At 37.9% G+C, this 57,671-nt stretch carries 29 protein-coding genes (2 of these 29 running past the window's edge); all 29 read right to left on the bottom strand.

Features of this window, described 5'->3' with window-relative positions; genetic code table 11:
• On the bottom strand, nt 1-1,403 hold the 5' portion of the coding sequence (locus tag OZP12_RS04670) for an acetylxylan esterase (RefSeq protein ID WP_281227892.1). 25 nt of this gene lie to the left of the window's left edge; the window shows 1,403 of its 1,428 coding nt (coding positions 1-1,403); its start codon is at nt 1,401-1,403; the stop codon falls past the left edge of the window.
• A 66-nt stretch (nt 1,404-1,469) separates the two neighbouring features.
• On the bottom strand, nt 1,470-4,250 hold the full coding sequence (locus tag OZP12_RS04665; RefSeq protein WP_281227891.1) for a glycoside hydrolase family 78 protein: 2,781 nt from the start codon (nt 4,248-4,250) through the stop codon (nt 1,470-1,472).
• 103 nt (nt 4,251-4,353) lie between these two features.
• Nucleotides 4,354-6,228 (bottom strand): six-hairpin glycosidase, encoded by a 1,875-nt coding sequence (locus OZP12_RS04660; RefSeq protein WP_281227890.1) that lies wholly within the window; start codon nt 6,226-6,228, stop codon nt 4,354-4,356.
• Between the two features lie 146 nt (nt 6,229-6,374).
• Nucleotides 6,375-7,349, bottom strand: coding sequence for a glycoside hydrolase family 43 protein (locus OZP12_RS04655; RefSeq protein WP_281227889.1), 975 nt, complete (start codon nt 7,347-7,349; stop codon nt 6,375-6,377).
• Nucleotides 7,350-7,464: 115 nt separating this feature from the next.
• On the bottom strand, nt 7,465-9,039 hold the full coding sequence (locus OZP12_RS04650) for a glycoside hydrolase family 28 protein (RefSeq protein WP_281227888.1): 1,575 nt from the start codon (nt 9,037-9,039) through the stop codon (nt 7,465-7,467).
• A gap of 121 nt (nt 9,040-9,160) precedes the next feature.
• Nucleotides 9,161-10,567: a glycoside hydrolase family 140 protein gene (locus OZP12_RS04645; RefSeq protein ID WP_281227887.1), complete on the bottom strand. Its 1,407-nt coding sequence runs from the start codon at nt 10,565-10,567 to the stop codon at nt 9,161-9,163.
• 115 nt (nt 10,568-10,682) lie between these two features.
• Nucleotides 10,683-13,838 carry a DUF6298 domain-containing protein gene (locus tag OZP12_RS04640; protein WP_281227886.1) on the bottom strand — a complete coding sequence of 1,052 codons (3,156 nt, stop codon included), beginning with the start codon at nt 13,836-13,838 and terminating at the stop codon, nt 10,683-10,685.
• 406 nt (nt 13,839-14,244) lie between these two features.
• Nucleotides 14,245-15,909, bottom strand: a complete 1,665-nt coding sequence (locus OZP12_RS04635) for a polysaccharide lyase (RefSeq protein WP_281227885.1) — start codon at nt 15,907-15,909, stop codon at nt 14,245-14,247.
• A 124-nt stretch (nt 15,910-16,033) separates the two neighbouring features.
• The gene (locus tag OZP12_RS04630; RefSeq protein WP_281227884.1) at nt 16,034-16,705 is read right to left on the bottom strand and encodes a DUF3826 domain-containing protein; all 672 of its coding nucleotides are present in this window, start codon (nt 16,703-16,705) and stop codon (nt 16,034-16,036) included.
• A 79-nt stretch (nt 16,706-16,784) separates the two neighbouring features.
• Entirely contained in the window at nt 16,785-18,494 is a 1,710-nt protein-coding gene (locus OZP12_RS04625) for a pectate lyase family protein (RefSeq protein ID WP_281227883.1), read from the bottom strand.
• Nucleotides 18,495-18,597: 103 nt separating this feature from the next.
• Nucleotides 18,598-20,592: a RagB/SusD family nutrient uptake outer membrane protein gene (locus OZP12_RS04620; RefSeq protein WP_281227882.1), complete on the bottom strand. Its 1,995-nt coding sequence runs from the start codon at nt 20,590-20,592 to the stop codon at nt 18,598-18,600.
• Between the two features lie 17 nt (nt 20,593-20,609).
• The gene (locus OZP12_RS04615; protein WP_281227881.1) at nt 20,610-23,999 is read right to left on the bottom strand and encodes a SusC/RagA family TonB-linked outer membrane protein; all 3,390 of its coding nucleotides are present in this window, start codon (nt 23,997-23,999) and stop codon (nt 20,610-20,612) included.
• A gap of 716 nt (nt 24,000-24,715) precedes the next feature.
• Complete coding sequence (locus tag OZP12_RS04610; RefSeq protein ID WP_281227880.1) at nt 24,716-25,708, bottom strand: pectinesterase family protein; 993 nt, start codon at nt 25,706-25,708, stop codon at nt 24,716-24,718.
• Between the two features lie 78 nt (nt 25,709-25,786).
• On the bottom strand, nt 25,787-27,811 hold the full coding sequence (locus tag OZP12_RS04605) for an aceric acid hydrolase (RefSeq protein ID WP_281227879.1): 2,025 nt from the start codon (nt 27,809-27,811) through the stop codon (nt 25,787-25,789).
• A 96-nt stretch (nt 27,812-27,907) separates the two neighbouring features.
• Nucleotides 27,908-30,358 (bottom strand): pectate lyase family protein, encoded by a 2,451-nt coding sequence (locus OZP12_RS04600; RefSeq protein WP_281227878.1) that lies wholly within the window; start codon nt 30,356-30,358, stop codon nt 27,908-27,910.
• Entirely contained in the window at nt 30,355-32,682 is a 2,328-nt protein-coding gene (locus OZP12_RS04595) for a DUF5703 domain-containing protein (protein ID WP_281227877.1), read from the bottom strand. The genes OZP12_RS04600 and OZP12_RS04595 overlap by 4 nt, the downstream gene beginning before the upstream one ends.
• A 157-nt stretch (nt 32,683-32,839) precedes the next feature.
• A complete protein-coding gene (locus tag OZP12_RS04590) occupies nt 32,840-34,273 on the bottom strand; it encodes a sialate O-acetylesterase (RefSeq protein ID WP_281227876.1) in 1,434 nt (477 codons plus the stop codon).
• A gap of 333 nt (nt 34,274-34,606) precedes the next feature.
• Nucleotides 34,607-38,014 (bottom strand): glycosyl hydrolase, encoded by a 3,408-nt coding sequence (locus OZP12_RS04585; protein ID WP_281227875.1) that lies wholly within the window; start codon nt 38,012-38,014, stop codon nt 34,607-34,609.
• Between the two features lie 204 nt (nt 38,015-38,218).
• Nucleotides 38,219-41,533, bottom strand: a complete 3,315-nt coding sequence (locus OZP12_RS04580; protein WP_281227874.1) for a glycoside hydrolase family 2 TIM barrel-domain containing protein — start codon at nt 41,531-41,533, stop codon at nt 38,219-38,221.
• 123 nt (nt 41,534-41,656) lie between these two features.
• Entirely contained in the window at nt 41,657-42,787 is a 1,131-nt protein-coding gene (locus tag OZP12_RS04575) for a glycoside hydrolase family protein (RefSeq protein ID WP_281227873.1), read from the bottom strand.
• 127 nt (nt 42,788-42,914) lie between these two features.
• Nucleotides 42,915-44,573, bottom strand: a complete 1,659-nt coding sequence (locus tag OZP12_RS04570; RefSeq protein WP_281227872.1) for a glycoside hydrolase family protein — start codon at nt 44,571-44,573, stop codon at nt 42,915-42,917.
• Between the two features lie 216 nt (nt 44,574-44,789).
• The gene (locus OZP12_RS04565) at nt 44,790-46,979 is read right to left on the bottom strand and encodes an alpha-L-rhamnosidase-related protein (RefSeq protein ID WP_281227871.1); all 2,190 of its coding nucleotides are present in this window, start codon (nt 46,977-46,979) and stop codon (nt 44,790-44,792) included.
• Between the two features lie 335 nt (nt 46,980-47,314).
• Entirely contained in the window at nt 47,315-47,749 is a 435-nt protein-coding gene (locus OZP12_RS04560; RefSeq protein WP_281227870.1) for a MarR family winged helix-turn-helix transcriptional regulator, read from the bottom strand.
• Between the two features lie 26 nt (nt 47,750-47,775).
• The gene (locus OZP12_RS04555) at nt 47,776-48,408 is read right to left on the bottom strand and encodes an NAD(P)H-dependent oxidoreductase (RefSeq protein WP_281227869.1); all 633 of its coding nucleotides are present in this window, start codon (nt 48,406-48,408) and stop codon (nt 47,776-47,778) included.
• 159 nt (nt 48,409-48,567) lie between these two features.
• Entirely contained in the window at nt 48,568-50,148 is a 1,581-nt protein-coding gene (locus OZP12_RS04550; protein WP_281227868.1) for a sodium:solute symporter, read from the bottom strand.
• Entirely contained in the window at nt 50,145-51,209 is a 1,065-nt protein-coding gene (locus OZP12_RS04545) for a Gfo/Idh/MocA family protein (RefSeq protein WP_281227867.1), read from the bottom strand. The genes OZP12_RS04550 and OZP12_RS04545 overlap by 4 nt, the downstream gene beginning before the upstream one ends.
• A gap of 215 nt (nt 51,210-51,424) precedes the next feature.
• Nucleotides 51,425-53,926, bottom strand: coding sequence for an L-rhamnose mutarotase (locus OZP12_RS04540; protein WP_281227866.1), 2,502 nt, complete (start codon nt 53,924-53,926; stop codon nt 51,425-51,427).
• 571 nt (nt 53,927-54,497) lie between these two features.
• A complete protein-coding gene (locus OZP12_RS04535; RefSeq protein ID WP_281227865.1) occupies nt 54,498-56,639 on the bottom strand; it encodes a bifunctional aldolase/short-chain dehydrogenase in 2,142 nt (713 codons plus the stop codon).
• A 442-nt stretch (nt 56,640-57,081) separates the two neighbouring features.
• Nucleotides 57,082-57,671, bottom strand: partial view of an amidohydrolase family protein gene (locus OZP12_RS04530; protein ID WP_281227864.1) — the 3' portion only. Its footprint extends 247 nt past the window's final position; 590 of the gene's 837 nt are visible here — the last part of the coding sequence; the start codon falls outside the window, past its right edge; it ends in the stop codon at nt 57,082-57,084.

Genomic DNA, 57,671 nt, shown 5'->3' with positions numbered 1-57,671 from the left:
AGATTTTTTTCCCCGAACATTTCATATAATTTGTTGATGTCTTTCAATGCGTTTTTCGGCAGATTTTCGGCTTTGTTGCCAAAAACATATAATTTATCGTAAGGTTCAATCACGCAGGTTGATTCGTCGATTTCGCCTTTTTCGTTTTGTACTTTCTTTAAATCCAATCCTAAATATTTTGCCATAAACGGATACAACGCCATACGTTTTGAAACCCCAAAATCGTGTCCTTCATTGGCAAAATGAGCATTTTCGACCAAATTTTTCTTACCGTAAAAATCATAGGTTCTTTGGATAAAAGGGAATTCCAACTCAGGAACGGCCAATGTCCAGTCTTTTCCATCGGAAACAATCAATTGTGGTTTTGGTGCCATCATTGCCGAGATTTCGGCATTATTGGTTCCGTTACCGCAAAGGTGAATGCCGCGACCGCTTTCGCAAGGACATCCTCCGGAAAAATGTGACGAAACCATCACCACGGGTGCCGAAACTTTGATTCGGTCATCCAATGCGGCCAAAAACATCGTGTGCGAACCTCCGCCCGAACCACCGGTAACGCCAACACGGGTCATATCGACATTTTTCTGAGTCGATAAATAATCCAATAAACGCATTCCGCTCAAAACCTGAACGGTCGATGCAATGCTGTTTCGGTGTGTTTCTTCCGGAAATTGAAGCAACGATTCGCCCCAGGCAAATAAATCATAACTCACTACGATTGCTCCCATTTTGGCCATTATGGCACAACGATACTGCTCGTCTTTTCTATATCTACCATCACCAAAATGTCCGTCGGGCGTTAAGATAACTGCCGCTTTTTTGTTTAGCGGATACGGTTTGTAAATTGATCCCGTGGTGTAAACGCCAGGAAGAATTTCGAGCGCAATATTCTCAACGCTGTAGTCTTTATAGATTCTTTTTGGAGTTAAAATTGGTTTTGATTTCGGCATTGGCGGAGCTTTGTCCAAACCAAATGACGTAATCATACAGGCTTTTATTTCTTTTTTGCGCGCTTCCCATTCTGCTGCATTCGAGTACAAAGTCGTCAGATAGTTTAAGCGCTCTCTACCTTTATCAACCGAAACTTTATGGTTTTCATATTTTCGAATAATGTAACTCCCGTCCGGCTGTTTGAAGTACATCAGCTCAAATGGAGCCAAAATATTCGTTAGTGAAATTGGAAGATTTCCGGGTTCGATTCGCCAATCGGCATAATCGAGTTCTTTTCCTTTTAGTAAACCACGGTCGTCATTGATGGTAACCTTAAAAATGGTTGCAATTTTTTGAAGCGTTTCCGAAACCGGTCTCCTGAAATTGGTGTCCGAAGTGCATTGAGCGTTCGCTAAAGTCAATGCAAAAATTGAAATTAGTAACGTAAAAGTTGTGTGTTTTAAATTTTTCATTTTTTATTTATTGTTAACTTCAAATCAGACCTAACAGGTTTTAAAAACCTGTTAGGTCCCCGAAAACTATATTTTACATTCAATTGTATAAATTCCTGATCCTAATTCTAAAGTTGGTTTTTTGGTTTTTTCATCAAAAACTGTACTAACCGATTTTTTATTCATTTTAATTTCTGAATCTTTCGAAACCGGCAATTTTATGGTCGCCGATGTATTGGCAGGAATTTCTACTTTCAGGATTAATTTTCCGTCTTTCTTTTCCCACGCCGAAGCAATTTTTCCATAAATCGATTGGTATTCCGCTTTCGCGAAAGTCATATCGCCCACGACTTCCGGCTGAATAAAGAAATGTTTGAATCCCGGATTGTTGGAATCAGGCACAATTCCGGCAAGGCTTTGGTAAAACCATTCCTCTATTTGTCCCATCATAAAGTGATTCCACGAATTTCCTTTGCGCGGATCCCATTGTTCGGTCAGAGTCGTCAAGCCAAATTTTATCTGAAAACCATAACCCGGCGCATCATAATGGTTGTTCATTTTGTACATCGTTTCGTTTTCGCCATTTTGTGCCAATGCCTGAAACAAGTAACGGTTTCCAACATCACCAGTCGTCAATCGGTCGCCTTTGGCTTTGATATCGGCCAATAAATTTTGCATTACCGCTTGTTTGTACTGCGGTTCCACTATATCCATAAAAACAGGAACGGCGTTACTAAACTGACTGTTAGTCCCGTATTGTTTGGTTTCGACATTAAAAAATTTGTCATTAAAAGCCTTTTTAATATCCAAAGTCAAAGCTTCATATTTCGCAACATCTTCCGTTTTATTCAACAGTTTCGCCGCTTTTGCAACCAAACTAGCTCCATAAAAATAATGACTTGTTGCCGAAAGCGCAATCGGGCTGTTTTTGGAATATCCGGCCGCGTGCGTCCCGTAATCGTACCAATCGCCCAATCCGTGCGAAACGATATGATCTGTGGCTTTTGTACCCAAATAATCCACATACTTTTTCATCACCGGATAGTATTTTTCGATTAAAGAAGCATCTCCGTAATATTCGTAATACATCCAAGGCAGAATTACTCCTGTCACCCCCCATTCAGGAGAATCGGTAAAATCGCCTCCAAAGACAACATATTCGGGAACAATCGTTGGAATCAAACCATTGTCACGTTGCGAATCGGAAATATTTTGCATCGTTGCGGGAATAAAACTTTCCAAATTATAATTGAAAAGCAATCCAGGACCGTTTAAATGTATTTCTTCAATCCAACCCAATTTTTCGCGTTGTGGACAATCGGTGAAAACGCTTTGAAAATTACTTTTTATGGCATTATTAATCAGCCAGTGTGCTTTATTGAAGATGTCATTGGAACATTCAAAAGTTCCCGCTTCTCCAGCCGAATTGTATATAAAATTTGATTTCAAATCAACCAATGTCGGAAGATCTTTGTTCTTGTCTTCTTTGTAATTGATGTTCTCAATCTGAACATATTGATAGCCGTAATAACTGAAATTAGGTCGCCATTCTTCGATGCCTTCACCTTTCAAAGTATAGTCGTAATAATACGGTTTTCCTGTTTTTCCCTGTCCAACAGTTCCATCTTCATTCAGGCTTTCGCCCACCCAAACACGAACCGTCTGTCCTTTTTTTCCTTTCACTTTAATAGTCGGAAAACCGGAAAGATTTTGCCCCATATTAAAAATATAGAAATTAGGTTTCAGCTCTTTGGCCTCCTTAACTTCGTATTGTTTTTGAACGATAATTGGTGATGTCGTTTGTGCTCTCAAAGTTCCTTTTGGCGCTTCATGAACGACTACTTTTTTCCAATTCGAATCGTTGAATCCTTTGTTGTTCCAACCTTTTTGCTCCAGATTGGCATTGTAATCTTCACCACCAAAAATACTATTGAACGTAATCGGGCTTTTGCTGTATTTCCAGCTTTCGTCTGATTTCACGATTTCTTCTGAACCGTCTTTGTAAACCACTTTCATTTTGAAAAACAAAGTCGGCGGTCCAAAACTCACATAAAACTTCGAATAGCGTTCGGCAAGCGTATTGTACATTCCGTTTCCTAACAGCACACCGATTACATTTTCACCATTTTGCAGTTCTTTCGCAGTCAATTCATAAGTGTTGAAATTGACCGTTTTATCATAGTCTGACCACAAAGGAGCAAACTCACTGTTGCCAATTTTTTTTCCGTTAATCGTCAGTTCGTAATGTCCTAAACCTGAAATGTAAACTACAGCTTCCTTGATTTCTTTCTTTACTTCAAAAGCTTTGCGAAGCATAATACTTCTGCGTGACAAAGAATCGGAAGCGTTGATTAAAGACGCTTTTTTCTCTTTGTTGAAAGTGGCCGTATGATAATTTCGGCCTTCCGGCAAATGACTGTCAGCCTTTGTAATCGCCCCAATCCAAGTTGGATTCAAAGCCGATTCTGAAGGTGCAATTCGGAAAGAATTAATTTTACTCCAATTGGAAGGTTTCCCTTTTTGATTCCAAACTTTAACTTTCCAGAAGTATTTGGCTTCATTTTTTAAAGAAGTACCTCCATAATTTATTTTAAGATTTTTATCCGAGTTTACTTTTCCGCTGTCCCAAACATCGCCTTGGTCTTTTTTTAGTTTTTCTTCGGATGAAGCGACTAAAATCTGATAAGCCGATTGTGTTACATTTGATTCTTTTGAAGCCAATTGCCAACTTAATCTCGGTTGGTTTTGAACTACGGCCAAAGGATTTTCGACCATTTCACAAGTTAAATGCTCGGCAGAAATTTGTCCATTCGAAATGAATGTTATTAGAAGACAAAAGAGGAATAATATGTTTTTGAAAAACTTCACACTATATATTTTTTTACCACAAATTGCACAAATTTTCACAAATTATTCTGTTTCTTTCAGCTATAGATTTGCGGAAATTTGCGGAATTTGTGGTTGTATTTTTTTATATTTTTTTCGTAACCAACGATTCAATATTAAACACCGCCTCGGGAATTAATTTTCCTGTATCCGGCAAATCTGTAAAATCCGGTGTATCCGGTTCTGTGTCTGCATTTGGTGTATAACGTTGCTCTCCCGTACGGAACATAATGCGTGAAATTCCGTCGACCGGAGCAAAGAATATTTTGTTGGTTTCTTTGCCGTCATTCACTTTTACGGTATAAGAACGACTAGCCACATTCAGTTTAACCGTAACAGTATATTCCTTTCCGGCTTCATATTTCATAATGCCCCCAAAACGGGCGCCATTTTTTGCTTTCAATTCCCCATCCGAATCGAATTCCAAGCGAATCGCAGGAAGTCCTTGTGCATTTTGAAATTCCACCTGCAGTAAACCGTGATTGTTTTGTTCAGGCTTAACAGTAAAAGTGGCTTCCATTTTTTTGGCAAACGGAATCACGCGCTCGGCACGGGAATAATCAAAAGCATCTTGATCTCTTAAAGTTAGGCTTTTTTTGCCGTCCGTTTTCTTTTCCACTTTGGCGGAAGCCCAAGCCAAATCATAGGTATTCCATAATTTTAATTCTTCTCCATTTGGCAAATCATTGAAAACATCATTGACATTTTCTTTCACTTCGCTAGTCACCGGAACCGGAATCGAAGCCACCCAAATATCTTCTTTGTTCATACTGTAGCTTACCCACAGTTTTCCGTCAGGCGGAGTTCCGTCAGTTTCGGAAATTCCTCGAACGTATTGTGGTCCTGCCGATTTGTAGTTTCCGCCGTAACGCATCGGACTCACTTCGCCGTGAACCAACAATAAATCTTTGTAGTTCAATCCGTCATCAGAAGTTGAAATAGCCAATGGCCAACGGTATTCTGACGGATTATAAACAGTTGCATAACGGTTATCCGAAGTTTTTTGTCCCCAAATCTTGGCATTGCTGTTGACAAAACCAGGCGCTCTTGTTGGGATGTATTCCCAAGTTTTTCCTTCGTCTTTACTGATGGATGTCAAAGCAAATTTCCATAAACCGACTACATTTCCGTTTGGCAAATGGTAATAATTAAAAGCTTTGTATTGTTTTTTTAACGGAATCAATTCATCATCACGATCGGCTTCTTCCACCCATTGTTGCATCAACAAAGGTTTAGACAATAATTCGTCACAAGCTTTGATAAATTTCTTGTCCTTGCTTTTGGTGTAAAACGGAAAGGTTGTTGGCAACGGATTTCCGGTTTTATTGTATCGGATAAAATAAATTGGTCCAAAAGTCCCGTCTTTGTAGATTTCGCGAACGACACGGCCAATTCCTTTTCCGTCATTTGGGTCATCTTTTTTATCCAATGCTACACCATAATAACCCATAGCAATCAATTTTTTGTCGGAAGTAACATAAAAGCCAATACGTTGGTGCATAATCGCATCCATATTTTTGGCAACGCCTTCCATTCCTTCTTTTTTAAAACCATCGGGAACTTTATAGATTGGAAAAAGCACTGTAGGTTTTGTCCAAGTCACGCCGTCTTTCGAAGTCATTAAAAAAGTTTGACTTGGCGGAATATGTTCTCCTGTTGGATCGCTCAAATAATTCAAATAAAAGGTATTGTTCCAATACGCCATCATCGGTTGGTGGTTGTAAGTCCATCCCAAACCATCGGCTTTTTCGGGATGTTCCCTGCTTGCGCGCATTATCTGTGTCGCGTGAACTCCAACTGCGGGAGCTAATTGCCCGTGGTGGTAATCGACATTCGAAAGTGTTTTGCCTGTATATCGTACGGTATCATTTTGTGCCAATGCAGAAGTTACAGCTCCGCAAGTCAGTAGGATTGCTGATGCTGTTACTATATTGGTTTTTATGTTTTTAAATGCAGTCATTATTTTTCTTTTTTGCCACGGATTTTATTCCTGAATTTGCTTACTTATTTTTTCACGCAGATTTGCTTCGCCTGTTCGCTATCGCTCGGGTCTCAGATTTACGCAGATTTTTATTTGTATTTTCTTTTAATCTGTGGCATTATATTTTACTTCTTTTCAATTAATTCTTTTAAAACTTCTTCGGAAATAGTTGTAATCGTTCCGTGTTTGTGTCCTTCGGGAAGGCTTATTTTTGAGGAAACATCTTCGAATTTTACAAAATCGGAAGTACTTAGGGCTTTATAGTTTTTGGATCCGTAATTGTCATAATACAACAGCCATTTTTTACCGACTTTTACCACTGTTGGCCCTTCTGAAAGATAGGCCGTCAATGGCTCCGAACTTTTTCCGAAAGGCCCCAAAGGCGATTTCCCGAAAGCCACTTTAATGTTTCGCATTGGTCTTGTATTATCTTTTAAAACCAAAACATAATCGTTCTTGCCTTTTTTGACAATCACGCAGTCAATCACACTGAAACCGGGATCATAATATAATTTGGTATCCGAAAAGGTTTTGAAATCCTTAGTGGTTACGAAATACATTCGGTGGTTGTTTTTTTCGTCTTCCACTCCTTTTGCAAATCGGAATGGAATGGTTGATGCCCAAATAATGATGTATTCTTTCTTGACATCGTCATAAAAAATTTCGGGAGCCCACACGTTTACCACTTCGGGTTCGTGTTTCATTACGGGAATATATTGTTGTTCTGACCAATGAATCAAATCTTTTGAACTAGCATATCCAAAACCGTTTCCGCCTTTCCAATCGGTTGTCCAAACCAAATGATAGGTTCCGTCTGCGCCTTTTGTAATTGATGGATCACGCATAATTTTGGTTTCGCTTCCGCCAATTTCGGGTTTTAGAAACGATCCTTCAAGGCCTTTCCAATTGTAGCCGTCTTCGCTGTAGGCGAGATACAAACCTTCAGTAGCAGGTTCCCTGAAAGACGTGAACAAATAGATTTCTTTCTTTTTTTGGGAATAACTTAATAAAGTGAAAAATAATAAAATCCCCACCCCAACCCTCCCCAAAGGAGAGGGAGCCGAGATGTGATTATTGGAATGTTTTTTTATTGTGAACATTATATTTTATATTATTTCCAAAATTGGAATAGTATTACAAATCTTGTTTCTGTCTTTTTCGCCACCAACAATTTTGTTTTGGCTCCATCCCCTTCGGGGAGGGTTGGGGTGGGGATTATTCTACAATTGCTTTTTTATCTAAACTCGCGCCTTTTTTAACCACCGTCGAAACGTTATTGAAAACATTATTTTTCACAAAAATATTTTTCGTTTCTTTTCCATCTGCTTCAATGAAAATATCGGTTGCATTGAAAGGGAAATTATTGTTAATCATTACATTGGAAACATTGTCCAATTTGATAACCGGAGTTCCCTTTATAGGAGTTGACGAACCTGAATTTTCAAGAATCAGATTTTTAGAATCGCTGATTTTGAAAGAGGATCCCACTGTCGCATTCACTTTTACATCGTGAAATTCAACATCAGATGCCGTGATTACAGAGAAACCTTCTTTTCCATCAATGTTGATGTCTGAAAAAGAGATATTCTGAATTGGCATTTCGGAAATTCCTCGAATAACTCCCGCTTTATTTACGTTTCCACCGGTAATATTACTCATATGAATGTTTCTGAAAATCGGAGTTCGCTCGGTAACCGGTTCCACCGCATTGTCTTTATCGTAAAACAAATCCAAAACAAAAGCTTCTTCCTTGATGTTTTTCATCACGATATTATCAACGCGAATATCTTCGGCAACACCTCCGCGACCACGAGCCGATTTGATGCGAATTCCTCTGTCCGTTCCGTCAAAAACGCAGTTGGAAATGGTGACTTTTTTGATTCCGCCCGACATTTCGCTTCCAATTACAACTCCACCGTGACCGCTTAACATTGTGCAGTTGGTGATTGTTATGTTTTCACAAGCTTTTCCGTATTTTCGCCCGTCAGCGTCTCTTCCTGATTTGATGGTAATACAATCGTCGCCTACGCTGATATGGCAATTTGAAATATGCACATTCTTGCAAGAAGAAGGATTAATCCCGTCGGTATTTGGCGAATACGGATTGAAAATCGTAATACCCGTAACAGTTACATTGTCACAAAATTCAGGATTTATTGTCCAAAAAGGAGAATTTTGGAAGGTCACACCCTCAATCAAAATGTTTTTGCAATTGTAAGTTTGAAAGAAAGAAGGTCTGAAAAAGTGTTTGTCAATCGTTCTTTTGTAGTAAGGTTCATAAACAATTCCTTTGTTTTGTTCTACCCACATTTTTTGGTATTTGGTTTCCGGAATCGGGCCTTTGGCAGTTTCGATTCGATAGACTTCATTCCACCACGCTTTTCCCTGACCGTCGATTACACCTCTTCCTTTGATGGTAATATTTTCGGCATCTTTTGCATAAAATAATGGAGAAAATGTCTGCATCACGATTCCTTCATAACGCATTTCCACATAAGGTAGGTAATCATCAAAATTCTCTGAAAATTTCAGAAGCGCGCCCGAATCCAAATAAATTGTAATGTTGCTTCTTAGTTTTAATGCTCCAGTTAAGTATTCACCAGCGGGAAAAAAGATAGTTCCTCCGCCGTTTGCTGCAGCCTTTTCGATTGTTTTCTGAATGGCTTCAGTGCATTTTATTCCTTTGTTATTTCCTCCTTCATTTAGGATATTGTACCAGCCGTCATTTGCGAAAGCGGTATTCAATCCGGTGATGAAGCAGAGAATGATTAATATATTTTTGATTTTCATAGTATTTATTTTTGCACGCAGATTCCGCAGATTCCGCAGATTTTCGCAGATTTTTTCTCATTTTATTATTCTTATTAGACCTAAAAGGTTTTAAAAACCTGTTAGGTCTCCAAGAATAGTATTATTTGTTTGACGTTAGAATCAATACCCAGTCGTTTCCGTCTTCTTTTTTGCCGGAAGGCTGAAATTCTTTGGTCCCTTTATTATCAAAAATTCCAATCTTTGTTTTTTGTCCGTTGCTTGGATTGTACCAAGTTGCCGTTACTTTATCTCCTGCAATTTTCCCCATATTAACGGCAATTTTTCTGCCATTATAAGTATAAATCAAAGCGTAATTTTTTCCTCTTGTCGCTACCAAATAATCGTATTTTTCACCTTGATTAGCAATTAAAGATTGATCCGGAACTCTTTCCAAATAAGGAAAACTCAACATTAATTTTTTGATGTAAACCATTTGCCCCGCACCAGGTGCATTGATGGCATCGTACCAAAACACTTTGTTTCCATAAGCGGGTTTATCGCCTTTTCTAAACATTTGCATCACTGCATTATGTCCGTAAGTATAACCTGCACCACCAGCAAGAACAGACCAATAGCCATAACGTCTCACATCACTAGCTTTCCATAATGGTTGCAAAGTATCGTGCAATCCGTGTGGAATTCCTTCGTAAGATGGTTCTCCGTCAAGAGTTGGTTTGGTTGGTTTTAAATCCCAATCTCTGTGAACAAATTTGTAATTGTCTTCTTTGAAAGCGGTTTTCGATGAATCCTGATCGTATCTTCTGTGACCTGATTGGAACATATTGAAATCTAACCAAGATGCATTGTGATAATCGTCAGAAGAATCGGTTCTTCCGAAAGGGTGGAAAGTCACCAATTGGTCAGGGTTATTGGTTTTTAATGTGTTTCCAATGGCATTCCAGATGTCCATAAATTCGTTTCCGTGGGTGTCGCCACCATTCATCCAGATAATATTGGTTCTGTTTTTGTATCGGTCAGCCAAAAACTTCGCATATTTAGTTGCTTGTTCTTTGCTTACTTTATCCCCTTTGGAAACGTTTGTTCCCCAAACCGGAACCATCCCAACATAAATTCCGTTTTTCTGTGCCACATCCAAAACATAATCTACGTGGTCCCAATAATCGTATTCTTCCTTGTTATTGAAATTACTACCGGGAGTTGTTATCGGTTTTGAAACATCCTCATTTACTAAAGCTTTGTCGCCATAAACATTCACCGCATTGATATTATGCAAAACCATAATTTGAACCACGTTGAACCCTTTTGCTTTTCGATCCTGAAAATATTTATTTACACCTTCCCTGTCCAATTTTCCAAAAGTCAACCAACCTGTATCACCCAACCAGAAAAAAGGTTTTCCGTCTTCGGTAACAAAATAGTGATGATTTTTGGAGATTTTGAGTTTAGGTAAAGCTCCGTTTGTTTTTGCAGACTGCGAAAATCCGCTTTGTGTCGCAAACAAAAAGGAAATACAAAAGGCGTATACATATTTAATTTTCAGATTCATTTTAGTTTGTTTTAATTATTTAATGGCCATTGACTCGACAGATCGAACAGATTTCGGTGACTATCTTAGTTTAACTTTTATTTTTTAAAATCCGTCTAATCTGTCTTGTCTGAGGCTAATTTTTTTTCGTTACAAAAAGTACTTTTTCCTTAACATCTGAAGCCGGAATTGTAACTTTTTGTCCTCCTCCAATGCTAGATATTTTGGCTACACTTCCTTTTTCCGCATTAATCGCATAGACTTCGAAATTCCCTTTAGAATTAGTTAAGTCTATCGAAATATCTTGTGCTTTTTTTGCATAAAAAAGATATGCTTTTCCTTTATTTTCTAATGTCCAAAGATTGTCTGAAAAAGTATTTCCACTAACCAATTTCATTTCGCTAACTTCTGAATAAAATGCAGGAAGTTCAATTTTTGGAATATTTGGCAAAGAAGCCCCGGCCATTAAAGCCGCCCATCCAAAACGTGGAGAACCGTCAGTTGAATACAAAACCACTTTTTCAGGATACTTTTCACGATACTCACGAACGGCGCGATACACCTGATCATCGGTTTCTTTACCAACTTTTAGTTTACGTGCGTGCTGACGCGGTGCTAAATTCACACCACCCTCAGGAGCATAAGCCGAACCGTCTTCTTTGTAATACCAATAACGAATATCAATAGCGTCAACCGTTTTGGCTCTGTTGACATCGTTCAAAATAGCATCCTGAACATCTTTGGTTGCACTTAAACCAATAATTCCTTTTTTACCAGTTTCGTCTTTCCATTTTTGAACCTCATCCAACCAAAATTGCATAAAGTGAAGCGGCCCAGTATATTCGGCACTTGTCAACTGAATTACGTTACTGTTGTCTTTAAAGTTATCCAACGATTTGCGAATAAAACCTTGGTGCAATTTTTTTCGGGCTTCATTAGTCACATCATAAAACTGTTCAGCCATAAAAATACGTTTGTCACCAGCATACGGCGGCGGTTCCGGGAAACCTGTACTGTTAATGTTATTGGCCGAACGCCAAGGAGAACTTGCCCAGTGCGCACCGGCTTCTATAATATTATGTTGGAAATATTGTTGATTGACCAATATTTGACCTTTGGTTTCAGCCAAATTGGCAAAACGGGACAAACGATTCCAATACCAATCATTGAATTTTGTCAAATCATATTTACTTAACTGATCCCAAGCCGATTCCTGTCCGCTTCTTGCAAAAGGCTGCTCGTAAAACGGTGGCCAAACATCGGCATCAAAACGGCGAACGCGTTCGTGATCGTCCATACGACGCTCATACCACAATCCGTAATTATGTTCCAAAGTAACCATATTATTGGTCGTCAAATAATCAACAACTTCGTTGATATTGTCTGTAAATCCTGTACCTCTTCTTCCCGGAACAAATCGTGTAACGTCCGGCAACGATTTAGAAATATCGCTGTCTCTAAGACTTCCTCTCCACCAAGGCACATTCAATCGGTTTCCGGCAATTAGTTTTCCGTCGTAAGTAAGCCAACCGTTTTTGGTAACCACTTTCGATTTATTCTCGGCAACTGTTGCATTAATTTTTAAGTCGTTTGCGTTTTTAAGACCTTTAGCATTGGTATTAATTGGATTTGCTTTTGAAACTTCGGCAATCCATTCTACTAAATTTTCCTTTCTTTCAACCGACTCCTTAGTTAATTGCTGAGCCACTTCGACAGAAGGACTTGATGAAGGTTCTGAACCTAAATCATAAATATGCGGATCAACAGGAAGTTTCTCCAATCTGTTTCCTAATTGTGCGTAAAACAAACTTCTAGGTGTAATATGACCGTTTACATCTTTCCAATGACCATCACCGGCCATAATTCCGCCCCAAGTTCCAAACGCCCAGTTTTGAGCCGTTGGCGGACTGTAATTTTCTATTTTTGAAGCCGAAGTTTCCCAGATTACGCTATTGGCGGCAGTCCAACCTGCACCTCTACCATTTTGCTCTCTGTTATTATAACTTAAAGCGTGCCCGTCAACATACGAAACGTCAAATAAAACGCCTGTTGCCCAGCTTCCTATGGCTCCACTGTTATTGAAAGGCAAAGTCGATTGACATTGAACAAAAACGTTCGGTCCGGTAGTTCCAAAACCGCCCACCGCAAAATCGTGATAACCGTTTTCGGAGTAACAACGTTGAAATAAGGTTTGTTGGCCTTCGGTATAAAAAGTAAGTCTTCTAAATCCTGCTATTTCAGAAATCGGTTCGGTTGCGATACAATCCTCAACTGTAATTTGTTGAGCCGATTTTAACGCAGCAACTGCACCACCAGAAAAATGCTTGAAATTCACTTGTTTCACCCAGGCATTTTTCGTGTTTTCGATGCTGATTGCTTGCCATCTGTGCTCTTCATCTTTTGGATTGGATGCATTGTAAGTCGATTTCATCAAAATATTTTCAACCCCGATATGTTCAATTCGTCCCGGCCAAGAATAAACAGTAACTTTTGCAGCTCCGTATTTATCATCCAAAGTCATTGTCAACGGAGCGTTCAATGTCACTTCATTGCCATTGATTTTAGTTACGACCCTGTTCCAAGTTATTTCCCAATCATTTTTTTTCCAGCCAACCCAAGCCGTTTCTGCCCCAAAATCATCCATTTTTAATTCTTTAATCCAATTGTCGGTTAAAGGCTTGCTGATGATAATTTCGTCTGAGGGTTTTAATTTGGAACTATTTTTCAACTGAATTTTTTGTGCTCCAAGTGCTGTGTAAGAATTGCCGAATTCAAGATTCTCACCCATTTTTTTATCATCGACACCCAAAATTCTGATGACAGATTCTCTTTTCACTCCGGTTCCTAACAATACGGTTCCGTTTTCGGTATTCCCGCTTCCGCGCAATACAACACCCGATTTTTTGATGTATAAAGTTCCGCTGATTTTGAAAATGCCTTTGTCCAAAAGAACCGCTCCTCTAAAACCTGATTTATCCGGTTTTAAATTGCTTACATAATCAATGGCAGCCTGAATTCTTTGGGTTGCATCTTCTTCTTGTTTTGGAACAAAAATTTTGTTGTCCACATTCGGAATCGCTTTTTCGGAAGCCATATATCCGGCATACGAAAAATCAGGAATTTGGTTTCCCTGACTGTCAGTGGTAAAAGAAAGTTTTCCTTCTTTGGTTTTAACAATATCAGGAAATGTGCTTTGTGCCACGCTGACATTAGCACTAAAGAAAATAACAAAACAGGATAAAACGAGTAAATCCTGTTTTGTTATGATATTTTTGAGTTGGATAAAATTCACTTCAATTTTATTTTTGATAAACCTGAGTTCGATTACTAATTTTATTTTTTGTGATTAACTCCAAAAAACGTTTTCAAAATGCCTTCGACCGCAGCTCCGACAGTTGAAACCGTCGGCTATGGTTGTGATCGTTAGCTCTAAAATAATTACAAAAAAGCCTAATGTTGCCTTTTAGCCCCGATTAAAGTGAAAATCTTTATGTGCGATCTCGTCCCAAAAGACGAGACCGCACATAAAATTGTAACGGAAAGCGGGACCCATATTTCCAAAAATGCCTTTTGTTTCTGCTCCAAAAAGCAACAATTTTATTTTTGATTTTTTAGAATATAGAACAAAGAGTAAAAAATATAGACTTCCTAAAAAAATAATTCCTTTTCTATTCTCTATACTCTTTACTCTTTCGTCTTTACTGCAATAATCCTTTTAACTGTGCCAGTGTATCGGTGTTATTTTCAAATTTCGTCCAGTCCGTTTTTTTGGTTGGGTCGATTCCGTTAAAATATTTCTCGATATTGGTATAACCGTCGCCATTCAAATCTTTATTGGCGTCGGATGCGTCTTTTGGATTCAAACCATATTTGGTTTCCCAAGCGTCAGGAATTCCGTCACCGTCAGTATCTTTATAAGCCTTTCCTTTGTACTCAGGATATCCGCCCACTTGGTCAGGATGCGTGATGATTCCTTTTTTGTATGAATCGGCAGGCAATCTTCTTTTGATATATTCTTTACCAATAGAATTTTCCAATCCGTCTTTGGATTCGATTTTTCCGGTACGAACCTGTTTGATAATACGTTCGTCAACAGCATCTCTTCTCGGGATATTCGCTCCAACATTATTCAAGACAAACTCATACGCTTCTTCTGCTTTCATAATGGTAATTTTAGGCATTGAAAAAGGCTTTGGCTGTTTGATATATTCCAAATAATCTTTGGATTGTTCCAATGTAAGGTCTTCCAACTGAACACCACCATTCCAGTTATCGGCAGTAACTTCAGGAGATCCTACTATATAATTACCATCAATATAAGCTCTACCAAACGTTTTTGGTTTCATATAACCCGATTCCGGTTTCAAGATTCTGTAACGAATCGGTTGATCGGTTGGAGTTATTGGTCCCGGTTTGAAATAATTGTTGATGATATTAAACAACGAGCGATAATCACCACCGTCCAAAGAACGGTTCCACCAGTTGAATACTACGTTATTTACAAAATTAAAATCCCCATACATTCCGATAGAACAGTTTCTTGAAATATTATCTGCCCACAAGTTACGCATAAAAGTACTATTTAATCCTCCAATTGTACTTCCAAAAGCGTGATTATAAGTATCTAACCCTTCTGAAGAAATTGTATTTTGAATGGTAATATTCACAGCCGGCAATTTGTCCAAAGTCGATTTTTCATTGGCTCTGAACTGATGTCTGTACAAAGATATATTTTCGTCCAATCCCCAGCTTGCCGAGCAGTGGTCTATAATAATATTCCCTATTGGATTTCCTCCCAAAGCGTCATCTCTGCGGGCTACATCGGTAGCACCACGACGGAAACGCATATGACGAATAATAACATCGTGGGTATCTATTTCTAAAGTTTCTCCTGCGATGCAAATTCCGTCACCAGGCGCAGTTTGCCCAGCGATTGTTACATAAGGCGCACGCATACTGATGCGGTTTTTTAAACGAATAATCCCCGAAACATTAAATACAATTATTCTAGCTCCAACAGCTTCACAAGCTTCTCTGAAAGTTCCCTTTCCGCTGTCTTCCAAACTAGTCACTACGAAAATTTTTCCGCCTCTTCCTCCTTGTGTATAAGCACCTCCACCTTCAGCTCCCGGGAAAGCAGGGATATCAGCCGGAACAAAATCTTTTGGATACGAAGCCCAAGGCAAATAAGGTTTACCGTGTTTGGCTTCTTCCTTAATAATGTCGGCATTCTTGGTCCATATTTCTTTTAATCGTCTTTCTTCTTTCGCCAAAATGGTGTCCGCCTTGGCCTGAACTTCTTTTGGAATTTCCGGATATTGTGCAAATACCGAGGAAAAAGACAGGCAGAAAACTGCTGCCATAAAAAACCTATTCTTGTTATTTTTGAAAATAGTAAGCATTGGAATCTTTTTTTAAGTGATTAGTAATTAGCTTTAGTAATAAATCTTCCTCACTTTCAATGTTCAAAAGCTAATCACGAGTAAATTATTTACCAGCTTTGGCTTTTTCGCGTTCTTCCAAACGTTTGTGCCAATCTGCGCTTTCTTTGTTTAAATCATAACCTTGAGTAGATAAATAATTGTTGATTCTTCCTTTGTATTTACCAAACCAAGCGTGTTTTTCTTTGGATGAACCACCGTCCATTGCGTGTTCTCTAGCTTCGACCAAAGCATCGTAAATGTATTTTTTTTGTGCTTCGGTTAAATTAGGCAACATATCGTTGTAACCAGAAACAGTAATAGGCAAAACACCGTAGGTCATTCCGTCTTTTACTTCGGTAATCTTTGCTTCGTTTAGGTGTTTACCCAATTTTTTCAAATAAGCTTTATGCAGTTTGTCGATGGATTTGTCGGCATCGGCTTTCAGTTTATCGATGGCTGCATTTTGTTTTTCTTTGGATAAAGTAGTGTCTTCTTTTACTTTTTTGATTTGAGCATCTCTTTCGTCCTGAATTTTGCTCAAATCGCGGAATTGTTGAGCAATAACATTGGTTACCGCTGCTTCTTTTTCTTTGTTCCCTAAGGCTAATTTTTCTACAATTTTGGCAGCTCTTTCATTGGTAACCTTAATGTATTCCGGGTCGGCATATTGTTGCGCGCTTAGTTTGCAAAAAGCAAAAAGTAAAAACAATATACTTAATTTCTTTATTGACTTCATTTTTCTTTTTTTAGCATTTTAAAATACCTCATCCCATAATTAGCAAATTATGGAATGAGAATCTTTTCAAAATCAATTTTTAATTTAAATCCAATAAAGGTTTAACCAAAGTTTCTTTGTTATTGGCCAAATCTTTCCAATCTACTTTTATCGCAGGATTCACACCATTGATGTAATCTTCGATATTAGTATATCCATCTCCGTTTAAATCTTTTTTGGCATCAGATGGATCTTTTGGATCCAAACCGTATTTTTTCTCCCAAGCGTCAGGCATACCATCTTTATCTGTATCTACATAAGGTTTTCCTTTGTATTCAGGATATCCACCCACTTGTGAAATATCAGTGATGATTCCTTGTTTGTAAGAATCCATCGGTAAACGACGGTGCTCAAATTGGTAGAATGTTTTTCCTTCAATTTTTTTGTTGTATTCAGGAATTCCAGTTTTTACGGTTCTTACGATTCTTTCGTCAACTTTGTCTCTTATTGGCAAAGTGGCTCCAACATTTTTCAAAACAAATTCATAAGCTTCATCAGCTTTCATTAAAGGACGGAACCAAGGCATTGGGAAAGGTTTGTCGCTTTTCATTTTGTCAAAATATGGTTTGGCTTCGTCATAAGACATCAACTCTCCTTTTTTGTTTTCGATTTGGATACCTCCGTCCCAGTTGTCTTTGGTCACTTTGTCATTTCCGTTTACAATATTTCCAGATACGTGCGCTCTACCATAAACCATATAAGGTAATTTACTACGTCCTGATTCCGGTTTTAGAATTCTATAACTGATTGGCTCAGCCAAATTCGTCACAGGTCCCGGTTTGTAAAAGTTGTTGATGATATTGTAGTTAGCCTGATAATCACCACCGTCTGTAGATCTGTTGTACCAGTTGTACACCACATTGTTCACGAAATTAAAAATTCCGTTCCACCCAATGGATGGGTTTCTACCCGCATTGCTGGCCCACATATTTCTCATAAATGAACAGTTTTCTCCTCCCAAAGTACTTCCGAAAGCGTGATTGTAAGTATCCAATGCTTCCCCAAACAAACTATTTTGGATTGTAATGTTCACCGTAGGTCTTTTTTCGTCCGGATAACCAGGTCCCGGGCTGTACATATGTCTGTACATCGACATATTTTCGTCCAATCCCCAAGTCGCCGAAACGTGATCTATCATAATATTCCCTAATGGATTACCACCAATAGCATCATCGCGACGTCCCACAAAAGTTTCTCCTCTACGGAAACGCATATGTCTAATGATAACATCGTGGGTGTTAATCCAAACCGATTCTCCCGCCACACAAATACCGTCACCGGGAGCGGTTTGCCCTGCAATAGTAATATAAGGCGCACGAATAATCAAAGGACTCTTAATTCTGATAATTCCCGAAACATTGAAAACAATGATTCTCGCTCCTCCTTTTTCGCAAGCCTCACGTAAAGTTCCAGGCCCATTGTCTTCAAGGCTAGTCACCGTGTACACATTTCCGCCACGACCTCCAAAAGTGTACATTCCTCCTCCTTCGGCTCCCGGAAAAGCAGGAATGTCTGCCTGTGGCAAATCGTTTGGTCTTGATGCCCACGAAATATATGGTTTTCCGTGCTTTGCTTCTTCTTCAATAACTACGAGCGCTTTTTCCCAAGCTTCATCAGAGCGTTTTTGAGCCTCATCCATAATAAGTTTGGATTGTGCCTGCACTTCGGGAGAGATTGATGGGTACTGTGCAAAACTTTTCATACTCCCAAAAAGCGCTATTGCCAATAGAGGCAAGATGGTATTTTTCATGTTAATTTTATGTTACAGTTATTCGTATAACTAAATCACCTGTATTTTGGTAAATACAGGTGATTGGTTTTTATGATTTTTAATACTTCATTATTTTATAAAATTAGTCTTGGAAATTATATGCTCCTGCTCCTCCTGAGGCATCATTCCATCCTAAAGTTTGAGGCAACCATGTATTTTGAGTCAAGGTAGCTAGATTAAATCCTTGTATATAATAATTAGGATTAAATTTAATTGTAACAGCCTGACCATTTACATTATCCAACGGAGTCAATAATGGAGTTCTAACGAAGTTAGCATTATAATAAGCTGCCAAAGCTGTTAATTGAGTTTGGAAAGTAGCCGCAGCCGCATCCGGATCAACAGAAATAGCTCCACGAGTAGATGCCAACGGGTCAGCAGAACCTGAAGTAGTATTTTTATACTGTAAGAAATTTCCCGTACGTTGTGTCCCATTGATTGGTGTTAAACCTAATTTAGCAACAGTACCTCCAGAAACTCCTGGAAGTGACGCATTATCATAAAGCATCCAACGTTGAATATCCCAATAACGTTTTCCCTCATAAGCTAATTCTACTCTACGCTCATACAAACAAGCTTCGATAGCAGCATACTTATCGGCCAATGTACCAATACCATAATTGTTAGCGGAAGGAATACCAACACGAGCTCTAATTTTTCCTAAATAAGCAATCGTATTACTAGTTTGTCCAAGTGCAGCATAACACTCAGCAATGTTCAACAACAATTCGGCATAACGATATTCATAAAGATCAGTTCCAGAATATTGGAAATTTGAAGCATTACTAGCGGCAATATCCGACATTTTTCTAACATAAGCTGGACTATTCTCTTGATTGTTATCACTAAAATAAGCTTTATTGGCAGTATCTACCCAACGGTAAGACCAAACAACAGGTTTATAAGTAGCAGTACCGCTCTCCTTATATGGCCAAGTCATACCTGAAAAAGCAAAAGTTCTATAAAACCTAGGGTCACGATTCAAGAAGAATGTAAAATCATTATACCCATTGGCTGCAGTAGGTCTTCTACCGTCAGCGAGAGGGAATAAATCAATCATTTCTTTTGGAGCTTCCAAAGCACTTGTTCCTCCCTGGCTTACCATACGGATTCCTTTTTCCCATCCATTACTCATAAAGTTACCTGTAGTTAGAGTTGACATCATATTAACTACAATGGCTTCTTTACAAAACTTATTATCGAAAGTAGAATACATTGAAGCCCACTCTTTAGCAGTAGTACCATATAATCCGTAACCATCTGCTGTCAATTGCGCTTCAGCAGCTAAACCTGCCTGCAAAGCTGCATTCCAACGCTCATTTGAAGAATCCCAATTTTTATTATATAATGGACTCGCGAAAGTTAACAACACACGTGATTTTTGAGCCAAAGCGGCACCTTTTGTAAAACGTCCGTAGTTTGCTGCAGCATTAGGCCAAGTTCCTGGCAACAAACTAGCTGCCATATCCAAATCACTCACAATTTGAGCAAATACTTCTGAAGTCTTTGCTCTTGGAATTTTGATGGTCGGATCATCAGCAGAAGCATCCTGAACTGTTAATACAATTGGCACCCCTCCGTAAACACGTACCAAATCATAATATTGTAGCGCACGCAAATAATATACTTGCCCTTTTATCTGATCACGGAACGTTTTATCTAAATTTGCTCCTTTAATATCAAGATCGCCTAATATCTCATTACATTCTCTAATTCTAGAATAAGGCTCGTTCTTCATACTGGTTGATGGTTTAGTACCAAAATATCCAGATGCATCAAGAGCATTTACAAAGCTTTTAGTCGGATTGATAAGATCTTGTGTTCCTCCTAACTCTTCTGTCATTTTAGTATAAGTATCAGTATAAGATCCTACTAAAGCTCCTGTTGGTCCTTTATAAGCAAAGAAATAATCATAATACATGTTATTTATGTACCATTCTACGCGTTCCTGACTTTGAAAAAATGAATCATCATATTGACCATAACTTTTCTTGTCTTCCAAAAAGTTTTCACTGCACGAAACACTCACTAGTGATAGTAGTGCAAAAACTATATATAAATTGATTTTTGTTTTCATATTTACCATCAAATTAATTAAAATGATACATTTAGATTAAGTGACCACGTTCTAAGAGTTGGATAGTTTTCATAAGAACTGTCATACATGTTTCGATAATGATTTGGATAAGGATTATAGATATCCCAAAGATTATTACCTGTTATACCCAATGAAATAGCTTGTAATTTAGTGTTAGCATATGCTTGTTTAGGAATATCAAATCCAACAGTTAAATTTCTAACAAAACAACGGAAAGTATCTAACTGCCAAAAATCTGAAGGAGCTGAAATATAACTGTATTGAGCTAAATTAGGATATTTTCCGTTTGGATTATCATCACCATACATATCATTCCAGAAAGTTTCGTGTGCCCACATATTATGAGCTGAAGCAGTACCTTGACTTACCAAATCAACAAAACGGGCACCTCCCCAAGAAGTTGCAATCTGAGCTCTCAAATAAAACCCTTCGTATTTCATACCTAAATTGGTTGTCACTCCATATACTCTGGCACTTTTAGCTAATTTAACATAATCATTGTCTTTTACAATTTGTCCATCAGGACCTGCCATAGTACCGTTATTTGTATTTAACTGACCTGCAACGTCTTCATAAGCTAACATCCCTTTTCTCATTCCACTCATAGCATTAATACCCATGTAATTTGGCTGTCCAGTACCATTCCCTGCTCCAGCAGCTGCTGCATGATCTGTCAAATATTGCCAATAATTTGCAATATCAGCATCTGTACGCAAAATACCATCTCCTGTTGAAGTTCCTTTCCAAGTTTGGAATCCCCAAACTGGTCCAAAACCAATTGAATTACCCATTCTTGTAGTAGTTGACATAATAGAAGGATAGTTTACTGCTTGTTCTGGGTATTTTTTTACTTCATTATCAGAATAACCAAAATTAACTCCAACATTATAGCTAAATTTGTCTTTTATACGATCACTCCAGTTAACACCTAACTCAGCACCCCAAGCATTTATATTAGAATAATTTTGCTCAGCGAACCCTCCTCCAACAGAAATTGGCACTCCGGTTGCACTAGACATATCCGTTAACATATCTGTAGTTTTGTCATAATAAAAATCAGCAGCAACCTGTAATCTGTTATTTAATACATTGAAATCAAGTCCAATATTATTTTTTACTGTTGAATCCCATCTTAAATCTTCATTTGGAGTTACTTTAGGGGTTACAGCTCCTCCTAGAGCACCACCTCCTGAAGCATTGGTCCCTGTACCAAAGACAAAACCTTTATCAGCGATAACATCATAATACTGAATCCATCTCCAATACTGAATATTATCTTTTCCTGTTTTACCGATAGAATAACGTAATTTCAAGAAGTTTACCCACGGTAAACTATTTTCAAACCATTTTTCTTTAGACATTATCCATCCTAATTGAAGTGATGGAAAAAATCCCCAATAATTATCTGGTGAAAACTTGGTAGAAGCATCAGAACGGAAAAGGAATGATGCTAAATACTTTCCTTGATATCCGTAATTAAAACGTCCTAAATACGATAGTGTCCCCGATTCAACTTTTGTAGAAGTTGAATTAGTAGTAATTGTCCCAGCTGTACGATAATCTCCTTGATAATCTTTTGGAGTATTTTCATAAGCTAAACGAGTTCCTGTAGAATAAGCCTCTGATCCTTCAACTCCAAGCATTCCTCCAACCTCATGATCTCCAAAAGTTCTTTCATAATTAGTAAAAAAGTTAACTTGAGAACTTTTACTATCATTATTAGTGTAATAAACCCTAGAACTACGAACGTTAGTCTCAACTAAATAATCAGCATTAGTTGCTCCGCTTGCCAAGTGATTATCTTGTGTATTATAATTTGTAATTCTTGCTAAATCATAAGGCAATGCAATCTGTTCAGTATAAGAAGAAAATTGATTTCTGGAATAAGATCCTTTCAAAGACAACCCTTTAACAGCAGCAATTTTATAAGTCAAAGATGCATTTACATTATAAGAAAAATCATCACTTGTCTGTTTTGAACCATTGTTCAAAGTAGCAAAATAATTCCATCCTGCTATTGTATTATTGGCATTTGCAGAACCTAAATTACGATCAGTACGTGGAAATGGAGACATATAATAATTCACCCCGTTCACTGTAGTTTCCCATGGAATGTATTTTGGCATGTGTACTAAATACCCATAATCAGCCTGTTCACCACTACCTTTTGTAAGTGACCCATAGCTACTGTCGTTTATACCAGAAGTTGCTTTGGTAAATGATTTTTCAATATTCCCGCTATTTCCAGAAATAGAAGCAGAAAAATCCAAATCACTGGTAAGTTTCGCATTAATACCGGTACGGAAATTCCATTTGTTATACTTTTGATCCCCAAGATTCGCATCCTGTGTTAAATAAGTAGCACCTGCAAAATAGGTAATATCCTCAGATCCACCACTTACCCCAAAGGTATGTTTTTGTTGTGTAGCAGTTTTCCATGCTTTTTTCAACCAATCATAATCCAAACTTTTCATTTCCTCCAATTCAGCTGTAGAAAATAAACTCGCAGCAGCTGTTGTTGGATTTTGTGACAGTAAAAATCTATTATTGAAAACTCCTGATTCATAAGCGTTCATCGTTTTGGTATGACTCACAGCATCATTAACAGCAAACTGACTATTGTAATTAAACCTTGCTTTACCTGATTTTCCTCTTTTGGTTTTTACTACAATAGCTCCTTGAGCAGCTCGAGATCCATAAATAGCAGCAGATGCATCTTTTAGTATCGAAAGACTTTCAATCTCTGAAGGATCCAATCTGTTAAAAGTATCCATTGTAGGCAAACCTGATGCAGGATCGATTTGAACCATATCATCGATAACAACTAAAGGAAGCGATGAACCCGCATCTTTTCCAAAATAGAAAGTTTGACGGATTTGTACTGAAGAAGGATCTCCAGGACGTCCAGATCCTCCAACAACAGTCATACCAGGAACCAATCCTTTCAAAGCGTCTGACAAGTTCGTTGTCGGCAGATCCTGAAGATCTGATGGTTTAATAGTTGCTATAGCACCAGTAAGATTCTTTTTCTTCTGAGTACCATATCCTACAACTACTACATTCTCCAATTGATTGGAATCATCCTGCATTTTTATATCAATTGAAGTACGTCCCCCTAAAGGAATTTCCATCTTTTTCATCCCAATAAAAGAAAAGACCAATGTAGCTCCTTTGTTTACTTTAATTTTATAGTGTCCTGAAAAATCAGTACTAGTTGTATTCTTAGATGATTTTTCTGTTACGTTTACACCTGACATAGGAATTCCAGCATTATCGGTTACAAGACCAGTAACCGTTACTTGACCATTTGAATTCTGAGCAGCAGCTATTATGCTCATCAGCGTAAACAAAAGAAAACTACATCTTTTAATAAATGCTTGTTTCATAAATGTTTGATTTAAATTAGGTTATAAATTAGTTAGTTGTTTTTTTTAATGCTTTTTTTCATTTAATTAAAACAAAAATTTGACTTGCTTTAAATTTCTATTTCAATATTAAATGTTAAAAATACATTTATACGTCAAAATTAACAGGATACTATCTGGTAACCGTCCTGTACTATCCTGTTTTAAAACATAATTCTCAAAAAAAAGACATCTTTAAAAATTACATCGATAAAAAATTAAAGCTTTAAATACGAGAAATTAAAAAAACAGGCATTAGGTTCTAAAAAAAATAATTAAAAGCTCATTATAAAAGAATACAGATAATAAGCAAAAATTGACTTAAAATTTGATTTTTGAAAAAAAATCAACCATAATCTATTGCAAAACAACAAATTACTAAAATTCACCTTTTCCATAAAATTTCTAACTAAGAAAGAAAAATCATACATCAATAGGTTGAAAAACTATAACTTTAGGGATTGTAAACACTTATTCTCAAATTATTTTAACACAAAACATAATTGAAAATCAAATATTTATAACAAAAATAGGTTCATTTTGTTAATTTTTAAAGCTAAAAAAATAAAAATTAGCAAGAATAAAACTGCGAAAACGTTTTCGAGCCAGTAAAACAAATTTAAAAAAAAATTATTCATAATAAATTTTAACAAAAAACATAATGCATTATGCTTATTTCTATTCAAAATAAACCAGAATTATCTCTCAGGATCCCAACCGTTCAAGACATTTTGCTGTTCATAGTGCTTAAGTTCTGTCTTTTTCAACAGGTGAGACCAGGATACCCTCTTGGATAGATCCTTTGCCCCTTCTCCTTTACTGCCATATTCGGCATAAAATACCGTTTTTTCTTTATCCGGAAAGTTTTTGTCGCCTTTCCAAGGATTCCAACCGTCCTGTACTATCTGCGAACCCATGTCGGTATTGATGAATACTGTCTTTGCATAAGGCCTCCAAGGTCGTCCAAGGAAAACCTGGTTCACCGTGCTGTCTTTTGCTGTAAGCTTACAATCTACAAAAACAAATCCATAAGCATCAAACTGAGTCGTTGATGCTGCAGTTATATATGAATTACTAAGACTTTCAATAGTGCAATTGTAAAAATAAGCTGTCGCCGCACCAAATATAAAATCAGTTGTTCCGTTGATATAGCAATTTTCAAAATAATTTCGGGTTCCCCCTTTTGCCAGATAGACAGTATCCTGGTTTCCTAAAATAGAACAATTTTTAACCACAACTCTATCACCTTCTGTATGCAGTGCTACAGCTTGCCCGACTCTTCCAGCCGTATTCTCAACTGTTAGATTTTCAACTGAACAATCATTTCCCTGAATCAATAAAGTATAAGAAGTATAAGTGCTGTATTTTGAATTCCCGGTCACATCAATTCCCCTAAAAGGTTTACCCGAATAATCATTAAAAGTAATAACAGTTTTTTCTCTGTCTGTCCCTTTCAAAACAACGTTTCTTTTAAACGAAAGAATAACCACTTTTTCATTATAAACACCAGGTTTAACAGTAATAACTACCTTTCTTTCGGCGTGATCACGCACATTATTAATAGCTTCCTGTATCGTTTTGAAATCTCCGGATCCATCCTGTGCAACGGTTAATTCAAATCGGTTATCTGTTGTTTGGGCTGATGAAGCAATAAAATTAAAAGCAAGCAGTATAGCAAAGAAGTATTTCATAAGTTTTGTTTTAAACATAAAAGGCATATAAGTACTTAAATGACCTTATATGCCTTATTATAATAAATATATTTTTGTTTAATGTGACATCCAAACTGTCATCTCACCTTTACCATGGTTTCCCCATGCAAAATACGGTATCAATTTAACGTCAAATTCCTGAGCCTCAATTTTTGCAGACAAAGGTTTGTACAACTGTTTGTCCCAATAATTATCGCCAAAAGCTGATGAACTTGCATTAATACTAAGGATGTTACGATCATTAATTTTGATAAAATCGGTGCTGAAAGTTGAATTTATATTCAAAAAAACATCATTAATACCAACATTCGCCGGAAGTTGATCAGATTCTACGCAATACACAATTGGTCCTCTTTTTACGGCAATCTGGTTTTTATCTTCTTCTACTAACGGATTTGCTTCCATTAATTCAATTGGCATCGGAATGTTCAATTCGATAACATCTCCTTTTTTCCATTTCTGATTAATTTTCAAATAAGTACCCGAAATAATTTTTTCTGTAATTGCTTTAGAATTAACCGAAATTGTTGCGCCTTGGCTCCAGCCCGGAATTCTCAGAAAAAAAGCCTGATCACTTTTTGGAGCTTTCACAATTTTCAAGATAACTTTTCCAAACCAAGGATAATTGGTTTCTTGCTCAATTTCAATTTCTTCTCCATTTAAATTTTTAGTTTTCAAATGATTAGCCCCATATAAATTAACATACAAACCTTCTTTCGAAAGATTATAAGCATAATTGCTAACTTCGGCTATGGTTCTGGTGACGTTTGGTGCACAACAATTTGACAAAGCAATATAGCCTTCACGCTGTCTGCTCCATCTTTGTTTAAAAGGCAAATCTTTGGAAACATTCAGCGGATTGTTATAAAAAAATTCTTTTCCTTCCAAACTGATTCCTGACAGTACACTATTATATAATGCCAACTCAACGATATCAGCATATTTGGCATCGGCAGTAATTTGAAGCATTCTCCAATTCCATAAAACATTTCCAATATTGGCGCAAGTTTCAGTATGAGCAGTAGCATTTGGTAATTGATAAGGTCTTCCGTATGCCTGATGAATTTTTTGAACCACTGTTGGATCATAAGAAGTTCCGTCTGGTGAAACCCCATCATACAAGGAACCACAAGCACCAGTGATGTACATTTTGCGATAGGTCACATCATTCCAAATGGATTCCAAATTATCCAATAATTTTTTCTCTCCGGTTTCGGCATACAAATCGGCAACACCTGCATACAAATAATTCGCTCTTACGGCGTGACCCATTGCGGTAGTTTGTTGCCTAAACGGAACCCTGTCTTGATTGTCATCGGTTCCATCATCTGTAGTTCCTTTGATATCAAGCAAATTATTAGCCAATTCTAGATATTTTGGATTTTTCGTTGTGCGGTACATTTCGACAATGCCCATGTAATGTGACGGACAAATTGCATTTCGTGCCAATTCAGGTGAAGCTTTTTTATAGAAATCATACAAATAATCGGCTACGCCTTTTGCAATATCAAGAAAATTGGTTTTTCCCGTAGCACGATAATGGATACAGGCGGCAGTCATCAAATGCCCCATGTTGTATTTCTCAAAACCCAATTGTTTTTTAACTTCCTCTGGACCTAAAGTTCCCCAGCGCTCATCAATTAAAACTGGAGTATGAATATAACCGTCTTTGCGTTGCACTTTTGCAAAAAGCGCAATAGCCTCATCCATTTCGGCATCCAGTTTTTTATCTTTTGTTACGGCATAAGTCGCCGCCATTCCTTCAAATATTTTATAAAAATCACCATCATGAAAAGAAGGCCCCTTGAAAACACCTTTGCTTAAACCAGCAGCAATTTCAAAATTTTTGTATGCGTGCGAAATTGAATCGTTATGATACAAATCCCACATATAAGGTAAAGTGTTCTTGGTTTCCACATCAAATTGCTCTTTCCAAAAACCGTTTGTCCATTGTACATCCTGCAAACCTACACTCTTCAATTTTGAATACGGACTTTGAGAATTTGCAACCAAACCTTTATTTTGGGCTGTAAAAACAGTCGAAAATAATAGGGCTGATAGTACGATGATATTCTTTTTCATTTTAATGTTTTTTATTTTTATATAAAATGTTACAGCAAATTCGCAAATTTAATACATAAACGTATTTTAAATAATTTGCGAATTTGCTGTAAATTATTATTTCACAAAGAAATTAATTTTACGACTCATTGAATCTCCGTCCGCGTCTTTCACCGTGATTATGAAAGATGCAAATCCTTTTTCTACTGTAAAAAACTGAATCTCTTTTCCTTTTAAATCTACTTTCCCATTTTTAAGTTCAGAGAAAGTATAAACCGGGCTTTTCTCATATCCTTTGAAAAAATCGGTCGCAGATAAAACTACTTTTTCGCCCGAATTTACAAAATAATGAGGTTGCGCCAACCAATCTAAATAATTATCTAATTCTGTAAATCCGTCTCTTTCTGGATCTGAATTGGCATCTGAAAAATCACCTGCTTTAGAATTTTCGTTCAAACCAAAAGCTTTTTCCCAAAAGTTAGGCAATCCGTCGTGATCGGTATCCCAATCTGCAGCACGAGTTTCTGATGCAAAATTCGGCCATCCCCCTTGATCGGCTTCGTTGTCAATCATACCGCCCAAACCACTTTTGCTTCCTTTATAAGTAAATGTTCCTTTTAAAGTTTCGTCAATGATTCGGTTATCGTGTTTGTCAAAAAACGGCTGATTCGCCCCAACATCCGAAAGTACATTTTTATATGCTGCTTCTGCCGATTGAGTTTCTACATAAGAATCGAAAAATGGTTTATCAACAAATGTTTGATAGCTAACCTTTTCATCATGAGTTATTGTCATTTTTCTACCTTTCTCTTGAGTTTTCGCATCAAAATAACCCGGCATTATATTTCCATCAAAATAATAGCGTTGCATCCCTTTTCCAACTCCTTCGTGTTGCGCATTCAATGCCACAAAAATCTTAGTCGAAGCACCCGGTTTATAATAGTTATTTACAAAATTCACCTCGTTGGCACCGCCGTCAGTTGCTCTTGCTCCCCAGTTATAAACTACATTATTTCGGATATCTATTCTTCCTGTATAATACCCCTCACCGTTCAAACCACCGCCAATACTCCAGTTTCGTCCTTCATTATGTGCCAATAAATTATGATGAAAACTTCCGATATCACCACCAATCGTTGCTGCATAACCATGCATTTTACCTGGGCCGTATTTATCATGACCTGCAACGTTCAAAGCCTCTGAAATCAAGGTTCTTTGCAACGAAATATGGTGCGCACCACGAGAACTGAATGATTCGTCGATTGTCCAACTAATTGAGCAGTGATCAATAATACTGAAGTTAGCACCGGTCAATCCCATTCCATCATATGTCTTTCCACCACCAATTCTAACTTTCAAAAATCGGATAACACCGTCATTTCCAGTCAAGCCAATAGGTGCTCTGGTAATTGTAATTCCTTCCCCTGGCGCAGTTTGACCAGCGATTGTAATGTAAGGTTGGTTTACCACCAATCTTGAAGCCAATTGAATATTTCCCGAAACATTAAAAACAATCGTTCTTGGTCCAATTTCCTGATTTACCGCATCACGCAAACTTCCAGGTCCGTCATCGTTTAGATTTGTTACTTCAACCACTTTTCCTCCACGACCTCCAACTGCATATCGGCCGTAACCTTCAGCACCCGGGAAAGCCAATTGTGCAGGCTTGAATGACCAAACGTTACCTAAAGTTACATTACCGTTACTATCAATCTCATCAACACGCCAGTAATAAGTTAAACCACTGTACAAATTAGAAACTGGAAAACTTGTTTCAATTGATTTTGTTTTGAATTCCTTCGATGATTCAGTTGCATTAGCTACGGCGTTTTTATCATCTCCAAAATACAATTTGTGAGCTACTGCATTCTTTGAAGCATCCCATTTCAATATTACATTTTTAGTTAGCTCAACGTGTTCGTCTCCATTATTAGGTTGTGGAGTGCGCGCCTGATTCATTAAATTTGGTGTGTCCAACTCAAAACCATTGATAACAATTTCCTTTACAATATCAGGATTTGTAGTTGGGTCGATTTCAAAACGAATGATTACTTCCTTTGATTTTACAGCATTAAAAGTTAAATAAGCCATTGCTGCATCAACCTTTGTATTGGTTCTTTGGCTTGCATTTACAGTCTCTGCCAATTTTCCGTTTACATAAATTTTTATCGGGGAAAAAGTCTTTCCTGTAATCACATCAAACGCATTATGAAACGTCAAAAGCGTATGTTTTCCTTCTTTCAATCCGCTTATTTTTAGTTCCAAATTTTCTGCTGTAACCAATCCGTCACTTGCCAATTTGTTGTAAAAAGGAGCATTCATCCCTACTTTATTCCATTTGGAAGTAAAATTTCCTTTTAGCTTAAAAGTTACATTATTAAACTTTTTCTCAGCTTCTTTTTGCTCGTTTACCACCCATGAATCATAAGCCGGATCATGTACTTCTTCCAATCGTCTTTGAAAAAAGTCAAAATCGACTTTTACGATTTGTTTGTCCGTATTTTGAGCTTGCCCGTTTGTTGCCAATAGCATAGCCAAAGCTGCAGCCCCCACTAATTTCTTAATCATTTTAATTTGGTTTTTTCTGCTTCCGATTTTCCAAGCAGGTTAATAACATCTTTTTTTCTTCCTTCCGGAATTACTTTGAGACCTTTTAATTCCCCATCAATCAGTTCGGCTTCAATTGTAGTATTCTCTTTTGCATGCAATTTGAAATAGACATTCCATTCTTTTGGCCACGCCGGAAAAAGGTATAGTTTACCATCTGCTTCCTGTAAAAGCATTTCCTGCATTCCAATCATCCCTGAACCACCCCAGTTGTGATCAGGAACCCAATCATATCCCGGTCCCCAAAAAGCTGGAAATCTTCTACCCGAATTGGCCATCTTCAAGGTGTTGTATTTCGCTGCTTCTTCCGTTAATCCTAAACGCGCCGAAAAAATATTATCCTGTTTCCAACCGATATGATTTCTAAATTTTATCGCATCGGTATCGTATTTCCAGGTATTTAAAGCGGTTTCTAAATCAGGTTTTCCAATGCCGTAAATTCCCCACGGATAAACCGGGTACAATTGTGGCACTTCGGAATTGTTTACGCGTTCCCAAGATTTGGCTGGTGCCAATGTTTTAAATCCATCAAAAGTTCTGAAATTCAAAGGCGGAATTCGCGTTTGAAAGCCTTTCAAATAATCAAGCTCTTCTTTAGACAATTCTTTTTCCGAAAGGTTTAATAGCTTTTCAGTAATTATTTTTAAGGCCGAAATAGTGCTATTGGAATTATACGCCATTTTATAAGTTTCGGCTCCTGAACCAGGATAAAGAATCAAATGTCCATCCGAATCCAAAGCTTTTCTTCCTCTTTGTTTCGCTAAAAATTGATAATGTTCATCAAAGAATCTCAAGCAACTGACGATAAACGAATTGTATTTTTGAATGTCTTCTCCAGCATATTCTTTCTGTTCCAACATCATTTTGCAAAACTCAAAAACCGTGTCCCATTCGTACTCCAACCAAGCGTTATATTCCATTCCGGGATCGTAGTCTGCCGGACGTTTCCACTCATACTCCGCAGGATTTGGCAAAGCAAAATTTTCCAGTTGTTCAACGAAAACTGCTCCACCGTGTTTCCAATATACTTTCGAACGCAATTCGGCATTTTTTTGTAAACTTAAATAATAATCCAACTGTGATTTCATCATATCAAAATCACCACTTTTTGTCATTGGATAATAAACCAACCGTTGGTTTTGAGCCGTCATCGTTCCTCCTCCCCAATTTCTGAAATCGGGTGTGAAATTCAAATCGGGATTGGTAAAAACTGGATCAACTGTAAACAGTCCGCCGTTGAATTTGGTTGGATATTTCCCGTAGGCATTGCAACCCAGCATATAACGGAACAACTGATAATTCTGCCCGATTTGATACACCGAATCTTTCTCTGCTGATTTGTTTTTTTGCGTAAAAATAAAACTGCGGTTCCAAAAATTATTCCACCAAATCTGAGTGTTTTTCTCCGCTTGTTTTCCTTTGATTTTGTACTCCGAAATTTGATTTTTCAATCCGTTATTCCACGTACTAAAATCAGATTGACTTGTGTTCAAATAAATTTCCAGTGACTGTTTTTTCGATGGTTTTATACTCGATAAATTAAATCCTTTGAAATCAGTTTCCTGATATTTTCCAAGGTAAGTTCCGTCCGATTTTAAATTCTCGCCTTTCATAAATCCGCCAAAAGTCAAATTCGCAATCGGATTCATCATTTGATCCTTAACCGATTCCATTTTTTGCTGTTTTACTGCAACATCAAAAACGGTTTGCTCTCGGTTTCGGTGGTAAAATTTGATTCCGTTATTTTCAAATGCAATGGAATCTTTGAAAGTGACAATATCTCCCTGCGGTGCCCATTTATACGAATTGGCATTATTGGCCTTTCCTTTGGAATCACGGTTTTTGTAACGCCAACTTTCGTAGGAAGCGGTCATTTTCAGAGGCGTTTTGCTTTCTAAATCCAAATGGATTACTGGCTTGAAAACATCCACCCAAAGCTTGATTTTAGCATCATTTTGTCCAACCAAAATGTAGCCGTCTTTGAGTTTCAATTCCTGATGAAAACCTTCTTTTCCGGCAAAAGGATTTGGACTTAGCGCCACTTTTACGCGACCTAATTTCAGCAATGTATTATGTTCGTCAAAAGTTCCGCTTCGCGAAAAATAGAAGTATAAATCCCCTTTTTCTACCCAAACATTCAAGCCAATATCACCGCCTCCCAAAGGCATCGACTCAGAGGAATTTGCACTTTGGGTTGTCCATATTTGGTTGTAATTATCAAGCACGGGAATTTGCGCTTTGACTAAAAACGTAGTGAAGAGAAGTATGTATTTTATGTATTTCAACTTATTTATTAATTTTAATTTTTGTCTCGTTTGTCATTCCGACGAAAGGCGAATCGCACTAGAAGCTCCGTACAGAATGTTTTCAACTTTTGTCGATTTACTTGTGTGATTTCTCCCGTTGGTCGAAATGACAAACTTTATCTATAATTTCGTTAACCTACCACTCATCAGTCCTAAACGACGACATCGGCAATCCGCCATTACTGAACAATTCCGCTTTTACAAAATCCTTCCACAAATAGCGTACCGCTACGGGTTTCGCCACTTTGTCCGAAGTCAAAACCACCGATTTTCTGCGAACTTCCGCTTTTGCAGGATAAAAAACCTTGTCTTCTCCTGCGATTTCAAAACCGTTCACCTCTTTTCCGTAAGATGTTATTCCGTTAGGCACATCATCAAAAGAAACGGTAACAGAATTGTCTTTTATCTCCATACTTTTGTATTTCGGGCTTTCAAATTCGAAGCCTTCCACCCCGTAGGTTTTACTCAAAGCCTGAAACGCCAAACGGTTTCCTCCTTTTTCTTTGTCCGTTGGGTGAATATTATTTTCTTCACCAACATCCATCAAAACCGCCAATCCAGCATTTGGAATTTCCTTCGAAGCTTTCAATTGTGCTTCTCTCAAATAAGCCGAATTGTATTTTTCCAAATAATCTTTCGGATGAAAAGAAGCGTAATTGAACGGTGCAATCTGTGCGAAATAAAAAGGAAAATCACCTTGTTTCCACAACGCTCTCCAACTCGAAACCATCTTTTTCATCAAAGCAGTGTATTCATTTGCTCTTTCGTAATTGGATTCCCCTTGGTACCAAATACAGCCTTTGATTCCGTAACCAATAACCGGCGAAAGCATTCCGTTAAACAAAGTCGTCGGAACGCGGTTTGGGTCTTTGGCCAACTCTTCTTTTGTGGTTGGAATTTTGGCACTTGCAAAATCTTTCAACATTTCCTGATTCATCCAGGCTTCCATACTTGAACCTCCGTACGAAACGTGAATCAATCCCACGGGAACCTGCAATACTTCTTGCAAAAGCGAACCAAAATACCAAGCTGTTGCGCTAAAATTACCCGTAGATTTTGGCGAAGCCACTTCCCATTTTCCTTCAAAATTATCCAAAGGTTGCAACACGGTTGCGCGCGGAATTGTAATCAGACGAATGTTTTTATTGGCCGATTTTACGATGATTTCATTGCCGTTTCTCACAGGCTGTCCAGGAAATCCTTTCAAAGGCATTTCCATATTCGACTGTCCCGAACATAACCAAACTTCGCCAATCAAAACGTTTTTGATAAGCACTTTTTCAGCTCCTTCAGAAACTTCAATTGTAAACGGACCGCCAAATGATGGGGTTTGTAATTCTGTTTTCCACTTTCCTGAATCGTCTGCTTTTGTTTTGCAGATTTTTGTGCTCCAAGATGCTTTTACTGTAACATTTGCATTCTTTTCAGCCCAACCCCAGATTGGTGCATTCGACTTTTGCTGTAACATCATATTGTCCGTAAACAGCGCCGGAAGTTTGATTTTGGCATTGATTTGAAAGCTTCCTAAAACCACAAAAAGAGCAATAATTGATTTTTTAAAATTTCTCATTTATATTTTATTCTTAAATTATCCTAATCTAAACAGGTCGCTCCTACGGAGCTAAAAATTAATCTTACCATTATTTTCTACAAACAGTACACTCCTAAAGGAGTTTTTAAAGTCCCGTAGGGACTATCTGTTTGTAGAAAAAATAACATTTCCAAAACAAGCTCCATAGGAGCGTCCTATTTTATTCCTTTGCGACAGATTAAAAAAATTTTCACAGATTTTAATATATAATCTGCCAAAATCTGTGTGCTAATTTTTTTTGCCACAGATTAAAAGATTCAAAAGGATTTCTAATCTGTGAAAATCCTTTAATCTGTGGTTAGATTTATTATTTTATTTTTCTTTTACAATCGTAACCGGGCCCAGCAATCCCGCTTTCAGCAAAGGCTCTCCTTCCAATCTGAAAGGGGCGTTAGTCCAGGTTAATCTTTGTTCCTTTGGCAATTTTTCGTCACCAATCAATCGGTTTGCCCAAGTGTTGGTAATTTTGATGACAATACTATTTTTCCCTTTTTTCAAGGCTTGCGAAATACCAACTTTATAGGGAAATGTCCAAAGCGTACCACAATCTATTCCGTTGATGCTAACTTCGGCGATATTGGCGATTGTACCCAAATCCAACCACAATTGTTCTTTACTATTTCCGTTCCAAACAAACTCTTTTTTATAGATAACCGTACCCGAATAATATTTGATTTGGTTATTATCCGAAGTGCTCCAATCAAACAATTTATTGGTTTTCACAACTTCTTTTGGCCCTCTAAATTCGGAATCAAACTGTAATTCCCAGTTTTCGTCCAAAGTCTGCACCTTTTCAAACTCAGAACCTTTTTGATAGCCTTTTGCCAAAACCTCTTTTGTTTTTTCCTTAAAAATAACAAAACCAGATTCATTTTTATCTAAGGTTATCGAAACAACAGTTCTTCCGTTTTCGATTTTCCAGTTGGCCAATGCTGAAGTTTTATCGGTAACCGGATTGTACCAAAGCGGGATTTTTTCGACTACTCGAAACGAAGCTTCAAATGTTCTTTTTGATTCTTTTTGATTCGATAAAAAGTAAATATCCTCCTCATCCGATTGACGGTGTGTCCAGGCAATGGTTTCAGAATCTGCTCTATTTAGATTTGGAAAATAGACATCCTGAGTAATTCCGATTTCAGTAAAATCATTTCCTAAATAAGGCAATTTAATTATCGTTCCTTTTCCTATTTTCCACGAAGTTGCATTCGAAGTATTGTTCCAAATTTCATCGATTGTAGTTTGCCAACTTTTATGATCGGCATCTGAATACATTCCTGGTTGCAGATTCGGTTTTTCGTCAATGAAAACAGTTGCTCCGTCTTTGACCAATTCCAATATTTTTTTGGCAACAGCCAAAGAAATCATTTTGTTCGGCGCCATTTTGTGACTTCCCGGAAACAGCAAAGCACCATACTGAATACTGTTGCTGAAAATTACTTTTCCGTTTTCGACTTTAGCATTATTCAATAAAACATCGGCATTGAAAGAATCATATTGATAACCATTCATCGCGTTAATCCATTGCGACAAATCGGTTGAATTTTTAGTCGAACTAACCTCTTTCGGCATTTTAATGCTAGGCTGACCTTCGTTTTTCAATCTAATGGCTTCACTTTCCAGGCGATCTTTTCCAAAAACATTCGGAATAAACGGCACCAATCTATCCGGAAGCACCGCTCTTGAAGGCAAATCATCACCAATAAAAACAGCCAAATCAATTACCGGCTTTCCTTTTTGCAACTGAAACTGCACTCTTTGGCAATAATCCACCCAAGCTTTCCCGGGTTTCCACCAGGTTTGGTCTCTTTGAAAAAAAGAACCGATACCATCCAGCGTCATTCCGGGCTTTCTGTCTATCCACGGATTATGCACAAAAACGTGATAGAAAAATCGGTTAATTCCGAGTGCGTAATTGCGATCCGCAACCACTTTTAGGTTTCCGGGATGTTCGTCCCAGTCCATTTTTAAAGCCGTAAAAGCTTCGGCCTGAATGATATCTTTACCATAAATATGCCCTCCCGAAATGGCATCGAGCATATCATTGGGCTTATCGTGGGTTGGGCTTTTCAGCCAAAATTCCCCACTCGGATAATCAACGTATTTAAAGTGTAAAAGCCCGTCGCTCATCATTGTTGGCGCGACATTCTCTGAACTGAATTTTACATTGGCGTCTTTTGCAATTCCTTTTAATGTTCCAAAAAAGTTTTCTGCGATTAATTCTGAAATCGTTTTTCGGACATCATATAATACTTTCTCCGAAGTTTCAATATTCTCAACAGGAATTCCAGCCATAACCGGCAAATAGGTTACAATATCATAGCCTCTTCGTTTTTTAAATTCGGCTTGAAAAACAGGAGACCAGTTTTGGCTACCGCATTCCCAGCTATCCATATGGAGAATTTTGACCACTTTGGAAGCCAGTTCAGGCCCTGCAGTTCTCAACATTTCGCCGAACCAATGATCCAATTGAAAACGAACGGCATCAACATTAAATTTATCCACTTCCAATCCTCTTCCACCGCCTGCCGTTGCATTTTCGTGTCCAGTTGACGTGTATCCAAAACGAATGATTCGCCAATTCCCTTTGGATGGAGCTTTCCAATCCAATATTCCATTGGCATCAACAAACTTCGAAATATTGATCATTTTTGCCAAATCAACACAATCGGAACTGTTGATTTCCTTTTCGGTTACTTGTGGACTCAAACGCCAAATTGCTCCCGATTTTCCTTGATAATTATCAATCAGCGGCTCATTTGACAAATAGATTTTGGCGACTTTCAATCCCTGATTCCATTTTGCGGGATCCAAATCTTCGGCTCCGGGTTCACTTCCTTCGGGATCGTAAACAAAACGGAAATATTTCGCTTTTGTTGGTACGATACTGTGAGTGTAAAAGGCATCCGTATCTTGCCAACCTTGACGTGGTGTGGCTAATCGTCCAAGGCTTTTGAAATTAACGCCGTCATCGCTCACTTCAACAATTAAACGATGCGCTTGGTAATTATTCCCTTTGGTTTCAATTTGAACAGATTTGCACAAAAACGGCTGATCAAATTCGTATTGAACCCATCCTTTTTCCTTTAACCTAAATTGATCGTCTTTCTTTGAATCGTTTAAAAACGATGCGTCAAAATTGCCCAAGCTTGACGTGATTTTTGGGTGTTTTTTTTCCGAAGTCTCAAAACTTTCTTTAACCGGAATGGCAAAAGTGGCGATGTCTTTATAGTAATCTTTGTAATGGTTAGGAACAGCCAATTTCAGTTTTCTAAATTGGTTTCCGATAATGATAGTATCCTTCCATACCACTTTTTGCATCGACGTTTCGGGTGTTATCCAAGGCCCACCGGCAACGGCAAAACCATCTGCAGGATGAAAAGCAATTTTCACGCCTAATCGGTCAGCTTCTGTCAATGCCCAATATACCAAATTCCAAAATTCTTTGCTCAATTGCAAAACGGGCGGATCCATCAATGGTGGATTTGAAGGGCCTTTAATCGTCATTAAATAAGCACCGCCAATTCCGGCTTGTTTCATCGCTTCCAAATCGGCGGTAATGCCTTCTTTGGAGTAAGCGCTCTGCATCCAATACCAATAAACCCAAGGTCTTGAGGTTTCTATGGTTGGTTGAAAAGAGGTGTTTTCTTTTTTAGGATTTTCCTGTGCGGAAGCCAATCCTGCAAGAAGTAAAATAAAAAAGAGGTGTTTTTTTTGAAACATTGTTGTTGTTTTTTTTAACCATTCTCTTTGTCATTTCGAGGAACGAGACCCGAGCGATAGCGAACAGGCGGAGCAAATCACACACGTTGAGCCTAACTTTGTGGAATTTCTAGTGTGATTCCTCCTTCCTCGGAATGACAAACTGTATCTTTAACTTCTATAAATAAAAATACCTAACAGGTTTTAAAACCTGTTAGGAATATACTAATACTTAAATCTCTTCAAACTGCTTTCTAATCCATTTTTCGCTTCCGCAAAAGGGACTAAATAAAAACTGTATTGATAATCTCCCGAAGGAATTTCATATTTTTCTATAGGCCTTGACACAGGCGACCAACTGTCATTTCCACCCACTCCCATTTGGATTAAATCGATATTTATCGTTAAAAATCCCGGGTTTTTAAGGTCGAAAGTATGTTTGGCTTCGTTTAAATTTTGCTGTGTAAAAGGCCACGCACTCATACTCAAAACCTTTGTGTCATTTACAACTAATAATCCCTTGGTCTTTTGTGGCGTCGAGAATGCCATCCATCTAACTCCTGTACGGTTAGCATTTTCTTGTGGTTTTACATACGGCTCGATAAATTGATTAATCGGCAACGAATATTTTCCAACGGTAAAACCAAAACTGCGATCGATATAGTTTTCCAATTCGCCTTTTCCGTACCACGAAATTTGGTCAAATTCTTTTTGAATTCCCATCTGCATTCCCACTTTTGGAATTTTTGGCAAGGCTGTATTGGCATTCAAATTATAATTGACTTTAATAACCCCACTCGGCTGAATTACGTAATCAACCCGAACTTGGGCGCTGTCTTTAATGACTTCATAAGTACTGCTGATTTTGACTTCACTGCCCATTCGCTCCATTGCCACATTAGTCAATTTTGGTACCGCATTGTACCATTGTTTCAAGATTTTATTGGGTTTCCAACCTTTGCGGTCATTGTCAGTAAGCGGCCTAGTAAAATTAGGCAATAACGGCCCAAAAACCTGCTCTTCTTTTTTATATTGATAGGAAGTTAAGGCTCCATTTGTTTTACTGATTACAATCGCATATTCTTTCCCTTTGAGTGTAAAATCGGTTGGCGTTTCTGCAACGGCAATTTTCTCTGTCGAAGGTACCAAGGAAACCTGCGTTTCTTTCTTTTGCAACAAAAACTGATCGGTGGCAACGGCATAGCCTTTTGAAGCCCAAAATTCATCTTTGGAAAGTTGAAATTCGATGTTCAAAAAGTATTCCGAATCCTTTTTCATTTTTGGAAAATAGGACTTAACATCCAAAACCAAATCACTTCCTGCAGGAACATCCATCGGTTTTAGCACCACTTCTTTGATGATAGTGCCGTTTTCCAAAACTTTTATCACCGGAATAAAATCACTCAAATTTTGAACCACTTGTCGGTTGTGAATTTTTAAAAGTGTATTATTTTCAAAAGTGGTAACTGCCGGCTGATAAATCCATTTGTTTTCAAACATCGCCGCTTTTGGTCTTCCGTCAGGCGCAACCATTCCGTTGATGTTAAAATTGCCATCGTGTTTTTTTTCTCCAAAATCACCTCCGTAACCAAAATAGTCTTGTCCTGTTTTTGGATCTTTAAGAAGCAATCCTTGGTCTTTTAAATCCCAAATACAACCGCCAATAACTCTTGGCGTCGAGCGGAATTCATCCCACAATTCTTTTAAATTTCCGGTTGAATTCCCCATTGAATGTGAATATTCCACAAACAAAATAGGTCTTGTGTCTTTATGTTGATCGACCAAAAACTTTGGTGTAAAAATACCCGGATAAAAACGGCTCACGATATCCACATAAGGTTCGTCTTGTGGGTTTTCAAATCGATGCGAATGATCGACCGTTTTGGGATAGCGCGGATCCAAAGGATCAATATACCCGTCTAATCTTGGATTTCCTTGTGCCGGTTCGTAATGCACTGGTCGTGTAATATCATAATCGTGAGTCCAACCGGCCATTGCTGCGTGGTTGGGTCCTTTACCTGATTCGTTACCCAAACTCCACATCACAATACTCGGATGGTTTTTGTCTCGTTCCACCATTCGGGTCATTCGTTCCATATAAGCGTGTGTCCATTGGGGATCATTGCTCAAAAATCCGCCTAGTCCGTGGGTTTCCAAATTGGCTTCATCCATCACCATCAAACCATATTTATCACACAATTCATAGAAATACGGATCGTCGGGAAAGTGAGAAGTTCGTACAAAATTGAAATTGAATTTTTTCATCAATTTCACGTCTTCTTCCAAATCCTGATGGTTTACCGCTTCGCCACGAACGGGATGATGCCCGTGATGATTGACTCCATAAACATAAGTCTCTTTTCCGTTGATGAGCATTTTGCTGTTTTCTTTCGAAAATTCGATAGAACGAAAACCAACTTTACAGCTTTTTACTTCGGTTGTGGTTCCGTCCTCATTTTTGAGCGTCATTACCAAAGTGTATAAATTTGGTTTTTCGGCACTCCATTTCAATGGATTTTTGATAGTTTCCTGAAAAAATCCGAAACGCACTTTATCCAAGCGTGGTGATACTTCGCTAATTATTTCTGAAGCTTTTCGAACCAATGGTTTTTCGAATACGGGTTTGTTTTGCGTATCGTACAACTGCACTTCAAAAGTTTGTTTTTTGATGGTATCGCCTGTAAAATTATCCAATCTTGGACGCAATTGAAAAACCGCATCTTCGTATTTTTTGTCCAATTTGGTTTGCACGAAAAAATCGGCAATGCGTAATTTTGGCTCTGCCATAATAAAAACTTCGCGTTGGATTCCGCTCAAACGCCAATGGTCCTGGTCTTCGAGATACGAACCATCGCTATAACGAAAAACACGAACCGACACTATATTTTCGCCTTTCTTGAGATAAGGCGTGATATTAAATTCGGACGAATTGCAGCTGTCTTGTCCATAGCCCAAAAATTGTCCGTTTACCCAAACTTGAAATGCAGAACTCACCCCTCCAAAATGAAGCGTAACTGTCATTCCATCCCAATTCTCGGGTACGGTAAATTTGCGTTGGTACGAACCAATTGGATTGTCATCTTCGGGAACAAAAGGCGGATTAACCGGTCGAAATGAATACACGGCACTTTTATAAATGGCCATTCCGTAACCTTTTAATTCCCAATTGGATGGAACTTCAATTTTATTCCAACCTTGAACCTCACTTTTGTAAAAATCCTGAGGTGCTTCTTTTAGATTTTTGGCAAATTTGAAATCCCATTCGCCATTCAAAACTTTAATCCTGCTTTTATTTCTGTTTCCTTCCAAAGCATCGGCAACAGTAGCATACGAATAAGCCGTTGCTCTAGCCTTTTGTCTGTTGATACTGGTTACCATTGGATTTTCCCAAGGCATATCTACATATTTTTGTGGAATTTTTGGAACTCCCGCAGGTTCGCCTGTAACGAGTTGCGCCTGTATTGCGCAAGTAACGAACAAAGAAAATAGTATCGAAAATCGAAACCTTAAAAAATTATGAATATGAATTGACTTAAACATTGATTTTATTTTTAGTGTTCTTGTCATTCCGACGAAGGAGGAATCTTCGTTGGTTACTCACGTCGCGGAGATTCCTCCTTCGTCGGAATGACAAACTTTGTCTTAATTCTTAATACTTTGTACTTATTTCTTCTCTTTCTTCTCCGGCGGTGCAACAAAATTCAATTCGCTTTTCCCTAAATCCTTAGAAGTTGCCACTGCGATTCCTCTTTGTTCGGCTTTGTTAACGGCGCAATAAAAATGATAGACCACGCCATTATATTTTACCACAAATGATTTATGGGCAAACATATTATCGTAAGGCTCCGAAGATTTTACTAAATCCTCACCTTGCCATTCTTTCCAATTTACTAAATCATTCGAAACGGCAAAACGGTTAAATGCACCTTGATTCCAACCCGTCCAAAAAGCTCCAAAATAGAACATCACCCAAGTATCGTTAATACGTTGAATATAGGCATCTCCCGATATTCCCCTATGATGATTGATTAAAGGTTTATTGCCATAACGCTTCCAAGTTTTCATATCGTTCGATACTGCCATAGAAATACGCTCGGCACCTTTAGCAGGATTTAAACTATCGCCACGGGCGTTGTAGTACATAATAAATTTGCTTCCGGTGAGGCGCTCTTTATCTTCAATAACTGAGTTTTTATACATCGTACTGTTATCCCACCATCTAGCGTCTTTGTCTTTTGGCGTTAAAACCGGATTCGGTAAACGGTCAAATTCGTGTGCTTTGGTTGGCACATCTTTCGAATAAGCCATTCCGATAGATAAAACTCCCGCTTCATAACCTGTGGTGTTTCCACCAAAATAACTCATCCAATATTTATCGTCATACTTTTTCCACTCGTACGAACCGCCCCAAGTATAATCTTGTAATGCGATATAGCCCGCTTTTTGGTTCACATCCCAATGCGATTCATCTTTAGAAAAGGACATCACTTTGCCCAAGTGTTTCCAATGCAATAAATCATTACTTTCGGCCAGCCAAGTTTCATAACCTCTTCCGTCATAAATCAGATACGTCATAAACCATTTTCCGTCTTTTCTAAAAACAGAAGGACAGTCCATTTTATATGAGTTATCCGTTGGCACCATTACCAATCCGTATTTATAAGGCGTTTTAATTTCGTTATAAATCTCCTGCATTACTGAGTCAGTTATTTCACGCTTTTTGTAATGCGTTGCACAGCTTACTGTAGCTAAAGCTACTATTCCTATAAGGATATTCTTAATTAAGTTTTTCATTTTATAATTTTATTGGACCACGGATAACACTGATTTTACAGATTTCCACAGATTCAATTATTCTTTTATTTGCACGCAGATTAAAAATGATTTTAGCAGATTTTTTCTTTGTTCTATTCTCTTAACTCTATTTTAATTCCTTCAATTTAGAATCCATCACGTCTTTGTTCAATTTTACTTTTACCGTTCCTGTAGGATGAAATCTCTTTTTCAAATCGATGGCATTATACACAATCGTATAAACGTCATTTCCTTCGGGAATAAGGCAAAGCGGTGTTCGCATAATATCCCACCATTTATCGACTTTGGTTTCTATTGGCAAATAATGCGCCTCGCTCCAGTTAATTCCGTCTTTTGAAAGTGTGTACCCCATCATATTTGGCAAATGATGTCCCCAACCTTCCGGGCCTCCGTCGAAAACAGCAATGTACAAACCATTTGGCAACTGACTCACAATTGGATTTTCAACAAATATGGGATGTATCGTTTTTATAGGCTGTAAACCTTTATCTTTTCTTTGCCAAGGCCCTTCCAAACTATTGGATTCTGCCAAAGCCACAGACCAGCCTTTACCTGATTTCTTCGGATAATCTGCCCAAGATTCAAAAGGATATGCGCCGCTGTAAAATCCGAACCATTTATCGCCGACCTGATACGGAAAAAAAGAAGCTACGCCCTGACGGCCTTCCCAAGGTTGAGAATCCAGACCAGGTTCCATAATGATTCCGATATCTTTATAGGGCCCGCCAATTCCGTTGATGCCTTCTACAGTTGATTCGCAACGCCAAATTCTTCCAAAAGAATGGTTTGGCTGAATTTCTTTGTGTACCGTATAGGCCAAATAATAACCGTACCATTTGTTGGTCTTTTCGTTAAAAACAGGCATATACGACCAAATCGCAGCGCGTCGATCGTTCATCGGGTTATCATCTTCGGTAATGGCATAGGTTCCGCTTGCTTGCAAAATCGTTGATTCCCTTTTCCAATGAATGGCATCTTTACTTGTCCAATGTCCGATTTTGGTTTTTACACGATCGTAGTACATTTCCACTCCCTTTTCACCCGCTCTTTCAGTTGGAAACATATGATAGGTATCGCCTACTTTCACCACACGTCCACCTTCAAAACCTCCCTGAATCCCTTCCGTTCCGGGCATTCCTTCATCGATAACTGCTTTGTTTTCTCCTCCGATAATTTCAAAAAGTGGCTTTTCATCCGAGAATCCTTCAATGATATAGGTTGGATTCCATAATCTTCCATCTAATTTTTCGGCATTTCTCGTTGCCAATTGTTGGTTGCTTTTCACCACTCCCAAAATGGCAAACAATCCTTTAGTATTTGGCAAAATCGTGTGCGTTCCTTTTGCGAAAGCGATGGCATAAATATTTACGGGAGCCAATCCAGTAATCGTAACTCCATTTTCAAGTATCAATTTTCCGTTTGTTACTGCATTCGGCTGAAGATACGCAGCATTATCTGATTCCTGAAAAACGCCAACCAAAACCTGAACCGGTTCTTTGAATTTTAACTGCAAAGATGAGTTTGTCCCTTTTTTATAGGAATCCAAAGGAAGTTCAACACCCGTTAAACCCTCCAATTCCGGAGCCAAACCTACAATATTGTGTTTGCTTCCCGAAAAAACGTGTGCGTATTGCGTTGTTTTGAATGTTTTGTAATTGGATTTTATTATTTCAAAAGAAGCGGATTGCCAAGGTGTATTTTGGGCTGAAACTGAAAAGCCCAAAAACAATATGAATAAAAATATAGGTTTAATTTTTTGCATCATTTTTTAATATAATTTGTCCGTCCTCAAGCATTCGCATTAAACCTCGTAGAGGTGTACTGTTTATAGCAAGAATTATTGCCAATTTACGAAGCTCCGTAGGTGCGGTCTGTATTAATTGTTTTTTAGGTCGCTCCTACGGAGCTTTTGCTAGATTTTATAAATTGGCTACAAACAGTACACCTCTACGAGGTCATTATTTGTAACTTTTTCTAAAAATTATTTAGCCAAAACTTTATAACTAATTTTATATTCCACATTCGGTTGAACCGTCAATTGGTATTTATTTTTTGCCAATTCGGTAATCGTACCCGAACTTACTTTTGGTTTACTCGAACTTTCAAAAATCAATTTTCCTTCTCCTTCAGCAGCTTTTACCTTAATTTCTTTGGTACTGCAATATACGCTTACTTCCCCTTTTGGCGTTGGCACTTTTCCTTCCATCCATTGCAATCCGCCAAGATTTGGTTTGATTTCGTATTCCGAATATCCAGGAGCGGTTGGTTTTACGCCCAAATAATATTTTCCTAACAAATAGATCGGACTAGAACCCCAAGCGTGGCAAAGACTTTTTCCATAAGGACGTCCATACATCGCTAAATGTTCCGCACCTTTTTTGCTAGGGTTGTATTCTTCCCAGAAAGAGGTTGCACCCTCGTTTAACATTCCGCCCCAATAGTTTTTCATTTCTTTTAAAACATAATTCTGTTCGCCCATAGCGCACAAGGCTTCCAACTCGTAAAAACGCATATAAGGTGTTGTGATTTTAAGAATCTTATCATTGAGCAACACCTTATTTTTGATGCTTTGTTTTTGTTCTTCATTAAAATAATTGAAAAAAATACCGAACATATTAGCGTATCTAGTTACAATATCCTGCATTTTACCGTCGATACGCTGATGCTTCATCACGTTTTCTTTTTTATCCCAAAACACATCAAATAGTTTTGTTTTTAAATCAGATGCTAATTTTTGATACTGTTTTTGGTCTTCATTTTCACCTGCAATTTTAGCACTAACAGCCATAGCCTCTAAACTTCTTGCCAAAAGCATTTGTTCAAAACTAACCTCGCCGGTTTTTGGTAATCCGTTCGCCCAATCAATAAAAACCCAATCGCCTTCCAATGGTTCCAGGAATCCGTTTGCGTTTCTTCTTTTTAAACAGAACTCCATCAATGATTTCATTCGTGGATAAAAAGTTTTGATAAATTTCGTGTCGCCAGTGTGTAAATAGTAATCGTAAACACCCACAAACCAATACAGCGAATAATCCATAATGATATTTACGTGAGCTGTCACAGGTTCTTTGCCTCGAAGCGCCAACAGCGTTCGTTCTACGGAAGCCGAATCAAAGAATAAATAATAATTCATTAAATAACTTTGATAAGCGTCGCCGGACCAAACCCAGCGATCGCGTTTAATCCCGTCTATAAAAAATTCGCGGGAAGTTAAATGCATCGTGTAAGCCGACACATCCCAAATTTTATTCAATTCTTGATCCGAAGATTTGAATGCACCACGATAGTCCAATGGCAAATATTCGTAAAGCATCGAAATAGAATCATATTTTACTGTTGGATCTGCTTGAACCCGAACATATCGAAATGCTTTGGAACCATTATGTGTGTAGGTTTCAGGCTGATTTCCACCAAAAGATAAATGGTCTAATGTTTCACATTTGGCAGTATCCAGTGCTTCCTCACGAGACTCGCCATAATAAAGAGCCACTTTGCCTTTTCCTTTTAAACCGTGAATTTTAATGTAACCAAAAGTTTCTTTACCAAAATCTACCAATTGACCAGTTCCAATTTTTTCTGTTTTTTTTGCATTCCAAGGTTGGGTTGTTAGCTTAAACCCAGAAGGTTTATGCTCTGGCGCATCAAAATTCCAAGAACCAACAGGCACCCAAGGCGTACCGGATTGTTGTGCTTTTCCATTTTCATCAATCCAAAGTTTGTCTTCATCGGTCACCTTCCAGGACGCATCAGACTTAACATATTTACCAGCAATATAAATAGCCGGCAACACTTCCTGATTATATACTTTAAAGGAAATTTTATGCTTCCCGGCAGGAATTTTTAATGATTTTGGTTGTCCGTAAACCTGAACTCCGTCTAAAATTAATTGGAAAGATCCCTCCGAATATATTTTTACTTCGTCCGGTTGCGGAATATCAACTTCTGCTTGAAAAGTTACCAAAGAATAAGGACTATAATATTGCCAAAGTGGTGGAAATACTGCTTCGCGATCTGTACGTCTTACCTGCATTTTATTGCTTAACCAAACTTCAAAATCACCTGGATACCAAATCCAAGTGGCTGGTTTAGTTTCTTGGGCTAACAAAGAGACCGAAGAAAACATGACAATAAAAACGACTAATCTATTAAAATGTAAAAAACGTTTTTGCATAAGAATATATTTAGGGACTAAAGATAAGTGTTATTTTTACATTTACTAACCTGCACTATCCTGTACTGTCCTGAAATAATTCATGCTTTCACTCTCAGAAACAGATTAAATAACAACTTCCTTTTTTCGTAATTTTATTGAAGATAATAATCAACAATAAAATTACCAAATTACAAGTCCCTAGTTATAAATATGCTACAATATTTACAAATCAAAATTCCGAAGTAAAATAATCGCAAGATTAAATCCGGAAATATATATGGAAGACTTTATTTTGAAGCAAAAAAACCGTTTCTACATCGAAACGGTTTTCTTATTTTATAAGATATAAAAAACTAAGAAATCAATTTGCTCATTATTTTTTGAATTGAATCTTTAATCTCAATATAATCATTGGAAGACAAATTGAGTTTTTCTACTAACTTTCCAGGTATTTTACAAGCCTTTTCTTTTAGATCTAATCCAGCTTTATCCAAGAAAACCTCGACAACCCTTTCATCTTCTTTTTTTCGTTTTCTAATAATAAAACCTTTTTTTTCTAAGCGTTTTAGTAACGGAGTCAGTGTGCCACTATCCAAATAGAGTTTTTCACCAATTTGGTTTACAGTTAAACCTTGTTGTTCCCAAAGCACCATTAATACAAGATATTGTGAATAAGTAATATCCAACTCTTCTAAAAAAGGTCTATATAAGCCAATAATTTCTTTAGCCACAACATAAAGCGGAAAACAAAGCTGCTGGCTTAATTGTAACGAATTGAAATCTTGCATCTATCTTGAAACTAGTTATTTTTAAATTACATTTTTATAATGAATTCATCCATCGGGATTCTAACTTTTTTCATATTTGAAAGCCAATCTTTAGGTTCATCTCTATAACCCAAATAAAGCAACGAAACACTTTTTAATCCCAATTCTTTTAAATTTAAAATCTCATCAACTACAGCATTATTAAAACCTTCTGCCGGTGTAGAATCAATCTTTAATTCGGCAGCCTGAGCCATTGCCAAACCAAGCGCAATATACGTTTGACGAGCGGTATGCGCAAAATGTTCTTCAGGAGTTTGTGCTCCATAGATTTTTTTAATCATATCTGTATAACTGCTAAAACGCCCTCTAGGCAAATCTCTTACATCAGTATGGTAATCATATACTTTATCTATTTTTTCGGGAGTGTACGCATCCCAAGCCGCAAAAACCAAAACGTGAGAACAATCACGCATTACTTCAGGATTTAATGCCCCTTGTACCATTTTTTCTTTCAAATCCTGATTTTCCACAACAATTACTCTAAAAGGCTGTAAACCTGATGAAGTAGGTGCCAATCGAGCCGATTCTAAAATTTTTTCTAAATCATTCGCTGCTACTTTTTTGGTTGCATCATATGCTTTTACAGCATGTCGCCAGTTTAAATCATCCAATAATGCCATTGCCTATTTTTTTAAAATTAAGTTCTATTTAAAAGTCAAGCACAAAACTAGCGGTAAATTAAATTGCATACAATTTAATTGTGTTAAATATGTTTTAAAGTTGGAATAAAAAAAAGTAGCTTCATAAATGGAAGCTACTTTTTTACTTCGAAGGCTGAATCAATTACCATTAAAAATAAGGTACAAACTCAAAATTACCAATCCCAATAAAGCGAATAATATTTTCACTCGTTTACTGGTTTTTGGCACATCGGCCTCACTGATAAAATTGGTTTCGGGATTTTTGTCCAGTAATGAAATTGCAACTGCAGCAACCATCAAAACCACAAAAATGTAAAACGATATTAATAAAAAGTGAGGCCAAATTTTATAAACATCGGCAGGGAAAATCCACAAATATAAAACTCCAACAGACAAACTAAAAGCCGAACCCCAGGAAAGCGTTGCATTCACGGCTCTTTTGGTGGTGCGTTTCCAGAAAATACTCAACAGAAAAACTACCGACAATGACGGTGCTAAAAAACCCAAAACTGCTTGAAAAATGTTGAATAAATTCTGTCCTTTAATATTATCAATCGCAACGGCTATAAGGATCGCAAAAACACAACCCGCCGCAACAGTTATACGACCAATTTTAATTTGCTCTTTGATCGAGGCTGTCGGATTGATTTTTTTTACATAAATATCATTGGTAAAAACGGTACTTAAAGCATTAAGCGATGAACCAATTGTCCCAACCAAAACAGCAATCATCACACAAATAACCAAACCGTTCATTCCGCTTGGAAATAAATTGGTCACCATTGTCATATAAGCCAAATCGGAGTTTTTGCCCAACTCGGGAAACAAAACCGAACATAAAATTCCTGGTAAAATAAACAACGGCAAAGCCAACACTTTTAGCCAACCAATAAAATTCACCCCCAATTGCCCCTGCTCCAGATTCTTCGCTCCCAAAACACTCTGAACCATCGATTGATCGGTACAGAAAAAAGCTACTGCAGCTACTGGATAACCCAATAAAATAGCTGGCCACGGATAATGCGCATCATCTGAAGGGCGAACCAAATTCCAAAAATTGGAAGGTGTTTTCGATATTAAAACATCTATTCCGCCCACTTTTTGCAATCCTAAATATGATAAGGTAAGCGAAACGACAATCAATAAAATCATTTGGAAAACATTCACTTTGGCAATAGCTTTCAAGCCTCCGGCAAATGTAAAAATCCCGGAAAAAATCACTAAAACGGTAACACTCTGCCACATCGGGATTCCTAAAATCTGACGCACCAAAACGCCTCCGCTAAACAATCCCAACGACAACCAACTTACCAAAATTTTCACCATCGCATACCAGGCCAAAATCGTCTGTGTACTGTCGCCATAACGTTTTCCCATATATTCGGGCATTGTACTCACTTTGCTCGCAATGTAACGCGGTGCAAAAACAATGGCCAAAAGCAATAAAAAAACGAAAGCATACCACTCAAAATTTCCGGCCACGATTCCCGTCGCGTAACCAATACTGGCAAAAGCCAATAAAGACGAAGGTCCCACATTTGTCCCCCACATATTAAACCCAATATTGTACCAGTTCAGGGAATTTCCCGCCATAAAAAGCGTTTCGTTCTTCTTGCTTTGCTTGACGCTCACCACATAACCAATAATCAATAAGGTCACCAAATAAACAGCAACAATGATAAAATCAAGGGTCGTTAACTTATCGTAGATGCTGTTCATAGTCCGTATTCGTTAAGAACATCAGCGATTTTTACTGGCATTCCGGTTTGTAAAGATTTATCCATTGCTTGAAGTAAAGCCACAGTCCCAATGCCTTCTTCCATATCAGGATAAGCCGTAAAACCTTGCTCGATACTATCAACAAAATATTCTAAATAGTTTTGGTATTCTCCGCCGTGATGGCTTTGTCCTTCAAAACGGAAATAATATTTCAAAGTGCTATCGCCCCAAGTGATTACTTTTTCTTCTCCGGTTTTATCGGTAACCGCATAACGCAATTCGTGGTAATCGGCTTGGCTGGCGCCTTCGGTGGCTCTCAAAATAGTGCTCATTCCGCTGTCTCTTTGGGCTGGCTGTGTTGGCGAAGTATAAACACCACTCACTCTCGCAATTCTTCCGTCGGTCGCTTTGAAAATAAAATGCATTGTATCTTCATTCTTCAATCCCGCCGATTTTCCGTTGCTGCTGATCATTCCGTAACCCATCACTTCTTCAATGTTTGGCAAATACCATCTTATGAAATCAACAGGATGACTCAAACCACCGTATAACCATTTGAACGATTGCAAAAGTGACCATTCTTTCTTCAAAAACCATCTGTGATCGGCGTGGTATTGGGCTTCAATTGTAATTAAATCGCCTATTAAACCCGCCTCATAATCGGCTCTTTGTCTTTTTGCAGGCTCAAAAAAACGGGAACTTTGTCCGATAAAAACCTTTTTTCCAGTTGTTTTACTTAGTTCCAACAATTCCTTAGCATCCGATAAATCATCGATAAAAGGCTTGGTGCAAACCACGTGTTTTCCAGCCAACAAAGCTTGTTTGACGTGTTGGGCATGCAAATGATCCGGCGTATAAATCGCAACTATATCGATTGCGGAATCATTCAATAAATCATCGTAATTGGTGGTAAAAGAATAAAAATCAAACTCTTTTGCTCTTTGCTTGCATAAGTCTTCGTTTCTGTCGCATATTTTGACAAGTTCTAATTTTGAACTTTCTAAAGCGGCCGACATCGTGCTTCGTCCTTCTCCAAGTCCTAGTATTGCTATTTTTAACATTTGCTTTTGGTTTAAAAGTTTTACAATTGTTTCGTGAAAGCCCAACAGGTTTTAAAACCTCGTTAGAAACTATTCAAACATTTAATTTTCAATAAATTAAAAAATCCTAAAAAGACTTTAATCTGTTTTTGTCTTTTATTTAATTGGCCAAAAAATGCAATTTTTAGCTTAAAGAAAAAGATCTAACAGGTTTTAAAAACCTGTTAGGATCAACATTATATTTTGTTCAATAAAATCCAGGTTTCGCCAGCTTTTGCGCCTTCGATTCCTGTTTGGTATTTTTTCATTAATTCGTTCCAATCGTTTACACGTGGATTATTTTCAGTTGTTTTTGGATTTAATTTGTCAAGACTTTCCCCTTTTGGAATACTGATAACCAACATTAATTGTCTTCCATTTTTGAAAACCTGTAATTGCTGAAAGTCTGCATTGCAGAAACCTTTGGCTATTTCAGGCCATTTTTCAAATTGGGTTGCGTGGTAATCCACATATTCTTTTTGCATTTTTTCGTCTGCAACCAAATTCGCTGTCAACACAATATTTTCCCATTCGGATACTGGTTTTACGCCCTTACATCTTTCAAAATTTTGAAAGTCATAAACCGGGTTTTCATAGATTTTAATTTCTAATGCCGGAAAAGCCAACGCCAGTTTTCGTTTCGTTCTTTCCGGCTGGTTCATCAGGCCATAAATCACCAAATGATTTTGCCATTGGTACAATTCTTCGCCCACAATTCGGAACCCTTTAATCGTCGATTTAATTTTTTCGATATCCAAATCCTTTCCGATTACTTCAATGGCCACAGCCTTTGGCATTTGCTGCAATCCCCAAGCCTCGTCAACAACCACTTCTTTTTTCAAGTTCGAATAAGGAGCTCGAATACCTGCATTTTCCTTAACTTTCGAATCAACAAAAGCATAATTGTCTTTCCAAATATTCCCAGCAGGACCATTATGGTTCTTCAAGATTTTCTGAATTGGAATCCAGTTGTTCTGTATTGTAAAGCCTTGACTTCCCTCATCGGTATATAAATATAGCCACAGGAAAGGGTCGTGAGCATACGGACTATTGTAAACCTTGTCGATATAATTTTCCTCAATTCGGCTGTCAGGCTGTGAGGAAAGCGTGTAAATTCCGGCCACGTCGTGCAAATGTTTGGCATAATGATGAATTTTGTTTGCCAATATTTTGTTGTTTCGCATCACGTTTTCGGTATGTGTCCAACCCCATCCCATCGAAATTCCGCTGTAAGGTACATCCGAAATCTCGTTATGTTCAATTGTCAAATTTTTGATAAAACCGGCCGCAATTCCTAAACATCCCCAATCTTCGTTGGCAACATCAGTAATCATATTATCGGCAACCAATTCATCCGAACAAACAATTCGTTCGTCTTTTACTGTATAAGGTAAATGCGCCTCAAAAGATTCTTCGGAGAAAACGCCCAAATTGATTGCGCTTCCGCCAATGTCTTTAAATAAATTTCCTTTGACAGTATTGTGATTTGTTCCTCTATGAAAATCCAAACCGGTAGAAGACAAATGCTCGAAAGTACAGCTTTCAAATTGGGTATTATTGGCATAATTTACCTCAACTGCTGCTCTTGGTCTTCCCACCCAACCCTGATTTTCTAAATTTGCCTGATTTGGAGTTCCCGGTGTTAATAATTTGTAAGCATCCAATAAATACATTCCCGCCTGCAACGGAACGTGCCCTTGTTGCGAAGGACGAAGCCAATTGCTGTATTGGAACGAAATTCCTTTGAAATTAAAATAACCAACAGGCGAATCCAAAGTTCCCTTAACTTCAACCAAATTTTCCAAAAATGGTGCCGTAACTTTAGCCGAATTCATATCCTCTCCTGCTCTTGGAATATAGTAGATTTTGCCTTTTTTTCTGTCCAAATACCATTCTCCCGCTTCATTCAGCATTGACATTCCGTTGTTCAAGAAAAATGCCGAATTACCATTGTTCTTAGAAATCCAAGGCGCTGGCCAAGGGTGTTCGCTTTGAATGCGGCTTTCCGGCTGCTCAAACGAAAGTCGGGCGCCGTCTTTTTTGATTTCGATATTTTTAATTCTAAGATTGGCTACAGACCACCACTGAATGATATTCATTTCCATTCCCGGCTCAAACTTAACCGATTTGTCTTTGAAAGGAATCCAACAAGTTTCCGTTTCCTTATCCCAAGACAAAATTCTATCCATTTTATCTCCTGCGGTACTTTTGGCGCGAACCGCTTTCTTTCCGTTCACCCACAATTGTCGGTAATTGATAATTTCACCCGCTTTTTCAGGCGCATCAGCCACCCAAACCACTCCTGCCTTTAAGCCATTTATAGGAGTTGTAGATTTTTTCCAGTTTTTGATTTCCAAACCACCGCTCAAAATGGGTTTTACGTTTGCATCGGCTTCAATAGTGGTTGGACTGTCAGCCGTTCCCGAATCTTCAGGTCTTACGAATAAAGGTTCATTCAAATAATAAGTCCCGCCCATTACGATAATATGAATCCCGTCTTTTATCGAAGGGTCTTTCAAACGGCGCAATTCTCTGGCTTTTCTAATCGCCATTTGTACCGTAGCCAAAGGACTGGCTTTTGTTCCTGCATTAGTGTCTTTTCCTTGGACAGAAACCCAAATTTCAGCAGCATTTGCCGAAAACAGTGTAAACGTCATTAGAAAAACTGTAACTATTCTATTAAGCTTATTTAAAAACATTCGATTCTTTTTTTACTGTTAAAAAAGTAGCAGCCAATGAAAACTGCCAAAAAATCATATCCCAACAAATGGAATATTTCAAATATTGGTACCAATTTAACGCAAGCTAAAAGCAAAACCATCCTGTACCCTCCTGCTCTATATTAAAATAAGTGTTATTTTTACACATTACTTCTTTTTTCAACAAAAACGATGAATTTGAATGCTTTTATGAGTTAAATTTAGATCTAAAAGTCAGACTTTATTTCTTCTTTTTTTGGAGCAGAACATCTGGTTTTTTAGGAAGCATTGTTCCTGCTATCCGCTATATCTTTTCCTTTTGAAGAAAAAAGGAAAAGGATGCCGCTTCTATCAGGGCTCAAAGAAGAACATTTTTGCTTTTTTACAATCATTAAAAAAATAAATCATTAAAACATTAAGAAACAATTAGATAGACTTAATAAACCTTAATTCCTTGAATGGTTCAAAATTGAAAAATGCTTTAAAATCAAACAAAAAAAACGCCCGACATTACTGCCGGGCGTTATAACAAAAACCACTTTGTTTAACCAAAACCTAAAATATGTAAAAACTATCTGTAAAAGCCCATGGACACTCCGCCGTCAACATTCAGTGCGTTTCCTGTCGATTTACCCAACAGGCCACCAACGAATGCGAAACAAGCGTTTGCAATGTCATCTGGCAATATAATTTCGTTCAATAAGGTGCGTTTAGCGTAATATGCTGGCAATTCCTCTACCGTGATGCCATACGCTTTAGCACGTCCTTCTGCCCAACCTCCGGACCAAATATTCGAATCCGAGATTACCGCATCTGGGTTTACCGTGTTCACACGGATTTTATCCGCTCCTAATTCGGCAGCCATTAAACGGGTCAAGTGTGCCTGAGCTGCTTTGGCCGATCCGTAACCTGGATTGTTTGGTCCTGCAACCACCGCATTTTTAGACACGATGTTTACGATGTCACCACCGAAACCTTGTTTACGCATTATTTCGATTCCCGCTTTTGAAACAATAAATTGTCCTTTTACCAAGATATCATACAATCTATCCCACTCTTCCAAAGTATGGTCTGCGATTGATTTGGAGATACTGATTCCCGCGTTGTTCACGATGATATCGGCTCCACCGAAAGCAAGACAAGCTTCGTCCAATGCTTTTTCAGTGCTTTCAGAGTCAGTTACGTTCAATAGTGTGCTTGAAACAGCGTCTTTTCCGAACAATTTCACAAACTCGGCTGTTGCTCCTTGCAAACGCTCTTCGTTGATATCGTTGATTACCACGCAAGCTCCCTCTTGGGCAAACTTTTTAGCAATTGCCTTACCAATTCCTCCTGCCGAACCTGTAATCAAGGCTACTCTTCCCGACAAGGATTTTGGTTTTGGCATACGTTGCAATTTAGCTTCTTCCAACAACCAATATTCGATATCGAAAGCTTCTTGGTGTGGCAATGAAGTATATTCTGAAACGGCTTCTGCCCCTTTCATTACGTTTACCGCATTGATATAGTATTCCGATGCCAAGCGTGCCATGGTTTTGTCTTTGGCAAACGTAAACATTCCTACTCCAGGGTATAAAATAACCACCGGGTTTGGGTCACGCATGGCTGGTGAGTTTGATTTTTTGCAGGTATTGTAATAGTCTTTGTACATGGCTCGGTACGCTTCGAAAGCCGGAGCCAATTTGGCTTTAACCGCAGCAACATCCGATACGTCTTCGTTTGGATCCAATTCCAATACCAGCGGACTGATCTTGGTACGCAAAAAGTGATCAGGGCAAGAAGTTCCCAATGGAGCCAATTTGGCCAAATCATTAGAATTGATGAATTCCAAAACTCTCGTATCATCGGTATAATGACCGATCATTTGACGTTCTGAAGAACAGAAACCTCTCAAAATTGGAGCTACTTTCGCAGCTTGCAATTTGCGGTCTGCTTCAGGAAGGCTGTCTATTTTCTTTCCTCCAAAAACAGGGCGTTTTTGTCCGTAATTGCTTTCCAAGTATTCGGCACATTTCTCGATTACCTCAAGCGTGTTGACATAACTTTCGTAAGCAGTGTCTCCCCAGGTAAACAAACCGTGAGACCCTAACATGATACCTCTTAATTTTTTTCCGTTTTTAGCGGCTTCTTCCAAACAGCTTCTTAGTTGAAGCCCCAAGTCAAAACCTGGACGTTGCCAGCCAACCCAACCAATTTCACCGTTGAATAATTCTTCGGTGATTTTTTTTCCGTCTTTGGCCGCAGCAATAGCAATCGCAGCATCCGGGTGAAGGTGGTCGATGTGTTTGAATGGTAAAAATCCGTGCAAAGGTGTGTCGATTGAAGGTGCTTTCGAAGCCAAATCAAAAATACAGTGGTTGAACAATTCCACCATTTCGTCTTCAAATTCTATCCCTCTGTACACGTTTTCCAAATTGCGCAATCTCTCTAAATACAAAGCTGCACAACCTGACTTGGTCAATGTCCCGATGTCACCACCCGAACCTTTGATCCACATTACTTCTGAATCGGTTCCTGTCAAAGGATCCTTGTCTGTTATTTTTACAGAGGTGTTACCTCCACCGTAATTTGTTAATCGTAAATCGGCTCCCAATAAATTCGAGCGATAAATAAAAAGGGCTACTTCATCTCCGGCCAACTCCTGTGCTTTGGCATCATCCCAAAGGTAGCTTACATGTTGAAAAGTCATTTTTTCTGTGTTACTATTTGACATCGTTTTTTTTTGTTTTTTTGTTTTAATATAGATTATAAGGAATTTCCATTCCCAACCAATACTATCGACATATTTGTCTTATTTCAGCATCTAGTAATTTCACTATCAGACACATCCAGTATTCAGTTTCAGATTGTAAAATAAAAACATACAAAAAACATAACTATCCTGTACTGTCCTTTCCCAAAAGCTCTTTTAACAAAAAGATCACATTATTTATCATCATATCACAGATTTTACAAGAAAATTAGGCCTTTATCTCCCAAAAAGCATGCAGAAGAGCAAGTGAGATACACCCAAACTGATTGAAAAAGTTTTCAAATAATTTCATTTAAGATTATAAAAAAAGCTTCCGAAAAATTTTATTTGAACATTATTTTTCAAATAAAATTTTCCGGAAGCAATTTCTAAAAATCTAATATTTTGCTTTTATCGCTGTATTTTACAACTCAAGATTATAAAAATTAGCGGCATTTTCAAACCAAATCTTACTCTGTTCTTGAACTGGTAATTGAGTCATATAACTTTCAAGTGTTTGAACAAGTTCAGCATAATTTGAAGCGACATTACAAACAGGCCAGTCGGAACCGAACATTAATTTATCTGTCGAAAAACTTTCAAAAACCACATCGAGATACGGTCTTAAATCAGAGGGTTTCCAATTGTTCCAATCGGCTTCGGTAACCATACCTGAAATTTTACACATCACGTTTTCGTATTTTGCAATCTCCTTCATATTCTTCTCCCACGTAGCAATTTCACCCGACTTTATATCCGGTTTTGCAATATGATCGATAACAAAAGGTTGATCTGGAAAACGGTTTACCAAATCTATCGCGGCAGGCAACTGTCTGTGAAAAATAAGAATGTCGTAGGTATAATTGAATGGTTTTAATGCTGCAATTCCATTACGAAAATCGTTTCTCAACATAAAATCATCGGCCTCACCTTGCACCACATGTCTGAACCCTTTCAACTTTTTATGGTTCGAAAAATGATTTAAACGATCATTTATATTTGCATCGCGTAAAT

The organism is Flavobacterium aquiphilum, assembly GCF_027111335.1.
In the GTDB taxonomy this organism is placed as follows: domain Bacteria; phylum Bacteroidota; class Bacteroidia; order Flavobacteriales; family Flavobacteriaceae; genus Flavobacterium; species Flavobacterium aquiphilum.
This window is presented reverse-complemented; position numbering and strand designations above follow the sequence as displayed.

Bases quoted from the DNA above. Each gene is read 5' to 3' on its own strand.
- OZP12_RS04660 (WP_281227890.1), bottom strand. From the start codon at position 6,228: ATGACTGCATTTAAAAACATAAAAACCAATATAGTAACAGCATCAGCA.
- OZP12_RS04655 (WP_281227889.1), bottom strand. From the start codon at position 7,349: ATGTTCACAATAAAAAAACATTCCAATAATCACATCTCGGCTCCCTCT.
- OZP12_RS04650 (WP_281227888.1), bottom strand. From the start codon at position 9,039: ATGAAAATCAAAAATATATTAATCATTCTCTGCTTCATCACCGGATTG.
- OZP12_RS04645 (WP_281227887.1), bottom strand. From the start codon at position 10,567: ATGAATCTGAAAATTAAATATGTATACGCCTTTTGTATTTCCTTTTTG.
- OZP12_RS04635 (WP_281227885.1), bottom strand. From the start codon at position 15,909: ATGGCAGCAGTTTTCTGCCTGTCTTTTTCCTCGGTATTTGCACAATAT.
- OZP12_RS04630 (WP_281227884.1), bottom strand. From the start codon at position 16,705: ATGAAGTCAATAAAGAAATTAAGTATATTGTTTTTACTTTTTGCTTTT.
- OZP12_RS04625 (WP_281227883.1), bottom strand. From the start codon at position 18,494: ATGAAAAATACCATCTTGCCTCTATTGGCAATAGCGCTTTTTGGGAGT.
- OZP12_RS04620 (WP_281227882.1), bottom strand. From the start codon at position 20,592: ATGAAAACAAAAATCAATTTATATATAGTTTTTGCACTACTATCACTA.
- OZP12_RS04615 (WP_281227881.1), bottom strand. From the start codon at position 23,999: ATGAAACAAGCATTTATTAAAAGATGTAGTTTTCTTTTGTTTACGCTG.
- OZP12_RS04610 (WP_281227880.1), bottom strand. From the start codon at position 25,708: ATGAAATACTTCTTTGCTATACTGCTTGCTTTTAATTTTATTGCTTCA.
- OZP12_RS04605 (WP_281227879.1), bottom strand. From the start codon at position 27,811: ATGAAAAAGAATATCATCGTACTATCAGCCCTATTATTTTCGACTGTT.
- OZP12_RS04600 (WP_281227878.1), bottom strand. From the start codon at position 30,358: ATGATTAAGAAATTAGTGGGGGCTGCAGCTTTGGCTATGCTATTGGCA.
- OZP12_RS04590 (WP_281227876.1), bottom strand. From the start codon at position 34,273: ATGAGAAATTTTAAAAAATCAATTATTGCTCTTTTTGTGGTTTTAGGA.
- OZP12_RS04585 (WP_281227875.1), bottom strand. From the start codon at position 38,014: ATGTTTCAAAAAAAACACCTCTTTTTTATTTTACTTCTTGCAGGATTG.
- OZP12_RS04580 (WP_281227874.1), bottom strand. From the start codon at position 41,533: ATGTTTAAGTCAATTCATATTCATAATTTTTTAAGGTTTCGATTTTCG.
- OZP12_RS04575 (WP_281227873.1), bottom strand. From the start codon at position 42,787: ATGAAAAACTTAATTAAGAATATCCTTATAGGAATAGTAGCTTTAGCT.
- OZP12_RS04570 (WP_281227872.1), bottom strand. From the start codon at position 44,573: ATGATGCAAAAAATTAAACCTATATTTTTATTCATATTGTTTTTGGGC.
- OZP12_RS04565 (WP_281227871.1), bottom strand. From the start codon at position 46,979: ATGCAAAAACGTTTTTTACATTTTAATAGATTAGTCGTTTTTATTGTC.
- OZP12_RS04560 (WP_281227870.1), bottom strand. From the start codon at position 47,749: ATGCAAGATTTCAATTCGTTACAATTAAGCCAGCAGCTTTGTTTTCCG.
- OZP12_RS04555 (WP_281227869.1), bottom strand. From the start codon at position 48,408: ATGGCATTATTGGATGATTTAAACTGGCGACATGCTGTAAAAGCATAT.
- OZP12_RS04550 (WP_281227868.1), bottom strand. From the start codon at position 50,148: ATGAACAGCATCTACGATAAGTTAACGACCCTTGATTTTATCATTGTT.
- OZP12_RS04545 (WP_281227867.1), bottom strand. From the start codon at position 51,209: ATGTTAAAAATAGCAATACTAGGACTTGGAGAAGGACGAAGCACGATG.
- OZP12_RS04540 (WP_281227866.1), bottom strand. From the start codon at position 53,926: ATGTTTTTAAATAAGCTTAATAGAATAGTTACAGTTTTTCTAATGACG.
- OZP12_RS04535 (WP_281227865.1), bottom strand. From the start codon at position 56,639: ATGTCAAATAGTAACACAGAAAAAATGACTTTTCAACATGTAAGCTAC.